The sequence below is a fragment of the Pseudomonas sp. 3MA1 genome (assembly GCF_029237275.1).
Lineage (GTDB): Bacteria > Pseudomonadota > Gammaproteobacteria > Pseudomonadales > Pseudomonadaceae > Aquipseudomonas > Aquipseudomonas fluorescens_AP.
This window is the reverse complement of sequence record NZ_JAACFX010000018.1, coordinates 56246-101860: the sequence shown is the minus strand read 5'-3', so window position 1 is coordinate 101860 and position 45615 is coordinate 56246. Positions and strand designations below refer to the sequence as shown.

The following is a 45615-nucleotide window of genomic DNA, read 5'->3' as shown; positions in this document are numbered from 1 at the left end:
CAGCTTCCTCATGCGCTACAACCGAATCAGGCTCCACAGCTACAACAACTACCTGTCGCCAATAGCTAGGGAGCAGTTGGCGGCTTGATCACCGTAAACGGTGTCCGGAAACACTTGACCAGAACAGCTTGCCGGCGAATTGGCCCGCAAGCCATCCATCGCCCTGGCTGACGCCTGCGTAATACCTGCGCTTGACCTTCTGAAGGGGCAGGAAGATCAACAGCCAAAGTCCAAAGCAAAGCCAACACCGTCAACGGCGACCTCACTCTCAGAGCTTCATGCCCACCGCCAGCCGGTTAAAGGCGTTCATCAAGGACACGGCCAAGGTCAGGTCGGAAATTTCGACCTCGCTAAAGTGCGCTTTCAGCGGTTCGTACAGTGCGTCCGGCGCGCCCTTGTCGTGGACGTAGGTGAGGGTTTCGGCCCAGTCCAGGGCGGCGCGTTCGCGGTCGTTGAACAGTTCGCTGACGCGCCAGCCAGCGAGGCAATCCAATTTGTCCTGGGCGACTCCACATTCACGCAGGGTCTGTGAGTGCTTGCCCAGGCAGAACGAGCAGCCGTTGATCTGCGACACACGCAAATACACCAGCTCCAGCAAGGGCAGGCCCAGGGGGCTGGCGGCCAGGGCGGTGTTGGTGGCGAGCAGGCCTTGATAGGCGGCCGGCGACAAAGTGGCAAAGGGCAGTCTGAGTTGGCTCATGGTGAAACTCCGATATGGAAAAAAGTGATCAAGCGCAAACAAGGGGGGTGAACAGTGGCTGCAAGGACAGTGCGCTGCGGGCCTCGTCGAGGGTTGCGCGCACTGCTTCGTCGCCGAACACCAAGCCCTGCAGATAAGTGAACTGCAGGTCGAACAGGCCAAGGGTGTTCAGCACCTGGCGCAGGTAAGGCGTCAGAAAGTCCGGTTGGCGTGCCCGCGGGCCCTGGTGAAAGCCGCCGGAACTCACCAGCACATGCACGGGGCGGTCCTTGAGCAGGCCGACCTTGCCCTCCGGGCCGGAGCTGAAGGTGCGGTGAATGCGCAGCACGTAGTCGATCCACAGCTTGAGCGCCGCCGGCAGGGTGAAGTTGTGCATGGGCGTGGCAATCAGCAGCACATCGCAGCGCTCCAACTCACGAATCAGCCCTTCGGACACCTCGAACAACGGCTCGTCGAAGGGCGTGGGGGTGGTCAGGGCGTGGGCGTAGTCCAGGCCCAGCGGTGGCAACGGCTGCGCCGCCAGATCGCGCTCGACCAGTTCGAGCTGCGGATAGCGTTGGCGCAGGGCGCTCAGCAGCTCCAGTGCCAGCCAGTGCCCCTGGGAAACCTGGCCATGGGGGCTGGCGTTGATCAACAGGACAGTGTTCATGCCGGCTCCCCACCGCGAAGCCGCTGGGTGAAGTGCATGCCGCGGGCCAGCAACCCCTGGCGGAAATAGAAGCGCTGGGCCAGGGGCATATGCAGGCCGGTATCCAGCACCAAGTGCTCGCATTGACGCTGCACGGCCTCATCCCGCACCGCACTCAACAGCCGCGCTCCCAGGCCGCTGCGCTGTAGCTCCGGGCTCACCACCAGGTCATCGACGTAGATGAAACGCCCGTAGAGCAGGTTTTCCAGCTCGCGGTAACCGGCCAGGCCGACGATGCGCTCGGCGTCCCACGCGGCGAGCAAACGGTAGCCCTGTTCGGTTTGCCGGGCCAGTTGGGCGACATAGGCCGCCGGGTGGGTGAGGTGCGGGCGCAAGACACGCATCACGTCGAAACTGGCCGCCAGGGCCGCCTCGCTATCGAGGTGTTGAAGGGTGTAGGGCATGTCCGTCATCCGCTGCAAAGAGATGACCCACTGTAGAAGGCCAATGGCTTAAGCTACAGGGCCAAAAAATGCATAAATGACTAGGCCATGATCCTTCCTTTCGAACTGGACCGCAGCCAGACGGCGCCGATCTATCGCCAGCTGTACCAGCGGTTTCGCGAGTCCATCGCCGATGGCCGCCTGCGTCCGGGGGACCGCGTGCCGGCAGTTCGCGCCTTGGCCGCGGAACTCAACCTGGCGCGGGGCACCGTGGAAGCCGCCTATCAACTGCTGATAGGCGAGGGCTACCTGATTGCTCGCGGCGCCGCCGGGACCATTGTCACCCCGCAACTGGCGCCGCTTTGCGCGCCCACGCAGCGCGCCCCGGTGGCTGCAACGACCCATCAAGCCACCCATGCCGGCACCTCGCCCCTGGCACTGCAAATGGGCCTGCCAGCGCTGGACGCCTTTCCGCGCAAACTCTGGACCCGCCTGGCGGGCCGGCAACTGCGCCAGGCGGGCGTCGAAGGCCTGGTCTACCCGGACGCCCGCGGCTACGCCCCGCTGCGGGCGGCCATTGCCTCCTACCTGGGGATTTCCCGGGGCATCACCTGCCACCCGGAGCAGATTTTCGTCTGCGCCGGCTACCGCGCCTGCCTCGACCTGATCAGCCACACCCTGATGCGCCCAGGCGCCACCTGCTGGCTGGAGGAGCCCGGCTACTTCATGGCCAGGAACGCACTGCTGGAAGCCGGCGCGCAGTTGGTGCCGGTGCCCGTGGACAATCAAGGCCTGGACGTCGCCCAAGGCATCGCCCGCGCCCCAGAGGCCGGCTTTGCCGTGGTCACCCCGACCCACCAGAGCCCGTTGGGGGTGTCGTTGTCGCTGCCACGGCGCCTGGCCCTGCTGGACTGGGCCAACCGCCAAGGCAGCTGGATCTTCGAGGACGACTACGACAGCGAATACCGCTACCAGGGCAAGCCCTTGCCCGCCCTCAAGAGCCTCGACCAGCAGGGCCGCGTGCTCTACACCGGCACCTTCAGCAAAGTCCTGTTTCCAGGGCTGCGCCTGGCCTACCTGGTGGTGCCCGCCGAACAGACCCCAGCGTTCGCCCGCCAGGCGGATCGTTTGCACAACCACTGCCCGCACCTGCTGCAAGCGACGGTCGCGGCCTTTCTCAACGAGGGGCACTTTGCCCGGCATCTGAACAAAATGCGTGGCTTGTATGCGCGTCGGCGGCAATGGCTGGTGGAGGCGTTGCACCAGCAGGTGGGGGGGCGTTTGCAGATAGACCCGCAGGCGGGGGGCATGCATCTGGTGGCTGGGCTGGGGGAGGGGGACGATGTGCAGATTGCCCTGCGGGCTCGGGGTGAGGGGATTGCTGTGGAGCCGCTGTCGCAGTGGTATCTGGGGGACGGGAGTAGGCAGGGGTTGGTGATGGGGTTTACCAATGTGGGCAGTGCGGAGCAGGCGGCGAGCTTGGCGCTGCGCTTGGCTCGGGTCATTGGCTGAAAAGCGGGGCGCTGAGGCTGGCACCGTCGAAACCTGTAGCCGCTGTCGAGCGCAGCGAGGCTGCGCACGAGGACGCAGTCCTCGCCAAACCTGCCGATGCTTTTCACCTGGCTGCATAGGGTTTTGTGTACATATCCGTTGCTGCGGTCACGGCTGCTTAGGGTTTCGCTCTTACAGCCATCCCTTTCAAGGTCTTTGCCTAAATTGCGTCATACGCCAATTCAAGGCTGAAATTAAGAAGAAAACGAGTTGAGTTTGGTTCAGTTAGTATTTTTTTCTGGTCAAAAAACGACTATTTTTTGGGGCTTTTTCCAAAGATCTTGAAAGGGCTGGCTCTTACAGCGGGTCACTTTGGAGAGGCTGTAAGGACCGGACACATGGTGGAAAAATAGTAAGACCGGCCGGGCAGTTATTGAGCGAGTGCGTGGCGAGGGATGTATTCGTGGTTCCTGTAGCGACATGAGATTTAAGAGCTCTACCGATGGGAGATGGTATCGGGTTCAAGATGGGGATTTGGCTCACTTAGCTAACGCTGTTAAATACTGGATTAAAAGGGTGGATATTATGAGCCGAAATCCAATTAGGTCAGAACTTGGATGAGAGACCCAAAAAATTATGAGCTTGAGTATTACAGGCACAATCGTTTTCAGGGTGCTAAATTGCTTGAGCGATAAATTCCGCCCGAGAATTTTATAGGTCCAGCAGAAGTATCTCAATTTTTAAAAAGACGGTGATTAATATGCGTATTTTGTCGGATGAGAATCCAGCGCTTGAAGAGAAAATAGTATCACTTATAGAGCTTGGTAATAGCCTGAACACAGATAAAGATCATGCTTTGGCACTGTGTGAGTATGAAAAAGCATGGGCTTTGTTGCCTGAGCCGAAGTTGGAGTGGGAGATGATTGGTTCATGGCTTGCGGGATCATTTTATACCGCATATTTTGGTTTGTCTGACTTTGAAAGTGCAAAGTATTGGGCTGAGCTCCAGCTTAAAGCAGAAAACTCCGATATTGATACTGCGCCATTAATTGATTTAGGGATGGTGTGCTTTGAGCTGGGGGATAATGATGCATCCTACAGATACCTGAATAAGGCCTATCAATATGGTAAGGAAAGAGCCTTTAAAGAAAGACCAAAAAAATATCTAGATTTTTATTTGGCTGAAAAGAAAAATCATTAACTTAGAGTGTTTTAGTGATTTTATGAGTTTCAGGAGCTCTGACCGATCGTCTTTGCGAAAAACCTCTGAAAAGTATTGAGGGAATTGGTCGTCTCAATGCAGTCAGGTAATACAGCTATTTGGCAGGCCACAACCCCTGTGGCGAGGGAGCTTGCTCCCGCTGGGGTGCGCAGCAGCCCCAACTGGCTTCACTCCGCTTGGCCTGCCCTCTGAAGCCGCTTTCAGCGCGGCATCGGTCAGGAAGGGCGACCGGTTCTTGATGTTGTGCTCGCGGACGAAGCGGTCGATTTGCTGAATGACATAGTCCGGCAGGGTGATGTTGAGCTTCTCGGTCTTGCCCAGGTACGGGGTTATGTCGATGTTCAGCATGCCCCAGCCCATGTCTGCGAAATCGGGATGAGGGATGTGTCTGGGCGTTTGGGGTACATATCCGTTGCTGCGGTCACGGCAGCTTACGGTTTCGCTCTTATAGCGACTTACTTTTGAAGAGCGCAAAAGTAAGCAAAACGCTCCTGCCCCCGCATCCGGCGCCTCGCCTAGGCTCGGCGTTCCCTCACTTCGGCATTGCTTCGGGGGCACGCCGGCACAGGCCATCCATGCCCAACTGCCCCCTGCTCAGGGCGAAGGCGGCATACATGCGTCGGCCAGTATTTTCAAGCCGCACTCCGCTTTAACGTTGCCAGCAGGCCGCAAAACGCTTGCACACCTCAAAGCGCTGATCCAGATCGGCCATGCGTGCCTGATGTGCGCTCAGTGTTTCCTTCAGCAGTGCTTGCTGGGCTCGGTAGTAGTACTCCAGCATTTCATTATTGGTCGACATCGCCTTGCTACGGTCGGCCGCTTCGCTATCGGGCAGCAGTTCCTTGATCGCCGGGGTGTCGAGCAGGCCCAGACGGTTGGTGTAGTAATCCTTGTACAACTGCAATGAACGGGCCTTGGTGCCCCTCATCTCATTGGAGAACTGCTCCAGGTTCTGCTGATATTCAGTCCAATAGGCATCGGGCAGGCTGAAGTCGAGGCGCTGTTTACGTTCCGCTACGGATCTGTCGAGCAGTGTTTTCTGGACCGAAGGGGAATCGTCGGCGTCGGGCTTCATTTTCGCGATGACACTCGCGTCGACGATCTGCGCGATCAGCGCTGCACGCTCCGCTGACTGCGGTTGTGCTTCGGTGGGTTTGGGGAATATAGGGTTGTGGCCGGCGCAGGCGGGCAGGCCTTTGTTGGTCAGCACGATCGGCGTGCGCACAGTCTTGCCATCGATCTGGCGCAGACGGCTAAGGGTGACCTGGCAAGTGCGACCTACTTTGCGGAAGTCCGCTTCGTACTCGCCGCCGCTCTGCGGGGTGAAGTTGAACCCCACGGTGCACACGCTGCCGGTGCTCAAGGTATTGGCGCGCGCGAATAGCTCATGGCCCGGTTGCAGCCGCACTTCCAAGTAGGCCTTGGCATCCTCGGGTGCAGCGGCACTCATGTCTGCCCGTCGCCGGGTATTGGCGCTGAACAGGTTATTGAGCAGCCCCGTGGTTTGGCCGCCGCAGTGTTCGGCATCGAACAAGTCGAGCGTCGAGCTGTCACTGCTGCTGATAAAGCGCAGCTTCGCCGCATCGGGGGCACTGGCGTCCGGGTAGGTGCCATTGAAACTGCACCCGCCAAGTACCAGCGCGGCAATGCTTACAGCGCCACGCACGCGCCATTGGGAAAAACAGAACATGTTGATAGATCGTCCTTGATGCTCAAGTGGGCGAAAGGCCATCATGCTAAAGAAGGCAGTCGCCGCCGTCCAGCGCGCCTGTCGTCCCTGAATTTTCTGGGGATTTTCTTTGTCTCCCACCGAGGTAGCGGAATGTTTGGCTCGCGCAACATCTTTGCAATTGGCCTGATTGGATTACTGGCCGGTTGTTCGTCAATGCCAACTGAAATGGCCTTGAATTCACCCGTATACAACGCGCAAAACGCGGGCCTAGTGGTCGGCGCGCTGCTGGAAGGCGGCCCCTACGGAACCTACCTTGAGTTTCGCGATATCAAGAGCGGCAAGACTTATGGCTGGGGACCCAAGGATGACTACTCGGCATGGCTACCTGCCGGTGACTATGAAGTGAGCCGCCTGGGTCACCGTCGCGGGGCCATGGGGGCTTACTCCAAACCGCTGCGTTTCACCGTCACCCAAGGGCAGCTCAATTACCTTGGCGAGATGGTCTACGGCTGCTCGGCCGTCGCGCAACCGGCTGCGGTGTACGGGGTATTGAACTGCGGGGCCCTCGCGCTTGGCGAATGCACCGTCCCTAGCCCTAACGTGAACGTATGCGTGGTGGATCGCCAGGATCAAGCGATCAAGCATTTTTTGCAGCAACACCCCGAGCAAGCCCCTTTACCCGTGCGTAACGCGGTCATGTCGGCAGCAGCCTCTGGATCGAGTGTCCGCTTTCCCTAGGCTTTGTACGAAAAGCCTTGGTGCTCGGTGATGCTGCGTTACTTTCGATACTCATGCGTATAGCTGCAAATAGGGCCCTGGCTATGGGCCCAAGGTTAAAGGGGCGAGGGTAGTTGATGAGTACAGTGTCGCGGTTGGGGGAGCAACGGGGCGTCTCAATGCAGTCAGGTGATGCAGCCATTTGGCCGTCGAAACCTGTAGCCGCTGTCGAGCGCAGCGAGGCTGCGCACGAGGACGTAGTCCTCGCCAAACCTGCCGATGCTTTTCACCTGGCTGCATACGGTTTTGTGGACATATCCGTTGCTGCGGTCATGGCTGCTTACGGTTTCGCTCTTACAGCGACTCACTTTTGAACAGCGCAAAAGTAAGCAAAACGCTCCTGCCCCCGCATCCGGCGCCTCGCCTAGGCTCGGCGTTCCCTCTCTCCGGCATTGCTCCGGGGGCACGCCGCCACAGGCCATCCATGGCCTGACGGCGGCTAGCTCGGCATCCATGCCGAGCTGCCCCCTACGCAACGCCTACGTTCGGCCTTCTGGAGGGGGCAGGAAGATCAAGATCAAAAGCAAGATCAAAAGCCAAAGCCAGATCAAAAGCCAAAGCAAAGCCAAGCGCGTTTTACGCGCTGGTTGAGTTCAATGGCGTTCAGGGCTCTTGCGCTGTTCGCCACTGAATCACCTCCAGCACCGCGCAACCCTCCCGGGTGAGCAGATGCACCCCTCGGGTGACCCGCGTCAGGTCGCAGTCGGCGATGTCTTTCAGGTTAAGCGTGGACAGCGTGTCCATCAGATCCCGCACCACGGTGAAACGATGGGCCGCACTGCTGGCCAGATCGCTCAGAGAGGCTTGGGTGTCGAGGTAGAAAACGGCTTGGTTGGTGTCGTGGGTGTCGACGGGGGAGAAGCGGGAAATCGATTGATCGTCCATGGTCGTTACTCGTTGTAGAGCTTCCACCGTTTGCGGCCAAGCAAATGGAGGGTGGCAGCTGTGCGAGGGTTGGCCGACCGGTTACAACGACACCGGCACACCCGAAGGTGTCCCGCACACAGCCGCCATAACACAGAATCGCAGGCACAAAAAAAGCGTCTGCAATGGTGTTTTGGACGCTGATGCGTCGTTGTAATTCGACCGGCCAAGGTCGTTCGCGGATTTTGCCGCGAGGGCGAACTATAGAGGCGACGTCTGGACGACGCAACCGTACATTAATGGAGATGTTTGATTGGGTGTGTCGGAGCGTTAGCTGCAACGGCTTTGGGTAAGTAATTACAACTGACATCGCTAAGTATCTGTGTGGAATCTGATCCATGTTTTTCAATAAAAAACGCTGCGATGATTGTTGTAGAGTGAGCCAAAGCTTAGGGTGGTGACAGGTGAAAGTGGATTGGAAGAAATTTTTCCAAAATAGTTAATCAAGTCGCGGTTTCGATTATCGAGTCAGTTCATCGAATCAACTATGGTCTGGGCTTCAGCTCCAACCGCTTGCGCAGTAATGTACTCGCGAATCAATGCTCGGTTGGCTGCACTAATGGAAGCCCAGCCGCTTTGCCATAGTTTGTGGGCCTGCCAGGAATAACCAAGGCGCTTTTCTTTGCTCATAGTGGCCATTGAGCGTTTTACGGCTTTCAAATACACATTCTTGATCGACGTATTACCGACCTCAAATAGAGACCCTAGATGAATCAACCAATTGGCAAGATGGTCATACTGCTCCCAAGCGCTAGGTTCAAGAGTGAGTTCGCGTTTACGCTCCAAAAAATCACCTATCACTTCAACGACCCTTGGATTTTTCAGGCTGAAACCTTTTGCTGATAGCGAGGCGATGACGCGGAAGAAGGAGTCCTCCAACTTGATGAACGAGTCCTTAAATCGATTGCCATTATTGATGACATTTTCAATTGACTTCAACGACTGTTCCGCGATCTTCACCGTTCGGCAAATTTGTCGATTGAGATTGGCGAAGAACTCGTCAATTGTTACATCGTCGATTACACGGATGCCGAAACTGTGAAAGTAGAAGTCTTTGATTAACTGATCGACCCGCTTTCTTGAAACGAAGAATAGGTTGGAGCCTATTACATGGTTGTTTGTGAAGGCTTTGTAGTCATTGATAATGCGCTTTAGGTTGGTGTCCGCCAGTGAGTAACCAAGGATTACTACAGTGTTCTCATGTAATATGGTGCTTAACTTTCTTGAAAAATAGGAGTCACCATTCATGAAGCGGAAATAATCATCCGAAGTTACCACTAAGTTTTCCGGCGAGTCTATCGAGCCGTGAACATGATAGACTTTGACCGCTGCTGAGGAGCGCGGAATAGGCATGCCAGGAGCGATACTTTGTACTCTATCTTTGCCTGCCAGTTCTTCAGATAGTTTGTCGTAGTTTGTGGTGATTACCCGAAACGAATGACTTTCGTAGAACTTTTTCACTTCTCCCACATCACCCATGACGCAAAGCGGCTCAATGATGTCAGTAATTTTTTCGTTGATGTTCAGGCCAGACCGAGTAAGCCTCAAGGCTATGACCTGAGCGGCCTCTTCCAGGCTCAGCGGCGGTACGCTTTTGGCAGGAAACAGGGAGAGCTTTAGGTCGGTACTTTCTGGTAGGCAATCACATACATCCTCCAGCAAATCCTGCCATCCCGGTGCCTTTCCGTCGGAGATTGCTTTGGAGAATCCAGTCCCAGTGAACAGGCACAGACGCTGTGTGGCGGCTGCGTAGGCGATTTCGAACATGCTGCTGTTCACACACAACTCCTATAACTTGTCCTGAAGCTCTCTCAGGTTCTTTGCTTGATTCCGAGAGACGTTGGTTCGGTGCTTATTAAGGGCTGCAGAATATCCCATTAGCAGAAAAGAGATTTCCTCCATAAATCTAAGAGCCAGCAGCAAGTCTCTTCGCTTCCTGCAAATCAATACGAGCCCTATGTCCATGCTTTTCAAGCATATGCAGAAGGTTGGCACCACTCAGTAACACCAGCGGTTTGCCATTGGCAAAAGCATACGAGTCTGGCCCAAAAGAAGAGGTTGTCACCAAGATGCCTTTGTTTGCACCTTCGTTCATTACCGTGCCATACAAATCGCGTACCGCGCTTACTCCTACGGGGTTGGTATAACGTTTTGCCTGAATCACGATCTTACCGCCGCGAATCGGGTCGGGGTCGAAGGCTATAGCATCAACGCCGCCATCGCGGCTGGCTTGAGTAACCTTGACCTCCCCGCCCTGAGTTGAGAACTCTTTTTCAAATACTTCGCGGATGAGGTGCTCAAAGTCTTCCCACCCAATTGCCGCCAGGTTCACTCCCTCATCGAGGGTATTTGCCACTTCATAGCTGGCTACGAAGCGTTTGTCGTTACGGTTCAATTGGATAATTGGGGCGACTGCCGCTAAACCGTGAAGTTTTGAACTGCCTACACCTTTGAGGGATTTGAAGCACGCCTTGGGATCAACATGTTCAAGGTTGATTGCCATGAACTCATCCCGCTTGGCATGTAGCGAGAGCACGCAAGCAGTGACGTCTTTTCCTGTTGTGCGGTCGAGGGCTGTCACTATCCCGTTGACCACAACAGCCGTCAGCGCCTCGACCTTATTTGCTTCAAACAGCTCATGAATGGTGCGTAGGGTGATCTGGTAGAGCACGTCATCATAAAGCTTCATTGCTTGAGCATCGGAGATGTTCTGCTCTTCGAACTCTTCCCGTGTGGGAACGAATTTGACCGCTTTCAGTCGGGGCAAGTCGTCAGGTGCAGGCAACTTGTAATCAACAACCAGGATTTTCGCAGTGGCGTCATAGTCCAGGTCGAATTCTTGTGGAAAGTAAGCTGGATAATCAGATGCTGAAAGCACCAGATCGCAATATTCAACAATTGCATCAGGATCAAGAGCCTCGTAAGCAGCCCGTTTCGCATCGACTTGCGCGTGCTCCTCGGCTTTAGTGAGGTTGTATTGGTTACGGCGAGCTTCCCACTCGGTCGTTTGCTGTCGGTAGGTTTCGTTTGCTTGCTCAACGGCTTTGGCGTGTGCCTGTTGTGCATCAGCGTAGGACTTTTGTGCGCAGGCTTGTTGCTCCAACCAATTTGCATGATCGACTTCAAAGGCATGTTGATATGCAGCCTTAACGCGTGCCTTACGGGAAGGAACAAGCCACTCCAGAATGCCCAGCTTCGGAAGGTACTTCTGATCTTGTGGGGTGGGTTCGGGTGCAACCACTCCCATCTTGGGCATCGCCGGCGGTTGCGGCTTAAGGGGCTTGTGCTCAGGGAATGGGGATCTGTCCTTTAGGTCATCCCAGTTGAGAGTGTCATCGACATCTAGCGTGGCCTTTAGTAACCCCGCCAGTTGATCGAGTTCTAACTGAGCGTCCTGGGTGCGCTCGGCTGCCAGCGCTTTGTTTTCCGCCAATTGAAGTTTGGTGGCGGTTTTCTCAGCGCGTTGAAGATCACGTAGCTCCAATAGCGACCATCGCTCATCCCACTCGTTTACTTGTAGCGATGCTTTCATCTTGACGATAGCTACGGATTCACCACGAATGATCCGATGTTTATTCAGCCCGCTGTGCCAGAGCTCAAGGCTGTATGAGTAGTTTCCGCGAGCACTGATTTTTTCTTGCAGTGAACCAACACGAGTCTGCATAGGTAGGTTTCCTTGCCTAGATTGACGCCTGCTACGCCGTTCTTCCTTGAAGGGAATGGTAGTGCTGTACCAGACCATCGAAATAAATCACGGTGGTGAAAATACCGTGATTGTGGCGAAAAGCCATCCCCTTTCAATTCACTCAAGCTAAATAAATCCGTCTCTTTTTTCTTGGAAATTTTCATAAAGCTGCGCGCCCTTCAGGACTGAGAGAAATGCCTTCGCTCTCAATCAATGCACAATCTGCGCAAGAAACGCCTTAGCCCTCTCACTCTTCGGCGCCCCAAAAAACGCCTCCGGCGGCGCATCCTCCACAATCCGCCCCCCATCCAAAAACAACACCCGCTCCGCCACCTGCCGCGCAAACCCCATCTCATGGGTCACACACAACATCGTCATCCCACTCCCGGCGAGTTTCACCATCACATCCAACACCTCACTCACCATCTCCGGGTCCAGCGCCGAGGTCGGTTCATCAAACAACATAATCTTCGGCTCCATGCACAACGCCCGGGCAATCGCCACGCGCTGTTGCTGCCCACCTGAAAGCTGGCTCGGGTACTTATCCGCTTGATTCTCAATCCCCACCTTGGCCAGAAAACCCCGCGCCAACTCTTCAGCCTTCTTCCGCGATAACCCGCGCACGGTCATCGGTGCCAGGGTGCAGTTGTCCAGCACGCTCATGTGCGGGAACAGGTTGAAGTGCTGGAACACCATGCCCACTTGGCTGCGCACCTGGGCGGCTTCGCGGGTGTTTTGCGAGAGGTCGGTGCGGTCCACCAGGATGCGGCCTTTTTCGGCAATCTCCAGGCGGTTGATGCAGCGGATCAGGGTGGATTTGCCGGAGCCGGAAGGCCCGCAGAGGACGATGCGTTCGCCCTGGCGCACTTTGAGGTCGATGTCGTGCAGGACGTGGAAGGCGCCGTAGAACTTGTTCAGCCCGGCAATATCGATCACCACTTCACGCGGGTCGGCAATGGGCTGGGCGGGCGCTTGGGAGGCGGCGGGAAGCGGGGCGGTCTGGGTCTGCATGGCGGTTCTCCGTCGGTCAGTTGAAGCGCTCGGCGCGGTAGGGGGTGGGGTCGGTAAATGGGGTTTCGCCGGTGACCATCTGCGCCAGCAGTTGGCCGCTCACCGGGCCCAGGGTCAGGCCGTGGTGGGCGTGGCCGAAGTTGAACCACAGGCCGGGGTGGCGCGGGGCGGGGCCGATCACCGGGCACATGTCCGGCAGGCACGGGCGGCGGCCCAGCCAGGGTTCGGCGTCGAGGCGTTCGCCCAGGGGGTAGAAGTTCCGGGCCAGGGCTTCGCAGCGGCGCAGTTGGATTTCGTTGATCGGGTCTTCACAGTCGGCGAATTCGATGCCGGTGGTCAGGCGGATGCCGCCCACCATCGGTGCCAGGACGTAGCCACCCACCGGGTCGAGGATCGGGTGCTGCAGGCGGGTGCCGGGCAGGGCGGCGTAGTGCATGTGGTAGCCGCGCTTGATCGCCAAGGGAATGCGGTAGCCCAGGGGTTCGAAAATGCCGCTGGCTTGCGGGCCCAGGGCCACCACCACTTCCTGGGCGGTGATGGGGCCGAGTTCGCTCTGCACCTGCCAGCCGCCTTCGATCTGGGTCAGGGTCAGGGCGTCGCCGATGATGAATTGGCCGCCGCGTTGCTTGAACAGTTCGGCGTAGCCGCGGGTCAGGCCGCCGGGGTCGCTGACGGTCTTGGGGTCGAGCCAGTGCAGGCCGCCCACTACGTCTTGGTGCAGGCCGGGTTCCAGGGCCAGCAGTGCTGTGCGATCCAGTACCCGGTAGTTGAGCTGATAGTCGCGCAGGTCGGCGGCGGCGCGTTGGGCGAAGTCGAAGGCCTGTGGGTCGTTGAAGGCTTCGATCCAGCCGCCGTCGGCGATCAGCTGCAGCATGTTGGCCGGGCGGGCCAGGGCCAGGTGTTCGCTCACGCAGCGTTCGATCAGCGGCAGCATGGCGCGGGTGGCGGCGGCCAGGCCCTTGGCCGAGGAGTGGCGCCAGTATTGCAGCAGCCAGGGGCCGGCCTTGGGCAGGTGGCGCAGGCTGTAGCGCACGTCCGATTGCTGGTTGAGGCCGTAGCGCACCAGCTTGGTCACCTCCCGGGGGAAGGCGTAGGGAATCACGCTGGCGCGTTCGATCAGCCCGGCGTTGCCGTGGCTGGTGCCGTTGCCCGGGGGCTGGCGGTCCAGCAGTACCACTTGGCGGCCGCGGGCCTGCAGGTGCAGGGCGCTGCTGACGCCGACGATTCCGGCGCCCAGAACGAGGGTTTGGCAATGCATGTTTCAGTCCTTATGACAGGGGCCGCGCGGCGGCCCGCTAAAGGGTTCAGTTCAGGTGCCGGCCCAGGCGGCCTTCCAGGTATTTGAGGCTGCGCCGCACTATTTCGACGATCAGCAGGTAGAGCACCGCGGCCCACAGGTAGATCTGGAAATCGAAGCTGCGGGAGAAGGCCAGTTTGGTCACCCCCATCAGGTCGTAGATGGTGACCAGGGAGGCGATGGCGCTGGCCTTGATCATCAAAATCAGCTCGTTGCCCAGAGGCCCGATGGCGATCAGCAGTGACTGCGGCAGTATCACTTTGCGAAACGCGGTCCAGCGCGACAGGCTCAGGGCCTTGCAGGCTTCGCGCTGGCCCTGGGCCACGGCCAGCAGGCTGCCGCGCAGGATCTCCGCCTGGTAGGCGGCGGTGTTCAGGGTGAAGGCTAGCAGGGTGCAGAACCACGCGTCGCGGAAGAACCACCACAGGCCCACGTCCTGCCAGAAGCCTTTGAACGAGCCCAGGCCGTAATACAGCATGAACAGCTGGGCCAGCAGCGGCGAGCCACGGAAGAAGTACACATAAGCCCCGGTGAAGCGCCGCAGGAACTGATTGCTGGACAGCCGCCCAAGGGCGATCAGCAGGCCGAGCACGGCGCCCAGGCTGAAGGAAATCGCCACCAGCTTGGCGGTCACCAGCAGGCCGTCGATAAAGCGCGGGCCGTAGCGTTCCAGCAGTTCCTGGTTGAGGAACAGGTTCAGCAGGTCATCCAGGTTCATGGCTGCAGGCTCCGTTGCGCACGGTTGAAGCGCCGTTCAAGAAAGCTGAACAGGTGCCCCGACAGCGCCGAGAAGAACAGGTAGCCAAAGCACGCCACGCTGTAGAACAGCATGGGTTCCTTGGTCACGCTGACCGCGAGGTTGGTCTGGCGCATCAGGTCCACCAGGGAAATGGTCGACACCAGGGAGGTGTCCTTGAGCAGCGACAGCCAGTTGTTGGACAGCCCCGGCAGGGCGATGCGCGTCAGTTGCGGCAGCAGTACCCGGTTGAAGGTGGTGCGCCGCGACAGGCTCAGGGCGCGGGCGGCTTCGTACTGGCCCTTGGGCAGGGTCTTGAACGCGGCCAGCCAGATCTCGCTGGAGAAGGCGGCGAACACCAGGCTGAAGGCGATCATCGCGGCGACGAAGGTGTTGATCGCCACTTCACCGGGGTAGCCCAGGGCGCCGAGGATCTTCTGCGCGGCAATCTGGCAGCCGTAGTAGATGATCAGCAGGGTCAAGAGCTCCGGCAGGCCGCGAAACACCGTGGAAAAGGTCGTGGCCCAGGCCCGCGCCCAGCGGTTTTTCGAGCGCGCGGCCAGGGCTACGGCCAGGCCCAGGGGCAGGCCGATGGGCACGCAGGCCAGTGCCAGGGCGATGGTCACCAGGGCCCCGGCGAGCAAGGCCGAGCCCCAGCCGCCGCTGGCGAAGGACAGGAGTGACAGCTGTTCGAACATGCGCGAACCCTCTGGAAAATTGAACCGTGCAGGGCGCCGCCGCGCTCAAGGGAGCGCGGGGCAAGGGCAGCGGCAAAGGCGGGCGGTCAGTAGATGTCGAAAGCGAAGTAGCGGCTGGAGATCTGCTTGTAGGTACCGTCGGCAACGATCTCGTCCAGGGCCTTGTTCAGGCGCTCGCGCAGGGCGTTGTCTTCCTTGCGCACGGCGATGGAAGCGTCGGCGGTGGTGCCGTTGACGTCGCCGATGATCTTGCAGCAATCCTTGCCGGTGCTTTCAGCCCAGGCCAGCAGCGGGAACTTGTCGGCGATCACCCCGTCCACGCGCCCGGCCGCCAGGTCGCTGTTGGCTTCGTCCAGGGTCGGGTAGAACTTCACGTCGGCACCGGCCGGGCCGTAGTGGTCCTCAGCGTAGATGGCCTGGGTCGAGGAGGCCTGGGCGCCCACGGTGCGGCCCTTGAAGTTGGTCTGGGCGTCGGTGATGTCCGAGTCCTTGGGCACCGCCACCGACAGCGGGGTGCGGTAGTAGTGGTTACTGAAGGCGATCTTCTTTTTGCGTTCGTCGGTGGCGATCATCGAGGCCACCACGGCGTCGTATTTCTTCGCCAGCAGCGCCGGGATGATGCCTTCCCAGTCCTGGGCGACGATGGTGCATTCGACCTTCATGCGCTCGCACAGGGCGTTGGCGATGTCGACGTCAAAGCCGTGCAGCTGGTTGTTGGAGTCCACGTAGTTGAAGGGCGGGTAGGCGCCTTCGGTGGCGATCTTCAGGGTTTCGGCCTGGGCCGTGGAGGCGGCGATGACCAGGGCGCAAGCGCCGGCGAAGCGGAGGACGTTGTTCATGGAGCACCTCGGTTATTTATTGTTTTGGTCGGGCGGACGATGTGTAACCAACAAACTCGTTATGCAGGGCAGCGGTGGCTTCCAGGCGTTTTTCCACCTCGGGTCCCAGGTGCTTGCACACCTCGTTGACCAACAGGTGCACCAGCGACAGCATGGCCGCGGTGGACTCCCAGAACAGGTTGAATTCAGTGGGCACGCGGAACACCTCGTCGGCGTTCTGCTCGGCCCAGTCGCAGAAAGTGTCGGTGACCAGGGTCACCGGAATCCCGGCCTCGCGGGCCTTGTGGCACAAGGTCAGGGCGTGGCGCGAATAGCGCCTTGCCTCGAACACCACCAGGGCGCAGTCCTCGGCGGGGCTCAGCAGTACGTCGGCGAAATGCCCGGCGGCGCCGTCCACCAGGTGCACGCCGTCGCGCAGGTATTGCAGCAGGTGGACCATGGAGGCGGCGATGCCGCGCTCGGTCTGGAACCCCGCCACGTACACCCGGCGCCGGCTGGCCAGGCGCTGGACCACGGTCTGCCAGGCCGGGGTCAGGCTGTATTCGTAGACCTTGACCAGCGCCGCCACTTCCAGCTCGAAGCTGCGGGGCAGGCCCTGGGCCGCCGGGTTGGGCTGCTGGCGAAATTCCTGCAGGCGGTCGCCCACCAGCCACGGGCCTTCGCCGAGGTCGTTCTTCAGGTCGTTTTTCAGATCCTTGAAATGGCTGTAGCCGATGGCGCGGCAGAAACGGCCGACGCTGGATTCGCTGACGCCGAGTTTTTCGGCGATGTCGGCGGCGGTCTGGAAGGGCAGCTCGTAGAGGTTGGCCAGCATGTAGCTGGCAATCGCCCGGCCCGACGCGGTGGCGCTGGACAAGCTGCTTTCAAGGCGTTGTTTGATGGGTTGGCTCATGGTTGTTTTCATTCTTGTGGGCCGTTGACAATGGAAAATGAATGTTTTCTGTCATGAAGTCAACATTTGACAGTTAACTGGCGTGACGCGATAGTCAGGCACCTTCCAATAACAATTCCAATGGAGCTGCAATGACCGAAGCGAACCAGGCGACCCTGGCGCAGGCACCCGTCGAGTACCTCGACCTGCCTGCCTTGACCGACTTGCTGCAACGCATTTTTCTTCGCCACGGCACCTCTGCCGAAGTGGCCCGGGTGCTGGCCGACAACTGCGCCCGCGCCGAGCGCGACGGTTCCCACAGCCACGGGGTGTTCCGCATTCCCGGTTACCTGTCGTCCCTGGCCAGTGGCTGGGTGAATGGGCAGGCCGTGCCGCAAGTGGAGGATGTGGCCCCCGGCGTGGTGGCGGTGGACGCCGCAGGCGGCTTTGCCCAGCCGGCCCTGGCGGCGGCCCGCGAGCTGCTGCTGAGCAAGGCCCGCAGCGCCGGGATCTCGGTGTTGGCGATTCGTAATTCCCATCACTTCGCCGCACTGTGGCCGGATGTCGAACCCTTTGCTGAAGAAGGCCTGGTGGCCCTGAGCCTGGTCAACAGCATGACCTGCGTGGTGCCCCACGGCGCCCAGCGCCCGCTGTTCGGCACCAACCCGATTGCCTTTGCCGCACCCCGCGAGGGCGCCGAGCCCATCGTCTTCGACCTGGCCACCAGCGCCATCGCCCACGGCGATGTGCAGATCGCCAAGCGCCAGGGCCAGCAGCTGCCGCCGGGCATGGGGGTGGATCGCGATGGCCAGCCCACTTGCGACCCGGCAGCGATTCTCGACGGCGGCGCCTTGCTGCCCTTTGGCGGGCACAAGGGCTCGGCGCTGTCGATGATGGTGGAGCTGCTGGCGGCGGCGCTCACTGGTGGCAACTTCTCCTTCGAATTCGACTGGTCACAACACCCGGGGGCGCAGACGCCCTGGACCGGGCAACTGCTGATCGTCATCGACCCCAGCCACCTGGGCGGCGGGCGTTTTGCCCAGCGCAGCGGCGAGCTGGTGCGGCAGATGCAGGCCGTGGGCCTGGAGCGCATGCCCGGCGACCGGCGCTACCGCACCCGGGCCAAATCGCTGGAGCACGGCATTCCCCTGGCCGTTGCCGAACTGGCGCGACTGCGCGCTTTGGCGGCCGAGGCTTAAGGCCTTATCCCTTGGCACCGGGGTCGATAAACCCTTGGTGCTACTCCCGGTAGTGGGCCCGGTAGCGGGCCGGTCGTGGATCGGATTTGCCGCTCCCTGCCAGCCCCTCCAAAGCACCGTGAACTTGCCCCCAAGGCAGCCTATGGGCGGCCTTGGCGCGTTTCGATAATCGCCTCCGACATTTCGTCCCCCGTTTGCGGAGCGCGCCATGCATAACAATAAGAACTGCCAGTACCCTCTGATTCCGGCCCTGCTCGTCGGCCTGTCGACCCTTGGCCTGGGCACTGTCGCCGAAGCCGAGATCATGCTGTACGACAAGGACCAGACCACCTTTTCCACCGACGGCTACATCAACGCCTTCTATGTCAACAGCCAGGTCGACCGCGCCGGCGACCAGTACGACCGCCGTCAGGCACGGGTCAAGATGGGCTTTCTGCCCAACTACCTGGGCTTCAACATGGGCAAGCAGGTGGACGACCTCAAGCTCGGCGCCCGGGCCTCGTTCTGGGTGACCATCAACGACAGCGAAACCAACGGCACCGACACCGCCATCGACGTGCGCCAGTTCTACGGCACCGTGGCCAACCCGGAGTGGGGCGAGGTGCTGATCGGCAAGGACTTCGGCCTGTTCGCCCGTTCCAACATCCTGCTCGATGAAATGCTCGCCGGGTACGGCCAGGTCAGCGACAGCCTGGGGCTGGTGGACGGCGGCGGGGTGTCGTTCGGCAACATCGGCAGCGGTTATCCCTATCCCTTTCCGTCGTCGCAGATCACTTATCGCAGCCCGCTGATGGACGGCCTGCGGGTGGCGGTGGGCATCCTCGACCCGGTGGACACCAACGACAGCAGCGCCCTGGGCAAGGCCTACCAGAAGAACCCGCGCACCGAGAGCGAGATCACCTACCAGTTCGACCTGGGCGGGGCCAAGTTCTACAGCTGGCTCAACGGCAGCTACCAGACCTCCGACAACACCGACCCCAACGTGCAGTCGGTGACCTCCAAGGGCCTGGGCTATGGCCTGCAGGCGAAGATGGGCGGCCTGTCCCTGACCGGTTCCGGGTTCCAGGCCAAGGGCATCAACCCGTTCTTCACCAACAATGCCGGCGAGGCCACCCTGCGCAATGTCGACAGCAAGGGCTACCTGCTGCAGGGCTCGTACAAGCTGGGCAAGAACCGCCTGGCGCTGTCCTACGGCAAGACAAAGGACGATGGCAACGGCGTGGTGGGCAGCGGCGCCGATTACCAGACCCGGGGCGTGGCGCTGTTCCACGACATCAACGACAACCTCAAGCTGGTGGCCGAGTACAACCAGTTCGAGATCGACGGCCACCACACCAACGCGCAGAACGAAAACACCGACACCTTTGCCGTGGGCGCGGTGCTCACCTGGTAAAAGCAGCTGCAAGCGGCAAGCGGCAAGCGGTTTGCGTCGGTTCTTGCGGCCTCTGGGATGCCGCCAGTCGTGAGGTTGCCCACGCCCTTGTGGCGAGCGAGCTTGCTCGCGCTGGAAGGCGCAGCCTTCCCAAGGTCTGAATCCGCGGTCTATCTGGTAGATCGCGGATTCAGGGTTTGCGGCCGCTACGCGGCCGAGCGGGAGCAAGCTCCCTCGCCACACCTCGCGCCTACGCCCATGGAACCGGCTACCCGCTACCCAAGTAGCATTCGTGCCCCTGGGCCGGCTTCGTACACTCATTGCTCAGACAACCCGCGCCGGAGGCGACGATGCAGCAAGCCCAGAGCGAGGGCGTGGTCAGTGCCATGTCCCAGGCCGTCGATCCGCAGCAGGTGGCCCAGGACCTGGCCAGCCAGTTGCTGCATCCGCACCTGGGCTTCGTGCTGTTCTTCTGTTCCGCCGAATACCCCCTGCAAACCCTCGGCCCGGCCCTGCAGCAGAGCTTTGGCGGCATCCCCCTGGTGGGCTGCACCAGCGCCGGGGAAATCACCCCGCTGGGCTATGGGCGCAATTGCGTGACCGCCATCGGCTTCGACCATCGGCACTTTTCCATCGCCGCCGAGTTGATCGACCAGATGGAGCACTTCAGCCTGATCGACGCCCAGCAGATGGTCGAACGCCTGGTGGGCCGCTGCCGCAGCAACACCCTGGCGCCGATCAAGGGCAACAGCTTCGCCCTGACCCTGCTGGACGGCCTGTCGAGCCGCGAGGAAATGGTGCTGGCCGCCCTCAGCGCGGCCCTGGGGGACATTCCGCATTTCGGCGGTTCGGCCGGCGATGACAACTACCTGACCCACACCCACGTGTATTTCGGCGGCGAGTTCCACAGCGGCGCGGCGGTGGTGGTGCTGGTCAACACCTGGCTGGATTTCGAGGTGTTCACCACCCACCACATCCAGCCCCGGGAAGAAAAACTGGTGGTCACCGGCGCCGACAGTACCTTGCGCCGGGTCTATGAATTGAACGCCGAGCCCGCCGCCGAGGAGTACGCGCGGCTGATCGGCGTGCCCCTGGCGCAGCTCGACCACCGGGTGTTCGCCGCCCACCCCCTGGCGGTGCGGATCAACCAGCACTACTACGTGCGCGCGGTGCAGCAGGTGCACCCGGACCTGAGCCTGAGTTTCTACTGCGCGGTGGAGAACGGCATCGTCCTCACCGCCATGACTCCCGGCCCCTTGCTGCCCAACCTGCAACAGCTGTTCGACGGCTTGCAGCAGCGCCTCGGCGGGCTGTTGCTGACCATCGGCTGCGACTGCTTTTTGCGCCGCCTGGAGCTGGAGGGGCAGGGCAGCCTGGAGCAGATCGGGGCCTTTTTGCGGGAACAACGGGTGATGGGTTTCAACACCTACGGAGAACAGTTCAATGGCATGCACATCAACCAGACCTTCACCGGGGTCGCCATTGCCCGCAGTCGAACTCCGGCCCGCCGCTGAGCTGCAAGCGCAGCTCGACTGCCTGCAGCGTGAGAACCGCAAGCTGCGGCGCATCAACAGCGCGCTGATCGAACGGGTCGAATCCGGCATCACCCGGGGCAACGACCCCTATGCGGCGTTCCAGCATTCGGTGGTGCTGGCCGAGCAGGTGCGCGAACGCACCGACGCCCTGAACCAGGCCATGGCCGAGCTCAAGGCCGGCAACCATTTGCTCAGCGAAGCGCGGCTGCGGGCAGAGACGGCGCACCAGCACCTGATCGACGCCATCGAAAGCATTTCCGACGCCTTCGTGCTGTTCGACCAGGAGCAGCGCATCGTCCTGTTCAACAGCCGCTTCCGTGCCTTCTGGAGCCACAGCCGGGTGCGGATCATGGCCGGCATGCGCCTCTCGGAAGTGCGCCGGCTGATGACCAGCACCGGGCTGTTCAGCGAAGAACCGCGCAGCGCCGGCGACGAACAACTGCTGTATCGCTTGCACAATGGCCGCTGGCTGCAGGTCAGCGAGCGGCCGACCCGGGAAGGCGGGCGGGTGATCCTGTTCACCGACATCACCGAGGTCAAGCACAGCGAAACCCTGCGCCGGGAACAGGCGGTGGCGCAAAAGTCCCACCTGCTGCAACGGGCGGTGGACAACCTGTCCCAGGGCGTGGCCATGGTCAGCGCCGAGGGCATTCTCGAACTGTGGAACCGGCGCTTCCTGGAACTCAGCGGGCTGGCCCCGGTGGCCGCGCACCGCCTGTTTGCCGAGGTCATCGGCGACAGCGAACTGCGCCTGCTGAGCCCCGACAGTCGCGACGCCAACGGCCGGCCGATCCACGAATGCGAGCAGCGCCTGAGCGATGGCCGGGTGCTGGAGATCCGCACCCATCCGCTGCCCACCGGTGGTTTCGTCAACACCTTCACCGACATCACCGAGCGCTACCAGCACGCCGAGGCCCTGAGTGAAAGCGAGCGCTGGATTCGCCTGATCACCGACCATGTACCGGCGCTGATTGCCTACCTGAATGCCGACCTGGTGTACGAGTTCACCAACAAGGTCTACGAGGAATGGTACTGCTGGCCGCGGGGCGTGATGCTCGGCCAGAGCCTGCGCGAGGCGCACAGCGAACAGCACTACCGGCGCCTGGAGGCCTATGTGGAGCGGGCCCTGGCCGGGGAAAGCGTGACCTTCGAATTCGCCGAGACCAACGTCAACAACCAGGAGCGCTACATGCTGCGCTCCTACGTGCCCAACCGCCTGGCCAATGGCGAAGTGGTGGGGATCTTCGTGCTGATCCGCGACATTACCGAGCGCCGGCGCACCGCCGAGGCGCTGCATCAGGCCTACCAGAACCTGGAGCTGCGGGTGCGCGAACGCACCGCCGAGCTGACCACCCTCAACCAGCAGCTGCTGCGCGAGATCGAAGAGCGCAGCCGGGTCGAATCGCGGCTGCGCGAGGCCAAGGCCGAGGCCGAACGGGCCAACCTGTCGAAGACCAAGTTCCTCGCCGCGGTCAGCCATGACCTGCTGCAACCCTTGAACGCCGCGCGGCTGTTCACCAGCGCCTTGCTGGAGCGTCGCGATCCCCAGGCCAGCAGCGCCCTGGTGCGCAATGTCAGCAACTCCCTGGAAGACGTGGAGAACCTGCTGGGCACCCTGGTGGACATTTCCAAGCTTGATGCCGGGGTGATCAAGGCCGATATCGCGCCCTTTGCCTTGAGCGAACTGCTGGAAAACCTCGCCGCCGAGTACGCCCAGGTAGCCCGCAGCGAGGGCCTGGAACTGCACTTCGTGGCCTGCTCGGCGCTGGTGCGCAGCGACATCCAACTGCTGGCGCGGATTCTGCGCAACCTGTTGAGCAACGCCATCCGCTACACCCGCCAGGGCCGCGTGGTGCTGGGCTGTCGGCGCCAGGGGCACTGGCTGTCGATCGAAGTCTGGGACAGCGGCATGGGCATCGCCGCCGAACGCCTGGAAGAAATCTTCCAGGAGTTCAAGCGCGGCGAAGAACAGCGCCCCGACCAGGACCGCGGCCTGGGCCTGGGGCTGGCCATCGTCGAGAAGATTGCCGGGATACTCGGGCACCGCATTGGCGTGCGCTCCTGGCCGGGGCGCGGTTCGGTGTTCAGCGTGCAAGTGCCGATCAGCGCCAGCGCGCCCTTGCCAGCGCCGCGCCTGGAGCTGGGCGATGCCCTGCTGGAACGTTTGCAGGGCGCGCGGATCTGGGTGCTGGATAACGACGCGGCGATCTGCGCCGGCATGCGCACCTTGCTTGAAGGCTGGGGCTGCCAGGTGATCACCGCCTTGTCCGAAGAAGACCTGGCGCGCCAGGTCGACGACTACCGCGCCGAGGCCGACCTGCTGATTGCCGACTACCACCTGGACCAGCAACAGAACGGCATCGATGCGGTAGCGCGAATCAACGCCCGGCGCGCCTTGGCGATCCCGGCGATGATGATCACCGCCAACTACAGCAACGAGCTCAAACAGCAACTGCGCGAACTGGGCCACACCCTGATGCACAAACCGGTGCGCCCGATGAAACTCAAAACCGCCATCAGTCACTTGCTGAGCGGCAAGCTTCAAGCGGCGAGCTTCAAGCTGTAAGCGCCAAGCTTGAGGCTTGCCGCTGCTTCACCTCCGCAGGTAGGCGCCGAAATCGATGTCCCCGGCGCTGAGGATCGCTTGCACCCGGTTGTGCACGTTGAGCTTGCGCAAAATCGCCGAGACGTGGGCCTTCACCGTGGTTTCGGCAATGTCCAGGGTGTAGGCGATCTGCTTGTTGGATTCGCCCTTGGTCATGCGTTCCAGCACCAGCAGCTGTTTGCGGGTCAGGGCCTGCAGCAGTTCCGGGGGGAAGCTCGGGGTCTCGCTGCTGCGCCGCCCCGGTTGGCTTTTCTGGGTGCGGATGATGTCCGGCGGCAGGTACACGTTGCCGTTGAGGATCTGTTCGATGGCCTCGGTCATCTGCGAGCGCGCCGAGGATTTGGTGATGAAGCCGACGGCGCCGTAGGTGATGGCCTGGAGCACGATCTGCTTGTCTTGCTCGGCGGAGACGATCACCACCGGAATGGTCGGCGCTTCGTTGCGCAGAGTGATCAGGCCGTTGAGGCCGTGCATGCCGGGCATGTTCAGGTCGAGCAGGATCAGGTCCAGGTCGTCGTGTTCCTGGGTCAGGGCCAGGGCGCTGTCCAGGTCGGCGGTTTCCATCACCTCGCTGCCGGGAAATCCGTCGCTGATGACGTTGTGGATGGCTTCGCGAAACAGTGGGTGATCGTCGGCTATCAGAATTTTATACATGGCCTTTCACCTCGTTATTGTGATTGTGCGGGGGACACTGGCGGCTTCAGGGAAAGGCTTCCGGCTGGGCCGCCACCACGGGCAACCCGGCGGCCTCCCAGGCGTCCAGGCCGTCGCGATACCAGTAGAGGGAGGTATAGCCCAGGGCTGCGGCGCGTTTTACCGCGTTCCAGCTCAGCCAGCAATCGGCGCGGCAATAAAACACCAGCGGCTGTTGCCGGTTGCCAGCGCTGAGCTGTTGCAGGTAACGGCTGAAGTAGTGCTGCCACTCGGGGCTCAGTTCGCCGTCGCCGGTGTTGGCCAGCCAGTGGCTGCCGGGCAGGTTGGCGTGGGGCTCGCTGTCGATGAAGCGGCCTTGCAGCCATTGCCGGCGATAGACGTCGATCAGCAGGGGTTTGGGTGGCGTCTGGAGCAGGGCCTGCAAGCCTTGGGTGTCGATGATCTGCGCGGCCTCGACCTGGGTGGGCGTCGGGCTGCGGTAGAGGCTGGTGCGATAGCCGTCGGCGGAAAACAGCGGAGTCTCGGCTTGGGCCATTCCCAGGGTCAGGCTCAGGGACAGCAGGGCCAGGGTCTGCAGGGCACGGGGCATAAGGGTGTTGTCCTTCTTGTTATGCGCCCATTACATGTCAGGGCGATGGCATTTGTGAATGCGACCATCGACAGCAAAAGCAGTACCAAAGTCGTAGGTTTTGGCTGGGCGAGGCTCTCGCGCTTGTCTGTAGCCGCTGCCGCAGGCTGCGCCCGGCTCCGCAGGAGACGCCAAACCTGGCAGCGCGATCCATCAGGGCAACCCACGGGGGGGTATTCGCTGCAATGTGCCGGTTTGCGGATCGCTGGAAGGTCCTGCGGCCCTTGTCGCAGCCTCGCCCTAGGCTCGGCAGCGGCTACAGGGGCTCTTTATCCGGGGAAAACTAGGCGGTGCTTTTGCGCAGGGCGGCGTGCTGAGGGTTGAAGGTCAGCACCGCCAGCACGGAGAACACCAGGGTCAGGCCCAGGCACACCGCCAGGGCCAGCAGGTTGAAGCGTTGGTACAGGGCGAAGCGCACCAGTTCCACGGCGTGGGTAAAGGGGTTGAGGGCGCACAGCCAGTACAGCCAGGGGCTGGCTTCGAGCATCTTCCACAGCGGGTACAGCGCCGAGGACAAAAAGAACAGCGGGAAGATCACGAAGTTCATCACCCCGGCAAAGTTCTCCAGTTGGCGGATGGCGTTGGACAGCAGCAGCCCCAGGGCGCTGAGCATCAGCGCCACCAGCAGCAGCGCCGGCAGCGCGGCCAGCAGGCCCATGGCCGGCGGTTGCACGCCATACAGCCAGGCCACGGCGAGGAAGGCGTAGACCTGCAGTAGCGAGATCAGCGAGGTGGCCAGCAGCTTGCTGGCCAGCAGGAAGGCCCGGGGCAGGGGGCTGGTGAGCAGCACGCGCATGCTGCCCATTTCCCGGTCGTAGACCATCGACAGCGAGCCCTGCATGCCGTTGAACAGCAGGATCATGCAGGCCAGCCCCGGGACGATATAGACCTCGTAGGGAATGTAGGTGCTGTAGGGCTCGATGATGGCGATGCCCAGGGCGGCGCGAAAGCCGGCGGCGAACACCAGCAGCCACAGCAGCGGGCGCACCAGGGCACTGAGAAAACGCGTGCGCTGCAGCACGAAGCGCAGCCATTCGCGCAGCACGATGCCGCGCAGGCACTGCCAGTAGGCGTTCATGCGAGCGGTTCTCTGATCGGGGCCGGGCGTGGCTGGGGATTCTGGGTCAGGCGGGTGAAGGCGGTGCCCAGGTCGCCGCCCTGTTCCTCACTGATGGCGCTGGCCACGCCGCTGGCCACCAGGCGCCCCTGATGCAGGATCAGCAACTGGTCGTCGGCCTGCACTTCGTCCAGCAGGTGAGTGGTCCAGAGCACGCTCAGGCGCTGCTCCTGGCACAGCTGGCGAATGTGCCGGTTGAGCGCCAGGCGGCTGGCCGGGTCGAGGCCGGCGCTGGCTTCATCGAGCAGCAGCAGGCGTGGTTCGTGCAGCAGGGCGCGGGCGATTTCCACCCGTCGGCGGTGGCCGCCATTGAGGGCACGGACGCTGTCCCGGCGCCGCTCGCTCAAGCCCTGGCGCGCCAGTTCGGCGTCGATCCGCGCCTGCCCCTGGCGCCGCGACAAACCGTGCAGCGCGGCGTGGTAGTGCAGGTTCTGCTCCACGCTCAGGTCCAGGTCCAGGGTGCTTTGCTGGAACACCACGCCGAGCTGGCGCAGGGCGGCGCGGGCGGCGTTGCGCAGCGAGCAGCCACCGACGCGGATGTCGCCCTGTTGCAGGTCGTAGAGCCTTGTGAGCAGGGCGATCAGGGTCGACTTGCCGGCGCCGTTGGGGCCCAAGAGCGCGGCAAAGCGCCCGGGAGCCAGGCTCAGGCTGACCTGATCGAGGGCCTGGCGCGGGCCATAGGCGAAGCTCAGCTGGCTGACCTCCAGGGCGTTCATGGGGTCACCACCACGCCCCAGGGATAGCGCCCGACCTTCACCGACTTGAGCACCTTGAGGCTGTTGACGTCGATCACCGAGACATCGCCGCTGACCCCGTTGGTGGCCAGCAACTGGCTCTGGTCCGGGGTGAATGCCAGCTGCCAGACCCGCCGCCCCACCAGCAGGTAGTCGAGGATCTCGTAGGTCTTGGCGTCGATCACCGCCACGTGGTTGGCCGGGCCCAGGGCGACGAAGGCGTATTTGCCGTCGGCGCTGAGCTTGATGCCCACCGGCTGCACCTTGTCCGGGTGCACGCCTTTGATCTTGAAATTCAGGGTCTTGAGCACCTGGCGCGTGGCCACGTCGAGGATGGTCACGGTGCCGCCGATTTCCGCCGAGGCCCACAGCCTTGAGCCGTCCTGGTTGAACTCGACGAAGCGCGGGCGCTGGTCCACCAGGGTGCTGTCGGCCAGGGTCTGGGTGCTGGTGTCGATCCAGTGCAGCATGTTGGTGGTTTCGCTGGTGTTGACCGCCCACTTGCCGTCGGGGCTCACCGCCATGCCTTCGGGCTCGACCCCGACGTTGATCTGGCCGAGGACCTTGGCGGTCTCGGTGTCGATCACCGTGACCAGCGCATCGTCCTCGTTGGATACGTACAGCCAGCGGTTGTTGGGGTGCAGGGCGAACTGCTCGGGGTCCTTGCCGGAGGGCAGCTCCTTGATGATCTTGCGGGTGGCCACGTCCAGCACCTGGACCCGGTCCGAATCGCTGGCGCAGATGTACAGCAGCTTGTTGTCATGGGACAGCAGCAGCCCGCGCGGGCGCTGGCCCACCGGCAGGGTCGCGGTGACTTCCAGGGTCTGCAGGTCGATCAGGCTCAGGCTGTTGTCCTTTTCATTGGACACCCAGGCGGTGGCGGCCATGGCGTGCCCGGCGGCGAACAGCAGGGCCGCGCACAGGGCGGAGCGGCAGAGAAGAGGGCGGCGCATGGCGGATTCCTTGTTGTTGTGGTTATCGGATCAGGGGTAGCGGCAGGTCACTTCGGGGCGGTCGTAGCCCAGGCTGTCCATTTCGTTGAAGGGGTGCAGGAAACCGTCCTGGGGCGAAGTGCTGACCAGGGCCCGGGGCTGCACCAGGGGAATCGGCTGGCGCAGTTCGCCGTTCCACGGCCGGTAGCTGAGCTTGCGGCCCTTGAACCCGTCCAGGGGCAACTGCTCGCTGAGCAGCAGGGTCTGCAGGGCCCGAGGCTCGGCCTGGCGCAGTTTGCTCACCGCGCTGGCGACGCTGCGCACGGCCATCCAGGCGGCGAAGTCGCGGTCGTTCATCCAGCGTCCGGCCTGGGCTTCGAAGCGCTTTTGCAACTGCGCGGCGCCGAAGGTCTCGACGCTCTTGTGCCAGCCGGTGGGGGTCAGGCCCTGGGTGCCGGCCACCGGGCGCGGGAACCAGGTCTGGTAGGGCAGGTATTCGCCGAAGTCGCCGCGCTCGTCGGCCACCAGCACCACGTCGTATTCGGCGGTCTGGGTGAACAGCGGCATGTCGGCCTGGGCGCTGCGGCGCTGGTCGTTGTCGAAGGTCCAGGGTTTTTCCGCGACGATCTTCACGCCGAAGCGCTGGGTGGCCCGGCGCAGGGCATCGGCATAGGCCCGGTCATCCTCGGTCTGGCCGACGATGAGCAAGGCCCGTTGCCATTTGCGCAGCACCATGAACTGCACCAGGGCGTCGGCCAGCATCGCCCGGCCGGGCAGGCTGTGCAGCACGTTGCCCAGGCACTGGCTGCTGCGCAGGCGGTCGTCGGGGCTGCCGGCGTTGAACAAGAGGCTGTCGGGCAGGGCGGCGGACAACTGGCGCAGGCTGGCCGCCGGGGCATTCACCACGAACAGCCGCAGGCCCTGGTCGTGCTGGGCTTTGGCGGCTTGCAGCAAGGCTTCGGGGCTGTCGACGCTGGCGCTGTCGAGCTGGAACTGCTGCTTGAGAAAGCGCCCGGTGCTGTTGCTGTCGACAATCGCCAGCTGCGCGCCTTGCAGCCCGGCATCGGCAGGCTCGGGAATGATGTTGGACAGCAGCGGGCCGGGGTCGGGGCGATAGCCCAGGTAGCCGATGCGCACTTGCAGCGTTTCCTCCGTGGCCTGGCTGGCGGCCATGGGCAACAGGGCCGAGGTCAGGGCCAGCAGGCAGGTCAGGATAAGCGGGGCAGGCTGGTGCATAAGGCACTCCACGGCAGGTGGCGCCAGCATAGGAACAGCGTCGGGGCGGGGAAATATGCAGAAAGTAGCGCTCGGGCAGTACCAAGGTAGTAGCCCGGCGCGGGTGCGGCGGTCTTAGCATGGTCCCAGCGGCCCCGACCCTGGCCGAACCCGCCCCGAGCCCTGAGCCCGAACCTTGAGAGAGATGCTCATGCGCATCATCAAAGTGCTGCTCCTGCCCTTGCTGCTGATCCTCAGCCTGATCGGCGTCGACCGCCTGCACGGCCCGCGCCCGGTGCTGCCCCAAGCGCTGCCCTTGGTGCCGGGGCGCTAGGCATGTCGGCGCTGTGGCGGATCAACCTGTGGGTCACGGCATTCTTTGCCGTGGTGACCCTGGCCTGCGCCGCCTTGCTGCTGCATCAGGCGGTGGCCGATGTCGAACGTGAATTGCAGTCCGCCGAGGCGGTGGTGGAGTACCTCAGCGACAGCGCCGCGCGCAACCCGGCGGGCCTGCAACCGCACCTGACCCAGAGCCTGCGCCATGTGCGGGTGCACTGGCTGGCGCCTGACGAGGCGGCACACATGCCGGAGGAGGCCGGGCTGGACGCCTGGCTCGGCCGCCAGCTGTTCAGCGAGCGCCGCCACAGCGCCCGCGAACTGGACCTGGGCGACGGCCGCCGAGTGCTGATCGCCGTGGACGCGCGGGATGAGATCGACGAAGTCTGGGATTCCCTGCAACAGCTGTTGAGCCTGTGCGGCCTGGCCCTGTTCCTGAGTCTGCTGACCATCCGCTGGGCGGTGCGCCGCGGCATGGGCTTGCTGGATGACCTGTTGCGCGCCTTGCAGCAGGTGTCCGGCGGGCAACTGGCGGTGCGCCTGCGCGAAGCCGGCCTGCCGGAGGCGCGGCAACTGGCCGGGCACTTCAACCGCATGACCGCGACCCTGGAACAGACCCGCGCCGACAACGCGCAATTGACCCAGGCCCTGCTGGCGGTGCAAGAGCGTGAGCGCACCTACCTGGCGCAGACCCTGCACGACGACCTCGGGCAATATCTGGCGGGCATCCGCGCCCAGGTCTGCCTGCTGCGCATGGTGGCCGACCAGCCGACGGTGGTGGAACACACGGCCCAGGCCCTGGAGCTCAACTGCGAGCGCTTGCAGCAAGGCTTTCGCGCCCTGGTGCAGGACCTGTACCCGGTGGTGCTGCAGCACCTGCCGCTGGCCGAAGCCTTCGGTTTGCTGGTGAGCCAATGGCAGGACAGCCAGGGCATCGACTGCCAATTGCGGGTCGGCGCCGACCTGCCAGCGTTGCCCAGCGCCAGCAAGACCCACCTCTACCGCCTGCTGCAAGAAGCGCTGACCAATGTCGCCCGGCACGCCGACGCCAGCCAGGTACGGGTGCGCCTGCAACGCAGCGCCCGGGGCCTGCGCCTGCTGGTGCGCGACAACGGTTGCGGCGCGCGCCAGCCCCAGCGCCCCGGCGTCGGCCTGCACTCGATGGCCGAACGGGCCCGCAGCCTGGGCGGCGAACTGCACATCCTCAGCCGTCCCGGCGCCGGTTGGGCGCTGGCCTTGAACATGCCCCTGAACATGCCCATGGAGGCCTGATGAACATCTTGTTGGTGGATGACCACGCCGTGGTCCGCCAGGGTTACGCCAGCCTGCTGCGCGCGGTATTGCCGGCGATGCAGGTGCGCGAAGCGGCCAGCGGCGAAGAGGCCCTGACCCGAGTGGCCGAAGAAGTGCCGAACCTGGTGATCATGGATTTCGGCCTGCCGGGCATCAGCGGCCTGGAGACCACCCGCCGCCTGCGCCAGCGCCTGCCGCAGCTGCGGGTGCTGTTCTTCAGCATGCACGACGAACTGCCCCTGGTGCGCCAGGCCCTGGAGGCCGGCGCCTCGGGCTACCTGACCAAGAACTCCGCGCCCCAGGTGCTGATCGAAGCGGTGCACCGCGTGCTGGCCGGGCACGCCTACATCGAACAGCCCCTGGCCACGCAACTGGCCTGCACCCCGGCGCAGAACAGCAGCGACCCGCGCTTGCAGAGCATGACCCAGCGCGAACTGGAGATCTTCGTGATGCTGGCCAAGGGCACCCCGGCGCGGGTGATTGCCGAGCAGCTGTGCATCAGCGCCAAGACCGTGTCCAACCATTTGACCTTGCTCAAGAGCAAGTTGCAGGTCAGCTCCCATGCGGAGTTGGTGCATGTGGGGATTGATATGGGGGTGGTGCGGGTGGCGGGGTGAGGGGGTGCAGTTGGGGCTAGGGGATTGAGGGCGTATCCGTTGCTGCGGTTATGGCGGTTTCGCCCTTACATACGGCGATTGGGATGGAGTACATATCCGTTGCTGCGGCTGGCGGTTTTGCCTACATGGTGAGCGGGCGGGGTACATATCCGTTTCTGCGGTAACGGCCACTTAGGGTTTCGCCCTTACGGCGAGTCACTTTTACCAAACGCCGTAAAAGTAACCAAAAGGGCTTGCCCCTCCATACGGCCCCTCGCTGGGGCTCGGGGTGCCCGAGCTTCGGCATTGCTCCGGGGGCCCGCCGCCAACCGGCCATTCATGGCCGGGTGGCGGCTAGCTCGGCATCCATGCCGAGCTGCCCCCTACGCAACGCCTACGCTCGGCCTGCTGGGAAGGGGCCTGAAGATCAAAAGCCAAGCGCGTTTTACGCGCTGTCCGTAGGAGCCGGCTTGCCGGCGAAGGGGCCCGTGAGACATGCAGCGCCTGAGCGGACGCCTTCGCTGGCAAGCCAGCTCCTACGGAGGGGCGTGTGCACAATCCATCTTCAGGCCGGCCGTAAGGCCGCCGTCAGATTTTGCCTTTGCTTTTGATCTGGCTTTTGATCTTCCTGCCCCTTTAGACACGATGGCCGAACGCAGGCATTGAGCCGTGGGTAACCCGGCAGGACGCCGGGTTAGCCGCACTGGGCCATGGATGGCCCATTGCGGCGGCCCACGGATCAATGCCGGAGTTCGGGCATGCCGAGCCTAGGCGAGGCACCGAGTGGAGGGGCAGAAGCCCTTTGCTTACTTTGGGGCTTTTCCAAAGTGAGTCGCTGTAAGAGCGAAACCATAAGTGGCCGTTACCGCAGGAATGGATATGTACCCAACCCCGCAGCAACGGATACATACCCCGTCCTCTCACTTATCCCAAGTCCCCGGACACCCCTGGCACCCCTCCATATTGGCATCCTGAAAATTCCCATAATGCTGCCGCGCCCCGCGCAAATCGGCGCGTTCCAGATTGCTCTCACCCAACTTGGCCTCCTGCAGATTGGCATCCGTCAGATTGGCCCCTTGCAGATCCGCCTTGCTCAACCAGGCCATCTCCAGATCCGCCGCCTGCAGGTTGGCCCGGTGCAGTTTGGCCCCGGACAGCCGGGCAAATTGCAGATAGGCACCACTGAGGTTGGCGTTCTCAAATTGCGCGCCCTGGGCAAACAGGCCCCAGCCCTGGATCGCCATCAGCTTGGCGTCGGTAAAGTCCGCCAGCCGCAGGTTGCTCTGTTGCAGGCTGGCGCGGGTCAGGTTGGCGCCTTGCAGGCGGGCTTTTTCCAGGTTGGCCAGGTCCAGCTGGGCATGGCGCAGGTCGGCGTCACGCAGGTCGGCGCCGGCCAGGTTCATCTTGCGCAGGTCCTGGTTGGCGAGGTTGGCGCCACGCAGGTTGGCGCCGGGGCATTGGCTGGCTTCGGCGATCAGGCAGCCGTTGATGGTCAGCGGGACGTCGTTGCCGTCGTCGTCGGCGTTCATGGCCAAGGCGGGGGAGAGGCTCAGCAGCAGGGCCAGGGGCAGGTAGTTCATGGTGCGGTTCTCCAGGCGGGAGTGAAGGCGGGTGGGGCGAGGGCGCGGGCTGGCGCTCGGCCGGCGCCCTGGGGGGGCGTAGCCGTGTTGAACCCGGCCCCTGGGGTGTGTCGGGCACATCTCAGGGGCCGGTTTTGGCGCCGCTGCGCGGCCCAGCGGGAGCAAGCTCCCTCGCCACCAGTCGGTCAGCGCTGGGCGGTCTTGTTATCCCAACTTGGGATCTTGAACACCCAGAACGAGCCGCCCTGGGCCACCGGCTTGGTCAGCTCGGCCATGTCGCCGCCCCACAGCGGCACCGCGCCGCCGTAGCCCACGGTCACGCCGATGTACTGCTCGCCGTCCTGTTCCCAGGTGATGGGCGGCGAGACGATGCCGCTGCCGGTCTGGAATTTCCACAGTTCCTTGCCGGTCTTGGCGTCGAAGGCCTTGAAGAAGCCGTCGCCGGTGCCGGTGAACACCAGGTTGCCCTTGGTCGCCAGGACGCCGGCCCACAGTGGCAGGTGTTCCTTGTGCTCCCACACCAGCTTGCCGGTGGTCGGGTCCATGGCCCGCAGGGTGCCGACGTGGTCGTCGTACATGCGCTTGATACGGAAACCCATGCCTAAGTAGGCCGAGCCTTTCTTGTAGTTCACTTCCTCGGTCCAGTACTCCTCCTTCCACTGGTTGCCGGGGATGTAGAACAGCCCGGTGTCCTGGCTGTAGGCCATGGGGTTCCAGTTCTTGCCCCCCAGGAACGGCGGCGAGACTTCCACCGGCTTGCCCTTGGTTTCACCCGGCAGCGGTTTGGCCGGACGCTGGCCTGCGTTTTCCACCGGGCGGCCGGTCTTGAGGTCGATGTGGCTGGCCCAGGTGATGTTGTCGACGAAGGGGAAGGCGTTCTGCAGTTTGCCGTTGTTGCGGTCCACCACGTAGAAGAAACCGTTGCGGTCGGCGTGGCCGGTGGCCTTGACCACCTTGCCGTCCTTGCCCTTGTAGTCGAACAGCACCAGTTCGTTGTTGCCGGAGAAGTCCCAGGCGTCGTTCGGCGTGTGCTGGTAGAACCATTTCACTTCGCCGGTGCTCGGGTCGACGCCGACCTGGCCCGAGGTGTAGAGGCTGTCGTAGTCGTGAGGGTTGCCGTCTTTGGCGGTGCGTGCCCAGGTGTTCCACGGGCCGGGGTTGCCGGCGCCGACGATGATGGTGTTGGTTTCGGCATCGAAGCTGGCGCTCTGCCAAGGGGCGCCGCCGCCATGGCTCCAGGCTTCGACCTTGCCGGTTTCGGTGGTCTTGTCGTCGGGCCAGGACGGTGCCTTGACGTCGCCGGTGGGGGTGCTGTCCTTGCCGTTCAGGCGGCCCATGTGGCCTTCTACGAAGGGCCGCATCCACACCTCTTCGCCGGTGTCCGGGTCGCGGGCGAACAGCTGGCCGACCACGCCGAATTCATCGCCGGAGCTGCCGTGGATCAGCAGTACCTTGCCACTGGTCTTGTCCTTGATCAGCACCGGGGCGCCGGTCATGGTGTAGCCGGCGCTGTGGTCGCCGAACTTCTTGTTCCACACCACCTTGCCGGTGTTCTTGTCCAGGGCGATGACCCGGGCGTCGAGGGTGCCGAAGTAGATCTTGTCGCCGTAGATCGCCGCGCCGCGGTTGACCACGTCGCAGCACGGGCGAATGTTGTCCGGCAGGCGGTGGTTGTAGGTCCACAGGCGCTTGCCGGTCTTGGCGTCCAGGGCGAACACCCGCGAGTAGGAGCCGGTGACGTAGACCACGCCGTCGCGGACGATGGCCTGGGATTCCTGGCCGCGCTGCTTCTCGTCGCCGAAGGAGTAGGACCAGGCCGGGGTCAGCTTGAACACGTTCTTGTCATTGACCTGGGCCAGGGGGCTCCAGCGTTGGGCGTTGGTGCCCATGCCGTACTGCAGCACGTCCTGGGTGGTCAGGTGGTCGTTGGCGATGTCTTCCCAGGTCACGTTCTGGCTGGCAGGTGCCGCCGGGGCGGTGGCCGCTGTGACCGCCGCGCCCAGGGACAGGCTGCCGGCCAGCAGCAGGGCCTGGACGGCAAGGCTCAGGGGGGAAAGGGCGGGTAGCGATCTTATTGTCATGGTTGCAGTTCCCAGTGGAGGTTTTGGCCTGACTAGGGTCTGCCGCGCGAGGCGCTTTGAGATACGGAAAAAGTCCCGCCCTTGCCGGGAATAGTTCCCGGGCGGCACCTGATTTAGGCCCGCGCCACAAGCCCTACTACCAAGGGAGTAGGGCGCGACCACCAAAGCAGCATACGGCCGCCCGCCGGCTGTTTCTAAGATGGCGCCATGGCCTCTGTAGCGAGGTCTTGCGTGCAATCTTGAGGGCATAACAATGACAACAAAACGCAACGCCTTGCTCGCGGTAGGGCTGCTGACCGGTGCCTTGGCCACCGGCGCTGTATGGGCCCATGGCAACGTGGTGCCCCAGGCGGTGGAAACCAAGGGCCTGACGCCGATCAAGGACGCCGGGGTGAGCGTCGATGGCGACGGCTGGGCTTCGGTCAACCCGTACCGCACCTCGCCCGAGCACGACAAGGCGGTGGAAATCGGCGCCTCGGCCTACAACCAGAACTGCGCCGCCTGCCATGGCCTGGAAGCCAAGTCCGGTGGTATCGCTCCAGACCTGCGCATGCTCGATGCCGGCGAAGCCGGGGATGAATGGTTCGTTGAGCGGGTGCGCCACGGCGCGGTGCGCGATGGCCGGGTGTACATGCCGAAGATGGCCGACTACCTGAGCCAGGAAGCCCTGTGGGCGGTGCGCACCTACCTGGACAGCGTGCGCGTCGAGGAGTGATCGCCATGGGCCGCTTCGCCCTGTTCCTGGCTGGCCTGCTGCTGTGTTGCGCCACGGCCCAGGCCGGGGTGCGCAACTACGACACGATGATCGCCTCCGGTGAACTGAAGGTGGCGGTGTACGAGGATTTTGCCCCCTACAGTTTCGAGGACCAGGGCCAGCCCCGAGGCGTCGATGTGGAGCTGGCGCAAGCCCTGGCCGAGGCCCTGGGGGTGCGCCTGCAACTGATCTGGGCGCCGCCGGGGGAGAAGCTCGACGACGACCTGCGGGACTACATCTGGCGCGGCAGCCCGCTGCGCCACCAGCAGTTGGCCGACCTGATGATGCGCGTGCCCTACGACCACGACTACGCGCAAAAGCGCAACGAACTGGGGGAGCTGGCCAACGATCACGTGGTGATGTTCGGCCCCTATCAGGAGGAGCGCTGGCAGGTGGCATTCGACCGCCGCCGGCTGGATTCGGTGGCCAGTGTCGCGGTGTTCCAGGAGCACCCCATTGGCGTCGAGGTGGACAGCGTGCCGTCGTTCTACCTGACCTCGGTATTCAACGGCATGCTCAGTGCCAAGACCCACCATTACCCCAGCGTGCAACAGGCGTTCGGCGCCTTGCGGGCCGGGCAGGTGGACGCGGTGATGGCCATGCGCGGCGAGATCGACTGGCAGCTGCATCAGGCCGCTGATCCGCAGTTGGCCCTGGCGGAAAACGCCTACCCGAACATGGGCAAGCAGGTGTGGGAGATCGGCATGGCGGTGCATGAAAGCAACCGTCAGCTGGCCTATGCCGTGGAAGAGGCCCTGGAAGGGCTGATCCGCGACGGTCGCCTGCAGGCGCTGTACGCCCGTTATGGCCTGCGTTACGAGGTCCCACAGATGTATCAATAGGAGCTGCGATGAACTGGCGAGCGACCTGTCTGCTGGCGTGCTGGCTGCCCTTGGCGACCCCGGCGCTGGCCGCCGATCCGCAGGCCCCGGGCCCGGACCCGGTGCCCTCGGTGATGTGGGCCTTCTACCACAAGCAATTGCTGGGGGAGGCGGCGTTCGTCTTCGATGACCGGGTCAAGCTGCTGGCGCCGCCCTTTGCCGAGGATGCGCGGCAGGTGCCGCTGGAAATCGACGCCCGGGCCTTCAGCGGCGAGGTGGTGCGCATCCTCGCCTGGGCCGAGCTCAACCCCTTGCCGCGCATCGTCGATTTCGAACCGGGGGAGCGGGTGCTGCCCTGGCTGTCGATCCGCATCCGCATCGAGCAGGCCACGCCGCTGCGCGCCGCGGTGCTGACCCGCGATGGCCTGTGGCACGTGGGCTCGACCCTGATCGATGCCGCGGGCGGCGGCTGTACCGCGCCCAGCGTGGTGCGCACCCAGCCCGGCTGGGAAGAGCACATCGGCGAGGTGCTGGGCGGGCGTTATCCCCGTGGGGAGGCCAGCCGCCTGCGCCTGCAAATCTCCCACCCGATGGACAACGGCCTGGTCAGCGGCGTCCCCGAGTTCTTTCTCAACCACGCCGAATTGCGCGACCAGAACGATCAGCGCCTGGCCAGCCTCGAACTGTTCCCGGCGGTCAGCGAAAACCCCAACCTGGGGTTCGATATCCAGGGGCCGGGGCAGACCCGCTTGCTGTTGCGCGACAACAGCGGCAACCAGTTCGAGGCCAAGCTGCCCTGACCGCATCCTTTGACCCACCCGAGCCGAGGCGCGCCATGCGTTGGATCCTGCTGTTGCTGCTGTGCCTGGGCCTGCCGGCCCGGGCCGACCTGGACTATTCACTCAAGCCCCGGCAGATCGCCGCGGGCACCTGGCTGCTGGAAGGCAGCACCGACAACTTCGCCAAGGCCAATGGCGGCAATATCGTCAACACCGGGTTCATCGTCACCGACAGCGGGGTGGTGGTGATCGACAGCGGGCCGTCCAAGCGCTACGGCGAAGCCCTGCGCCGGGCGATTGCCGCCACCACCGACAAGCCGGTGATCCAGCTGTTGCTGACCCACCATCACCCCGACCATGTGCTGGGCAACCAGGCCTTTGGCGACGTACCCATCGGCGCCCTGGCCGGCACCAGCGATCTGCTGCGCCAGCAGGGCGAGGCCATGGCCGAGAACATGTACCGCATGGTCGGTGACTGGATGCGCGGCACCGAGGTGGTGCTGCCGACCCAGGTGCTTGAGCCCGGGGTGCTTGAGGTGGGCGGGCATCGCTTGCGCCTGCTGGGCCTGAGCGGGCACACCGGCGCTGATCTGGCGATTCTCGACGAGAACACCGGGGTGCTGTTTGCCGGTGACCTGGTGTTCTACGAGCGCGCGCTGACCACCCCCAACAGCCCGGGGCTCGGGGTCTGGCTCAAGGACCTGGACACCTTGCAGGCCCTGCCGTGGAAGCTGATCGTGCCCGGCCATGGCCCGGTGGCCAGCGATACCGCGCCCTTTGCCCAGATGCGTGACTACCTGGGCTGGCTGGACGGGTTGATGCGCGACGGCGCGGCCCAGGGCGACGACATGGCGGAGATGATCCGCCGCCCGATCCCCGAGCGTTTTGCCGGCATCAGCCTGACCCGCTACGAGCTGATCCGCAGCGTCAGCCACCTGTACCCGCGTTACGAGCGCCAGCGCCTGCAGCGCCTCGATTAGAAGCAGCAGAGAAGCAGCGGCAAGCGGCAAGTGATAAGCGGTGGTGAGTCAGTATTGTGGTGAGGGAGCAGCAGCAAGTAGCAAGCTTCAAGCTTCAAGCGGCAAGCTGCACCGCTCTTCTCTTGCCGCTTAAAGCTTGCCGCTTGCCACTGCCCCTCCTGTACCAAGGAACTAGAAAACTCCGCACTGCGGGCAATTGTTGGCAGGCAGGCCGGGACCAAGAATTCCCGGCAGACCGGGAAAATTTCCCGGGAACAACAATAACCGCCGAGGTAGCCGTCATGACCCAACCCCCACGTCGTCCCTTTTTCGCCGTGAGCCTGGTGCTCAGCGCCATGCTGCTGTCCAGCGCGGCCCTGGCCGCCGTCACCGATGAAGAGATCCTCCAGGACCCGAAGAACCCGCAGCAGATCGTCACCAACGGCCTGGGCGTCCAGGGCCAGCGCTACAGCCCGCTGGATATGCTCAACGTCGATAACGTCAAGGAGCTGCGGCCGGTCTGGGCCTTCTCCTTCGGCGGCGAGAAGCAGCGCGGCCAGCAGGCCCAGCCGCTGATCAAGGACGGGGTGATGTACATGACCGGTTCCTACTCGCGGGTGTTCGCGGTGGACGCGCGCACCGGCAAGAAGCTCTGGCAGTACGACGCGCGCCTGCCGGACGACATCCGCCCGTGCTGCGACGTGATCAACCGCGGCGTGGCGCTGTACGGCGACCTGGTGTTCTTCGGCACCCTGGACGCCAAGCTGGTGGCCCTGAACAAGGACACCGGCAAGGTGGTGTGGAGCAAGAAGGTCGCCGACCACAAAGAGGGTTATTCCATCAGCGCGGCGCCGATGATCGTCAACGGCAAGCTGATCACCGGGGTCGCCGGCGGCGAGTTCGGCGTGGTCGGCAAGATCCAGGCCTACGACCCGAAAAACGGCGAGCTGCTGTGGATGCGCCCCACCGTGGAAGGCCACATGGGCTACGTGTACAAGGACGGCAAGGCCATCGAGAACGGCATTTCCGGCGGCGAGGCGGGCAAGACCTGGCCGGGCGACCTGTGGAAGACCGGCGGCGCGGCGCCGTGGCTTGGCGGCTACTACGACCCGGAAACCAACCTGCTGCTGTTCGGCACCGGCAACCCGGCGCCGTGGAACTCCCACCTGCGCCCTGGCGACAACCTGTATTCCTCGTCGCGCCTGGCCCTGAACCCGGACGACGGCACCATCAAGTGGCACTTCCAGAGCACCCCCCACGACGGCTGGGACTTTGACGGCGTCAACGAACTGATCTCCTTCAACTACAAGGAGGGCGGCAAGGAGATCAAGGCCGCTGCCACCGCCGACCGCAACGGTTTCTTCTACGTGCTCGATCGCACCAACGGCAAGTTCATCCGCGGCTTCCCCTTTGTCGACAAGATCACCTGGGCCACCGGCCTGGATAAGAATGGCCGGCCGATCTACAACGAGGCCAGCCGCCCTGGCGCCCCGGGCAGCGAGGCCAAGGGCAGCTCGGTGTTCGTCGCCCCGGCCTTCCTCGGCGCCAAGAACTGGATGCCCATGGCCTACAACCGCGACACCGGGCTGTTCTATGTGCCGTCCAACGAATGGGGCATGGACATCTGGAACGAAGGCATCGCCTACAAGAAGGGCGCGGCGTTCCTCGGCGCGGGCTTCACCATCAAGCCGCTGAACGAGGACTACATCGGCGTGTTGCGGGCCATCGACCCGATCAGCGGCAAGGAAGTCTGGCGCCACAAGAACTTCGCGCCGCTGTGGGGCGGGGTACTGACCACCAAGGGCAACCTGGTGTTCACCGGCACGCCTGAGGGCTTCCTCCAGGCCTTCAACGCCAAGACCGGCGAGAAGGTCTGGGAATTCCAGACCGGCTCCGGGGTCCTGGGCTCGCCCGTGACCTGGGAAATGGACGGCGAGCAGTACGTCTCGGTGCTCTCCGGCTGGGGCGGCGCGGTGCCGCTGTGGGGTGGCGAAGTGGCCAAGCGGGTCAAGGACTTCAACCAGGGCGGCATGCTCTGGACCTTCAAGCTGCCCAAGACTTAAAAGCAGCGGCAAGCTTTTAGCTGCAAGCCACAAGAAGAAGCCTCGGCAGACTTGAGGCTTGCAGCTTGCAGCTCAAGTCTGCTTCTACGACCAAATGACGAGTCTCTTCCTGCCTTTGATGCATTCGTCCGGCAGGCGGGGCTCTCTACCATCGGTCCATCGCCTGTCGTTGGACAGGCCTCGACCAGCAGAGGCTCAGCATGATCTACGCACAACCCGGAACCCCAGGCGCCGTCGTGTCCTTCAAGCCACGCTACGGCAATTTCATCGGCGGCCAGTTCGTGCCACCGGTGGAAGGCCAGTACTTCACCAACACCTCGCCGGTGAACGGCGAAGTGATCGCCGAATTCCCCCGTTCCAGCGCCGCCGATATCGACAAGGCCCTGGACGCCGCCCATGCCGCCGCCGAGGCCTGGGGCAAGACCAGCGCCCAGGACCGCTCGCTGGTGCTGCTGAAGATCGCCGACCGCATCGAGCAGAACCTGGAGATCCTCGCGGTCAGCGAGACCTGGGACAACGGCAAGGCGGTGCGCGAAACCCTCAACGCCGACGTGCCCCTGGCCGCTGACCACTTCCGCTACTTCGCCGGTTGCATCCGCGCCCAGGAAGGCGGCGCCGCAGAGATCAACGAACTGACCACCGCCTACCATTTCCATGAACCGCTGGGCGTGGTCGGGCAGATCATTCCGTGGAACTTCCCGCTGCTGATGGCCGCCTGGAAACTCGCCCCGGCCCTGGCCGCCGGCAACTGCGTGGTGCTCAAGCCCGCCGAGCAGACCCCGCTGTCGATCATGGTGTTCGCCGAGCTGATCGCCGACTTGCTGCCGGCCGGTGTGCTGAACATTGTCCAGGGCTTTGGCCGTGAAGCCGGCGAGGCCCTGGCCACCAGCAAGCGCATTGCCAAGATCGCCTTCACCGGCTCGACTCCGGTGGGTTCGCACATCATGAAATGCGCCGCCGAGAACATCATTCCGTCCACCGTGGAACTGGGCGGCAAGTCGCCGAACATCTTCTTCGAAGACATCATGCAGGCCGAGCCGAAGTTCATCGAAAAGGCCGCCGAGGGCCTGGTGTTGGCGTTCTTCAACCAGGGTGAAGTCTGCACCTGCCCGTCCCGGGCCCTGGTGCAGGAGTCGATCTACGAGCCGTTCATGGCCGAGGTGATGAAGAAGATCGTCAAGATCAAGCGCGGCAACCCGCTGGACACCGAGACCATGGTCGGCGCCCAGGCATCGCAGCAGCAGTACGAGAAGATCCTCTCCTACCTGCAGATCGCCCAGGAGGAGGGCGCCGAGCTGCTCACCGGTGGCGCCGCCGAACTGTTGGAGGGCGACCTGTCCAGCGGCTATTACATCCAGCCGACCCTGCTCAAGGGCCACAACAAGATGCGCGTGTTCCAGGAAGAGATCTTCGGCCCGGTGGTGGGCGTGACCACCTTCAAGGACGAAGCCGAGGCCCTGGCGATTGCCAACGACAGCGAGTTCGGCCTGGGCGCCGGGCTGTGGACCCGCGACATCAACCGCGCCTACCGCATGGGCCGGGCGATCAAGGCCGGCCGTGTGTGGACCAACTGCTACCACCTGTACCCGGCCCACGCCGCGTTCGGTGGCTACAAGAAATCCGGGGTGGGCCGCGAGACCCACAAGATGATGCTCGACCACTACCAGCAGACCAAGAACCTGCTGGTGAGCTACGACATCAACCCCCTGGGCTTCTTCTAAGGGCAACAACAGGCGCGGTGGTTGGGTGCCGCCGCGCTTGTGCGGGACGGACACGGGGAGGGCTCATGGGTGGGCACCTCCCCGTGTGCGTTGTTACCGGGGCGAGCCGCACCACCGCCATCCCTGTAGGAGCCAGCTTGCTGGCGAAGAGGCCCGCAAGCCCCCCCATTTCCCCCTACCAACGCACCCCGCCAACTCGTCCCAAAGTAGCATTCGGCCGCCGCGCGCCCCGTGCATTAATGCCGCTACCGGAATCCCCCGGCACAACAAGAGGCTTGACCCCATGTGGCATAAACCCGCGTACACCGACCTGCGTATCGGCTTTGAAGTGACCATGTACTTCGCCAACCGCTGAGCCGTCCCGCTCCGGCCGGTACTGGTGTCGACCGGAGCCCTTTGCCCTTCAGGAGCACCTCATGCATATCCGCATTCTCGGGTCCGCGGCGGGCGGCGGTTTTCCCCAGTGGAACTGCAACTGCCGCAACTGCGCCGGAGTGCGCGACGGCAGCCTGCGCGCCCAGCGCCGCACCCAGTCATCCATCGCCCTGAGCGACCACGGCAGCGAATGGATTCTGTGCAACGCCTCGCCGGACATTCGCCAGCAACTGGAATCCTTCCCGACCCTGCAACCGGCCCGGCAGCTGCGGGACACGGCGCTGGCCGGGGTGATCCTGCTGGACAGCCAGATCGACCATTGCACCGGCCTGCTCAGCCTGCGCGAAGGCTGCCCGCATCAGGTCTGGTGCACCGAGATGGTCCACCAGGACCTGTGCAGCGGCTTCCCCTTGTTCAACATGCTCAGCCACTGGAACGGTGGCTTGCAGTGGCAACCCATCCACCTCGATGGCCGCGAGTTCAGCCTGCCGGCCTGCCCGGACATCGCCTTGCGGGCCATTGCCCTGCGCAGCAGCGCGCCGCCGTATTCGCCCCATCGCGGCAACCCGCACCCGGGGGACAACATCGGCCTGTTCATCGAGGACCGGCGCAGCGGCGCCAGCCTGTTCTACGCCCCGGGCCTGGGGCAGGTGGATGAGGCCCTGCTGGAGTGGATGGAGCGCGCCGACTGCCTGCTGGTGGACGGCACCCTGTGGCGCGACGATGAAATGCGCATCTGTGGCGTCGGCGACAAGCTGGGCAGCGACATGGGCCACCTGGCGCAAAGCGGCCCCGGCGGCATGCTTGAGGTGCTGGAGCGCTTTCCCCGAGCGCGCAAGGTGCTGATCCACATCAACAACACCAACCCGATCCTCGACGAAGACTCCGCCGAACGCGCCGAACTGACCCGCCGCGGCATCGAAGTGGCGCATGACGGCATGCACATCCATCTCTGACGCCACCCGGTCCCTGTAGCCGCTGCCGAGCCCGCGAGGCTGCGCAAAGGCCCGCAGGGCCTTGCTTGACGATCTCCCGCCAAACCCGCAGCGGCCTCAAGAACGCCGCGGCCCTTCGTGCCGTTCGCAGCCTGCGGCAGCGGCTACACAAATCTTGGATCGGCACTGGCCGTAGCCGCTGCTGAGCCACGGCGAAGCTGCGAAAAGGCCCACAGGGCCTTGCTTGACGATTTCCCGCCAAACCCGCAGCGGCCTCAAGAACGCTGCGGCCCTTCGTGCCGTTCGCAGCCTGCGGCAGCGGCTACACCAACCTCGGATCGACACTGGCCGTAGCCGCTGCTGAGCCACGGCGAAGCTGCGAAAAGGCCCGCAGGGCCTTGCTTGACGATCTCCCGCCAAACCCGCAGCGGCCTCCAGAGCGCCGCGGCCCTTCGTGCCGTTCGCAGCCTGCGGCAGCGGCTACACAAATCTTGGATCGGCACTGGCCGTAGCCGCTGCTGAGCCACGGCGAAGCTGCGAAAAGGCCCGCAGGGCCTTGCCTGACGATCTCCCGCCAAACCCGCAGCGGCCTCCAGAGCGCCGCGGCCCTTCGTGCCGTTCGCAGCCTGCGGCAGCGGCTACACCAACCTCGGATCGACACTGGCCGTAGCCGCTGCTGAGCCACGGCGAAGCTGCGAAAAGGCCCGCAGGGCCTTGCCTGGCGATCACCCGCCAAACCCGCAGCGGCCTCAAGAACGCCGCGGCCCTTCGTGCCGTTCGCAGCCTGCGGCAGCGGCTACATGGCCTGTAGCTCATGAGGTTGCGAAGTCCGCCGATGGTCGGATTGCTTTCAGCAACGGATGCTTTAGGCTGGCGTTCTCCTTTCAGAACAATAAGAAAACAGGCTTCCCCCATGAGCCAGAATCTCAGTCTGCTGCGCAAATTCGTGTCTCCGGAAATCATCTTTGGCGCCGGTTGCCGGCATAACGTCGGCAACTATGCGAAGACCTTCGGCGCGCGCAAGGTCCTGGTGGTCAGCGACCCCGGGGTGATCGCTGCCGGTTGGGTCGCCGACGTCGAGGCCAGCCTCCAGGCCCAGGGCGTCGACTATTGCCTGTACAGCCAGGTGTCGCCCAACCCGCGGGTCGAGGAGGTGATGCAGGGCGCCGAGGTCTACCGCGAAAACGCCTGCGATGTGATCGTCGCCGTCGGCGGCGGCAGCCCGATGGATTGCGGCAAGGGCATCGGCATCGTGGTGGCCCACGGGCGCAGCATCCTCGAGTTCGAGGGGGTGGACATGATCCGCGTGCCGAGCCCGCCCCTGATCATGATTCCCACCACCGCCGGCACCTCGGCGGACGTCTCGCAGTTCGTGATCATCTCCAACCAGCAGGAACGGATGAAGTTCTCCATCGTCAGCAAGGCGGTGGTGCCGGATGTGTCGCTGATCGACCCGGAAACCACCCTGGGCATGGACCCGTTTCTCTCCGCCTGCACCGGCATCGACGCCCTGGTGCATGCCATCGAGGCTTTCGTTTCCACCGGCCACGGGCCGCTCACCGATCCCCATGCCCTGGAAGCCATGCGCCTGATCAACGGCAACCTGGTGCAGATGATCGCCAACCCCGGGGACATCGCCCTGCGCGAGCAGATCATGCTCGGCAGCATGCAGGCCGGGCTGGCGTTCTCCAACGCGATTCTCGGCGCGGTGCATGCCATGTCCCACAGCCTGGGGGGCTTTCTCGACCTGCCTCACGGGCTGTGCAACGCGGTGCTGGTGGAGCATGTGGTGGCCTTCAACTACAGCGCGGCGCCGGAGCGCTTCAAGGTGATTGCCGAAACCTTCGGCATCGACTGTCGCGGGCTCAACCAGCGGCAGATCTGCGGGCGCCTGGTGGAACACCTGATCGCCCTCAAGCACGCCATCGGCTTCCACGAAACCCTGAGCCTGCATGGGGTCAGCAGCAGCGATATTCCGTTCCTCTCGCAGCATGCGATGGACGATCCGTGCATCCTCACCAACCCTCGCGAATCCAGCCAGCGTGATGTCGAGGTGGTATATGGCGAGGCCCTCTGACGAGCAGCAACGGGCCTTGGCCGGGCTCCTGGGGCTGGGCAACCACTCGGCGCGCAAGAGCCACTACCCGGAGCTGGCGGCCCGCCTGGAAGACCTGGAAACCGAACGCAACCGCTACAAGTGGCTGTTCGAGCACGCGGTGCACGGCATCTTCCAGGCCAGCCTGCAGGCCGGCCTGCGCGCGGCCAACCCGGCCCTGGCGCGCATGCTGGGGTATCAGGACCCCCAGGAAGTGCTGTTTTCCCTGGCCGATCTGGCGG

41 protein-coding genes and 1 pseudogene (1 of these 42 running past the window's edge) are annotated in these 45615 nt (G+C 63.3%); 20 read left to right on the top strand and 22 right to left on the bottom strand.

What is annotated here, in order from left to right; all coding sequences use genetic code 11:
• Window positions 1-268: 268 nt before the first annotated feature.
• The 3 genes from GWQ44_RS30025 to GWQ44_RS30015 are packed head-to-tail and all read right to left on the bottom strand — an operon-like array spanning window position 269 to window position 1792.
• Window positions 269-700 carry a carboxymuconolactone decarboxylase family protein gene (locus GWQ44_RS30025; protein ID WP_016968757.1) on the bottom strand — a complete coding sequence of 144 codons (432 nt, stop codon included), beginning with the start codon at window positions 698-700 and terminating at the stop codon, window positions 269-271.
• A 28-nt stretch (window positions 701-728) separates the two neighbouring features.
• The gene (locus GWQ44_RS30020; RefSeq protein WP_275929012.1) at window positions 729-1349 is read right to left on the bottom strand and encodes an NAD(P)H-dependent oxidoreductase; all 621 of its coding nucleotides are present in this window, start codon (window positions 1347-1349) and stop codon (window positions 729-731) included.
• A complete protein-coding gene (locus GWQ44_RS30015) occupies window positions 1346-1792 on the bottom strand; it encodes a GNAT family N-acetyltransferase (RefSeq protein ID WP_275929011.1) in 447 nt (148 codons plus the stop codon). Before GWQ44_RS30015 ends, GWQ44_RS30020 begins: the two co-directional genes overlap by 4 nt.
• A gap of 87 nt (window positions 1793-1879) precedes the next feature.
• Between GWQ44_RS30015 and GWQ44_RS30010 the strand changes: the two genes are divergently transcribed.
• Together GWQ44_RS30010 and GWQ44_RS30005 are read left to right on the top strand one after the other, a co-directional pair.
• A complete protein-coding gene (locus tag GWQ44_RS30010) occupies window positions 1880-3283 on the top strand; it encodes a PLP-dependent aminotransferase family protein (protein WP_275929010.1) in 1404 nt (467 codons plus the stop codon).
• A 739-nt stretch (window positions 3284-4022) separates the two neighbouring features.
• Entirely contained in the window at window positions 4023-4463 is a 441-nt protein-coding gene (locus GWQ44_RS30005; RefSeq protein WP_080963036.1) for a hypothetical protein, read from the top strand.
• Window positions 4464-4682: 219 nt separating this feature from the next.
• Here the strand turns inward: GWQ44_RS30005 and GWQ44_RS30000 are convergent.
• Together GWQ44_RS30000 and GWQ44_RS29995 are read right to left on the bottom strand one after the other, a co-directional pair.
• Window positions 4683-4862, bottom strand: a pseudogene (locus GWQ44_RS30000) (type II toxin-antitoxin system HicB family antitoxin); the annotation flags it as partial.
• A 271-nt stretch (window positions 4863-5133) separates the two neighbouring features.
• Window positions 5134-6174 (bottom strand): hypothetical protein, encoded by a 1041-nt coding sequence (locus GWQ44_RS29995; RefSeq protein ID WP_016968763.1) that lies wholly within the window; start codon window positions 6172-6174, stop codon window positions 5134-5136.
• 18 nt (window positions 6175-6192) lie between these two features.
• Between GWQ44_RS29995 and GWQ44_RS29990 the strand changes: the two genes are divergently transcribed.
• On the top strand, window positions 6193-6894 hold the full coding sequence (locus GWQ44_RS29990; protein ID WP_275929009.1) for a hypothetical protein: 702 nt from the start codon (window positions 6193-6195) through the stop codon (window positions 6892-6894).
• 642 nt (window positions 6895-7536) lie between these two features.
• Here the strand turns inward: GWQ44_RS29990 and GWQ44_RS29985 are convergent.
• The 9 genes from GWQ44_RS29985 to GWQ44_RS29945 form a co-directional block, all read right to left on the bottom strand.
• A complete protein-coding gene (locus GWQ44_RS29985) occupies window positions 7537-7818 on the bottom strand; it encodes a hypothetical protein (protein WP_275929008.1) in 282 nt (93 codons plus the stop codon).
• A gap of 507 nt (window positions 7819-8325) precedes the next feature.
• Window positions 8326-9636 carry an SIR2 family protein gene (locus GWQ44_RS29980; protein WP_275929007.1) on the bottom strand — a complete coding sequence of 437 codons (1311 nt, stop codon included), beginning with the start codon at window positions 9634-9636 and terminating at the stop codon, window positions 8326-8328.
• A 127-nt stretch (window positions 9637-9763) separates the two neighbouring features.
• Window positions 9764-11521: a restriction endonuclease gene (locus GWQ44_RS29975; RefSeq protein WP_275929006.1), complete on the bottom strand. Its 1758-nt coding sequence runs from the start codon at window positions 11519-11521 to the stop codon at window positions 9764-9766.
• 231 nt (window positions 11522-11752) lie between these two features.
• Window positions 11753-12553, bottom strand: coding sequence for an amino acid ABC transporter ATP-binding protein (locus GWQ44_RS29970; RefSeq protein WP_047303297.1), 801 nt, complete (start codon window positions 12551-12553; stop codon window positions 11753-11755).
• 16 nt (window positions 12554-12569) lie between these two features.
• On the bottom strand, window positions 12570-13811 hold the full coding sequence (locus tag GWQ44_RS29965; protein WP_275929005.1) for an FAD-binding oxidoreductase: 1242 nt from the start codon (window positions 13809-13811) through the stop codon (window positions 12570-12572).
• A 46-nt stretch (window positions 13812-13857) separates the two neighbouring features.
• Window positions 13858-14568: an ABC transporter permease gene (locus GWQ44_RS29960; protein ID WP_248766080.1), complete on the bottom strand. Its 711-nt coding sequence runs from the start codon at window positions 14566-14568 to the stop codon at window positions 13858-13860.
• On the bottom strand, window positions 14565-15284 hold the full coding sequence (locus GWQ44_RS29955; RefSeq protein ID WP_011060497.1) for an ABC transporter permease subunit: 720 nt from the start codon (window positions 15282-15284) through the stop codon (window positions 14565-14567). Before GWQ44_RS29955 ends, GWQ44_RS29960 begins: the two co-directional genes overlap by 4 nt.
• An 86-nt stretch (window positions 15285-15370) precedes the next feature.
• On the bottom strand, window positions 15371-16123 hold the full coding sequence (locus GWQ44_RS29950; RefSeq protein ID WP_077933783.1) for a transporter substrate-binding domain-containing protein: 753 nt from the start codon (window positions 16121-16123) through the stop codon (window positions 15371-15373).
• Between the two features lie 16 nt (window positions 16124-16139).
• Window positions 16140-17015 carry a MurR/RpiR family transcriptional regulator gene (locus GWQ44_RS29945; RefSeq protein ID WP_047285528.1) on the bottom strand — a complete coding sequence of 292 codons (876 nt, stop codon included), beginning with the start codon at window positions 17013-17015 and terminating at the stop codon, window positions 16140-16142.
• Between the two features lie 131 nt (window positions 17016-17146).
• Here GWQ44_RS29945 and GWQ44_RS29940 point away from each other — a divergent pair, with 131 nt between their 5' ends.
• The 4 genes from GWQ44_RS29940 (at window position 17147) to nahK (ending at window position 23666) form a co-directional block, all read left to right on the top strand.
• Window positions 17147-18193: an Ldh family oxidoreductase gene (locus GWQ44_RS29940; protein WP_275929004.1), complete on the top strand. Its 1047-nt coding sequence runs from the start codon at window positions 17147-17149 to the stop codon at window positions 18191-18193.
• A 208-nt stretch (window positions 18194-18401) separates the two neighbouring features.
• Window positions 18402-19586: a porin gene (locus tag GWQ44_RS29935; protein ID WP_275929003.1), complete on the top strand. Its 1185-nt coding sequence runs from the start codon at window positions 18402-18404 to the stop codon at window positions 19584-19586.
• A gap of 329 nt (window positions 19587-19915) precedes the next feature.
• Window positions 19916-21079, top strand: coding sequence for a nitric oxide-sensing protein NosP (gene nosP, locus GWQ44_RS29930; protein ID WP_275929002.1), 1164 nt, complete (start codon window positions 19916-19918; stop codon window positions 21077-21079).
• Window positions 21009-23666 carry a hybrid sensor histidine kinase/response regulator NahK/ErcS' gene (gene nahK / locus GWQ44_RS29925; RefSeq protein WP_275929001.1) on the top strand — a complete coding sequence of 886 codons (2658 nt, stop codon included), beginning with the start codon at window positions 21009-21011 and terminating at the stop codon, window positions 23664-23666. Before nosP ends, nahK begins: the two co-directional genes overlap by 71 nt.
• A gap of 27 nt (window positions 23667-23693) precedes the next feature.
• On the opposite strand, the gene GWQ44_RS29920 is transcribed toward nahK, so the two are convergent.
• The 6 genes from GWQ44_RS29920 to GWQ44_RS29895 form a co-directional block, all read right to left on the bottom strand.
• On the bottom strand, window positions 23694-24359 hold the full coding sequence (locus GWQ44_RS29920; protein WP_011060504.1) for a response regulator transcription factor: 666 nt from the start codon (window positions 24357-24359) through the stop codon (window positions 23694-23696).
• 46 nt (window positions 24360-24405) lie between these two features.
• Window positions 24406-24948: a PQQ-dependent catabolism-associated CXXCW motif protein gene (locus tag GWQ44_RS29915; protein WP_275929000.1), complete on the bottom strand. Its 543-nt coding sequence runs from the start codon at window positions 24946-24948 to the stop codon at window positions 24406-24408.
• Window positions 24949-25270: 322 nt separating this feature from the next.
• Window positions 25271-26065, bottom strand: a complete 795-nt coding sequence (locus tag GWQ44_RS29910) for an ABC transporter permease (RefSeq protein WP_275928999.1) — start codon at window positions 26063-26065, stop codon at window positions 25271-25273.
• Complete coding sequence (locus tag GWQ44_RS29905) at window positions 26062-26820, bottom strand: ABC transporter ATP-binding protein (RefSeq protein ID WP_275928998.1); 759 nt, start codon at window positions 26818-26820, stop codon at window positions 26062-26064. The genes GWQ44_RS29910 and GWQ44_RS29905 overlap by 4 nt, the downstream gene beginning before the upstream one ends.
• Window positions 26817-27791, bottom strand: a complete 975-nt coding sequence (locus tag GWQ44_RS29900; RefSeq protein WP_275928997.1) for a YVTN family beta-propeller repeat protein — start codon at window positions 27789-27791, stop codon at window positions 26817-26819. Before GWQ44_RS29900 ends, GWQ44_RS29905 begins: the two co-directional genes overlap by 4 nt.
• A 30-nt stretch (window positions 27792-27821) precedes the next feature.
• A complete protein-coding gene (locus tag GWQ44_RS29895; RefSeq protein ID WP_275928996.1) occupies window positions 27822-29006 on the bottom strand; it encodes an ABC transporter substrate-binding protein in 1185 nt (394 codons plus the stop codon).
• Window positions 29007-29196: 190 nt separating this feature from the next.
• Between GWQ44_RS29895 and GWQ44_RS29890 the strand changes: the two genes are divergently transcribed.
• The 3 genes from GWQ44_RS29890 to GWQ44_RS29880 are packed head-to-tail and all read left to right on the top strand — an operon-like array spanning window position 29197 to window position 31231.
• Window positions 29197-29319 carry a hypothetical protein gene (locus GWQ44_RS29890; RefSeq protein ID WP_259699551.1) on the top strand — a complete coding sequence of 41 codons (123 nt, stop codon included), beginning with the start codon at window positions 29197-29199 and terminating at the stop codon, window positions 29317-29319.
• A 2-nt stretch (window positions 29320-29321) separates the two neighbouring features.
• On the top strand, window positions 29322-30593 hold the full coding sequence (locus GWQ44_RS29885) for a sensor histidine kinase (RefSeq protein ID WP_275928995.1): 1272 nt from the start codon (window positions 29322-29324) through the stop codon (window positions 30591-30593).
• The gene (locus GWQ44_RS29880; RefSeq protein WP_275928994.1) at window positions 30593-31231 is read left to right on the top strand and encodes a response regulator transcription factor; all 639 of its coding nucleotides are present in this window, start codon (window positions 30593-30595) and stop codon (window positions 31229-31231) included. The genes GWQ44_RS29885 and GWQ44_RS29880 overlap by 1 nt, the downstream gene beginning before the upstream one ends.
• 899 nt (window positions 31232-32130) lie before the next feature.
• Here GWQ44_RS29880 and GWQ44_RS29875 read toward each other — a convergent pair.
• Together GWQ44_RS29875 and exaA are read right to left on the bottom strand one after the other, a co-directional pair.
• Window positions 32131-32790, bottom strand: coding sequence for a pentapeptide repeat-containing protein (locus GWQ44_RS29875; RefSeq protein WP_275928993.1), 660 nt, complete (start codon window positions 32788-32790; stop codon window positions 32131-32133).
• Window positions 32791-32975: 185 nt separating this feature from the next.
• Window positions 32976-34871 carry a quinoprotein ethanol dehydrogenase gene (gene exaA, locus GWQ44_RS29870; RefSeq protein WP_275928992.1) on the bottom strand — a complete coding sequence of 632 codons (1896 nt, stop codon included), beginning with the start codon at window positions 34869-34871 and terminating at the stop codon, window positions 32976-32978.
• Between the two features lie 253 nt (window positions 34872-35124).
• Here exaA and pedF point away from each other — a divergent pair, with 253 nt between their 5' ends.
• The 10 genes from pedF to GWQ44_RS29820 form a co-directional block, all read left to right on the top strand.
• Window positions 35125-35586, top strand: coding sequence for a cytochrome c-550 PedF (pedF, locus tag GWQ44_RS29865; protein ID WP_016967318.1), 462 nt, complete (start codon window positions 35125-35127; stop codon window positions 35584-35586).
• 5 nt (window positions 35587-35591) lie between these two features.
• On the top strand, window positions 35592-36467 hold the full coding sequence (locus GWQ44_RS29860) for a transporter substrate-binding domain-containing protein (RefSeq protein WP_275928991.1): 876 nt from the start codon (window positions 35592-35594) through the stop codon (window positions 36465-36467).
• A gap of 8 nt (window positions 36468-36475) precedes the next feature.
• Window positions 36476-37246: a quinoprotein dehydrogenase-associated SoxYZ-like carrier gene (locus tag GWQ44_RS29855; protein ID WP_275928990.1), complete on the top strand. Its 771-nt coding sequence runs from the start codon at window positions 36476-36478 to the stop codon at window positions 37244-37246.
• A gap of 35 nt (window positions 37247-37281) precedes the next feature.
• Window positions 37282-38205, top strand: a complete 924-nt coding sequence (locus tag GWQ44_RS29850) for a quinoprotein relay system zinc metallohydrolase 1 (RefSeq protein WP_275928989.1) — start codon at window positions 37282-37284, stop codon at window positions 38203-38205.
• Window positions 38206-38486: 281 nt separating this feature from the next.
• Window positions 38487-40247 (top strand): PQQ-dependent alcohol dehydrogenase PedH, encoded by a 1761-nt coding sequence (gene pedH, locus GWQ44_RS29845; protein ID WP_103742572.1) that lies wholly within the window; start codon window positions 38487-38489, stop codon window positions 40245-40247.
• A gap of 200 nt (window positions 40248-40447) precedes the next feature.
• Window positions 40448-41968 carry an aldehyde dehydrogenase family protein gene (locus GWQ44_RS29840; RefSeq protein WP_016967311.1) on the top strand — a complete coding sequence of 507 codons (1521 nt, stop codon included), beginning with the start codon at window positions 40448-40450 and terminating at the stop codon, window positions 41966-41968.
• 283 nt (window positions 41969-42251) lie between these two features.
• Window positions 42252-42323: a pyrroloquinoline quinone precursor peptide PqqA gene (gene pqqA / locus GWQ44_RS29835; protein WP_011060521.1), complete on the top strand. Its 72-nt coding sequence runs from the start codon at window positions 42252-42254 to the stop codon at window positions 42321-42323.
• Window positions 42324-42384: 61 nt separating this feature from the next.
• On the top strand, window positions 42385-43299 hold the full coding sequence (gene pqqB / locus GWQ44_RS29830; protein ID WP_275928988.1) for a pyrroloquinoline quinone biosynthesis protein PqqB: 915 nt from the start codon (window positions 42385-42387) through the stop codon (window positions 43297-43299).
• Between the two features lie 892 nt (window positions 43300-44191).
• Window positions 44192-45355 (top strand): alcohol dehydrogenase-like regulatory protein ErcA, encoded by a 1164-nt coding sequence (gene ercA / locus GWQ44_RS29825; protein WP_047303332.1) that lies wholly within the window; start codon window positions 44192-44194, stop codon window positions 45353-45355.
• Window positions 45339-45615 carry the beginning of a NahK/ErcS family hybrid sensor histidine kinase/response regulator gene (locus GWQ44_RS29820; RefSeq protein ID WP_275928987.1) on the top strand. The gene runs 1451 nt beyond the window's last position, so 277 of the gene's 1728 nt are visible here — the first part of the coding sequence; the start codon lies at window positions 45339-45341; its stop codon lies off the right edge, out of view. The genes ercA and GWQ44_RS29820 overlap by 17 nt, the downstream gene beginning before the upstream one ends.

What these genes read in the sequence shown, in the direction of transcription:
- GWQ44_RS30025 (WP_016968757.1), bottom strand. Translation starts at nt 700, where the DNA reads ATGAGCCAACTCAGACTGCCCTTTGCCACTTTGTCGCCGGCCGCCTAT.
- GWQ44_RS30020 (WP_275929012.1), bottom strand. Translation starts at nt 1,349, where the DNA reads ATGAACACTGTCCTGTTGATCAACGCCAGCCCCCATGGCCAGGTTTCC.
- GWQ44_RS30015 (WP_275929011.1), bottom strand. Translation starts at nt 1,792, where the DNA reads ATGCCCTACACCCTTCAACACCTCGATAGCGAGGCGGCCCTGGCGGCC.
- GWQ44_RS30010 (WP_275929010.1), top strand. Translation starts at nt 1,880, where the DNA reads ATGATCCTTCCTTTCGAACTGGACCGCAGCCAGACGGCGCCGATCTAT.
- GWQ44_RS30005 (WP_080963036.1), top strand. Translation starts at nt 4,023, where the DNA reads ATGCGTATTTTGTCGGATGAGAATCCAGCGCTTGAAGAGAAAATAGTA.
- GWQ44_RS29995 (WP_016968763.1), bottom strand. Translation starts at nt 6,174, where the DNA reads ATGTTCTGTTTTTCCCAATGGCGCGTGCGTGGCGCTGTAAGCATTGCC.
- GWQ44_RS29990 (WP_275929009.1), top strand. Translation starts at nt 6,193, where the DNA reads ATGCTCAAGTGGGCGAAAGGCCATCATGCTAAAGAAGGCAGTCGCCGC.
- GWQ44_RS29985 (WP_275929008.1), bottom strand. Translation starts at nt 7,818, where the DNA reads ATGGACGATCAATCGATTTCCCGCTTCTCCCCCGTCGACACCCACGAC.
- GWQ44_RS29975 (WP_275929006.1), bottom strand. Translation starts at nt 11,521, where the DNA reads ATGCAGACTCGTGTTGGTTCACTGCAAGAAAAAATCAGTGCTCGCGGA.
- GWQ44_RS29970 (WP_047303297.1), bottom strand. Translation starts at nt 12,553, where the DNA reads ATGCAGACCCAGACCGCCCCGCTTCCCGCCGCCTCCCAAGCGCCCGCC.
- GWQ44_RS29965 (WP_275929005.1), bottom strand. Translation starts at nt 13,811, where the DNA reads ATGCATTGCCAAACCCTCGTTCTGGGCGCCGGAATCGTCGGCGTCAGC.
- GWQ44_RS29960 (WP_248766080.1), bottom strand. Translation starts at nt 14,568, where the DNA reads ATGAACCTGGATGACCTGCTGAACCTGTTCCTCAACCAGGAACTGCTG.
- GWQ44_RS29955 (WP_011060497.1), bottom strand. Translation starts at nt 15,284, where the DNA reads ATGTTCGAACAGCTGTCACTCCTGTCCTTCGCCAGCGGCGGCTGGGGC.
- GWQ44_RS29950 (WP_077933783.1), bottom strand. Translation starts at nt 16,123, where the DNA reads ATGAACAACGTCCTCCGCTTCGCCGGCGCTTGCGCCCTGGTCATCGCC.
- GWQ44_RS29945 (WP_047285528.1), bottom strand. Translation starts at nt 17,015, where the DNA reads ATGAGCCAACCCATCAAACAACGCCTTGAAAGCAGCTTGTCCAGCGCC.
- GWQ44_RS29940 (WP_275929004.1), top strand. Translation starts at nt 17,147, where the DNA reads ATGACCGAAGCGAACCAGGCGACCCTGGCGCAGGCACCCGTCGAGTAC.
- GWQ44_RS29935 (WP_275929003.1), top strand. Translation starts at nt 18,402, where the DNA reads ATGCATAACAATAAGAACTGCCAGTACCCTCTGATTCCGGCCCTGCTC.
- nosP (WP_275929002.1), top strand. Translation starts at nt 19,916, where the DNA reads ATGCAGCAAGCCCAGAGCGAGGGCGTGGTCAGTGCCATGTCCCAGGCC.
- nahK (WP_275929001.1), top strand. Translation starts at nt 21,009, where the DNA reads ATGGCATGCACATCAACCAGACCTTCACCGGGGTCGCCATTGCCCGCA.
- GWQ44_RS29920 (WP_011060504.1), bottom strand. Translation starts at nt 24,359, where the DNA reads ATGTATAAAATTCTGATAGCCGACGATCACCCACTGTTTCGCGAAGCC.
- GWQ44_RS29915 (WP_275929000.1), bottom strand. Translation starts at nt 24,948, where the DNA reads ATGCCCCGTGCCCTGCAGACCCTGGCCCTGCTGTCCCTGAGCCTGACC.
- GWQ44_RS29910 (WP_275928999.1), bottom strand. Translation starts at nt 26,065, where the DNA reads ATGAACGCCTACTGGCAGTGCCTGCGCGGCATCGTGCTGCGCGAATGG.
- GWQ44_RS29905 (WP_275928998.1), bottom strand. Translation starts at nt 26,820, where the DNA reads ATGAACGCCCTGGAGGTCAGCCAGCTGAGCTTCGCCTATGGCCCGCGC.
- GWQ44_RS29900 (WP_275928997.1), bottom strand. Translation starts at nt 27,791, where the DNA reads ATGCGCCGCCCTCTTCTCTGCCGCTCCGCCCTGTGCGCGGCCCTGCTG.
- GWQ44_RS29895 (WP_275928996.1), bottom strand. Translation starts at nt 29,006, where the DNA reads ATGCACCAGCCTGCCCCGCTTATCCTGACCTGCCTGCTGGCCCTGACC.
- GWQ44_RS29890 (WP_259699551.1), top strand. Translation starts at nt 29,197, where the DNA reads ATGCGCATCATCAAAGTGCTGCTCCTGCCCTTGCTGCTGATCCTCAGC.
- GWQ44_RS29885 (WP_275928995.1), top strand. Translation starts at nt 29,322, where the DNA reads ATGTCGGCGCTGTGGCGGATCAACCTGTGGGTCACGGCATTCTTTGCC.
- GWQ44_RS29880 (WP_275928994.1), top strand. Translation starts at nt 30,593, where the DNA reads ATGAACATCTTGTTGGTGGATGACCACGCCGTGGTCCGCCAGGGTTAC.
- GWQ44_RS29875 (WP_275928993.1), bottom strand. Translation starts at nt 32,790, where the DNA reads ATGAACTACCTGCCCCTGGCCCTGCTGCTGAGCCTCTCCCCCGCCTTG.
- exaA (WP_275928992.1), bottom strand. Translation starts at nt 34,871, where the DNA reads ATGACAATAAGATCGCTACCCGCCCTTTCCCCCCTGAGCCTTGCCGTC.
- pedF (WP_016967318.1), top strand. Translation starts at nt 35,125, where the DNA reads ATGACAACAAAACGCAACGCCTTGCTCGCGGTAGGGCTGCTGACCGGT.
- GWQ44_RS29860 (WP_275928991.1), top strand. Translation starts at nt 35,592, where the DNA reads ATGGGCCGCTTCGCCCTGTTCCTGGCTGGCCTGCTGCTGTGTTGCGCC.
- GWQ44_RS29855 (WP_275928990.1), top strand. Translation starts at nt 36,476, where the DNA reads ATGAACTGGCGAGCGACCTGTCTGCTGGCGTGCTGGCTGCCCTTGGCG.
- GWQ44_RS29850 (WP_275928989.1), top strand. Translation starts at nt 37,282, where the DNA reads ATGCGTTGGATCCTGCTGTTGCTGCTGTGCCTGGGCCTGCCGGCCCGG.
- pedH (WP_103742572.1), top strand. Translation starts at nt 38,487, where the DNA reads ATGACCCAACCCCCACGTCGTCCCTTTTTCGCCGTGAGCCTGGTGCTC.
- GWQ44_RS29840 (WP_016967311.1), top strand. Translation starts at nt 40,448, where the DNA reads ATGATCTACGCACAACCCGGAACCCCAGGCGCCGTCGTGTCCTTCAAG.
- pqqB (WP_275928988.1), top strand. Translation starts at nt 42,385, where the DNA reads ATGCATATCCGCATTCTCGGGTCCGCGGCGGGCGGCGGTTTTCCCCAG.
- ercA (WP_047303332.1), top strand. Translation starts at nt 44,192, where the DNA reads ATGAGCCAGAATCTCAGTCTGCTGCGCAAATTCGTGTCTCCGGAAATC.